At 65.8% G+C, this 56,526-nt stretch carries 50 protein-coding genes and 1 riboswitch; of the genes, 21 read left to right on the top strand and 29 right to left on the bottom strand.

Features of this window, described 5'->3' with window-relative positions; genetic code table 11:
* Positions 1-107: 107 nt before the first annotated feature.
* The 4 genes from secF to Q1X76_RS02970 form a co-directional block, all read right to left on the bottom strand.
* Positions 108-1,208, bottom strand: coding sequence for a protein translocase subunit SecF (gene secF, locus Q1X76_RS02985; RefSeq protein WP_300718057.1), 1,101 nt, complete (start codon positions 1,206-1,208; stop codon positions 108-110).
* An 18-nt stretch (positions 1,209-1,226) separates the two neighbouring features.
* Entirely contained in the window at positions 1,227-2,807 is a 1,581-nt protein-coding gene (secD, locus tag Q1X76_RS02980; RefSeq protein ID WP_300718056.1) for a protein translocase subunit SecD, read from the bottom strand.
* Between the two features lie 154 nt (positions 2,808-2,961).
* On the bottom strand, positions 2,962-3,297 hold the full coding sequence (gene yajC, locus Q1X76_RS02975) for a preprotein translocase subunit YajC (protein WP_300718064.1): 336 nt from the start codon (positions 3,295-3,297) through the stop codon (positions 2,962-2,964).
* A gap of 251 nt (positions 3,298-3,548) precedes the next feature.
* Positions 3,549-4,307: an alpha/beta fold hydrolase gene (locus Q1X76_RS02970; RefSeq protein WP_300718055.1), complete on the bottom strand. Its 759-nt coding sequence runs from the start codon at positions 4,305-4,307 to the stop codon at positions 3,549-3,551.
* 77 nt (positions 4,308-4,384) lie between these two features.
* On the opposite strand from Q1X76_RS02970, the gene Q1X76_RS02965 reads away from it, so the two are divergent.
* From Q1X76_RS02965 to Q1X76_RS02920, 10 genes are all read left to right on the top strand, one after another.
* Positions 4,385-5,713 (top strand): amidohydrolase, encoded by a 1,329-nt coding sequence (locus tag Q1X76_RS02965; RefSeq protein WP_300718054.1) that lies wholly within the window; start codon positions 4,385-4,387, stop codon positions 5,711-5,713.
* A 115-nt stretch (positions 5,714-5,828) separates the two neighbouring features.
* Positions 5,829-6,092: a PxxKW family cysteine-rich protein gene (locus Q1X76_RS02960; protein ID WP_300718052.1), complete on the top strand. Its 264-nt coding sequence runs from the start codon at positions 5,829-5,831 to the stop codon at positions 6,090-6,092.
* Between the two features lie 159 nt (positions 6,093-6,251).
* A complete protein-coding gene (locus tag Q1X76_RS02955) occupies positions 6,252-7,514 on the top strand; it encodes a M20 family metallo-hydrolase (protein ID WP_300718050.1) in 1,263 nt (420 codons plus the stop codon).
* The gene (mnmG, locus tag Q1X76_RS02950; protein WP_300718048.1) at positions 7,495-9,432 is read left to right on the top strand and encodes a tRNA uridine-5-carboxymethylaminomethyl(34) synthesis enzyme MnmG; all 1,938 of its coding nucleotides are present in this window, start codon (positions 7,495-7,497) and stop codon (positions 9,430-9,432) included. Before Q1X76_RS02955 ends, mnmG begins: the two co-directional genes overlap by 20 nt.
* A 225-nt stretch (positions 9,433-9,657) precedes the next feature.
* Positions 9,658-10,521, top strand: coding sequence for a hemolysin family protein (locus Q1X76_RS02945; protein ID WP_300718047.1), 864 nt, complete (start codon positions 9,658-9,660; stop codon positions 10,519-10,521).
* Positions 10,521-12,068: an apolipoprotein N-acyltransferase gene (lnt, locus tag Q1X76_RS02940; protein WP_300718045.1), complete on the top strand. Its 1,548-nt coding sequence runs from the start codon at positions 10,521-10,523 to the stop codon at positions 12,066-12,068. Before Q1X76_RS02945 ends, lnt begins: the two co-directional genes overlap by 1 nt.
* Before the next feature lie 4 nt (positions 12,069-12,072).
* Positions 12,073-13,186 (top strand): peptide chain release factor 2 gene (gene prfB / locus Q1X76_RS02935; protein WP_300718044.1). Its coding sequence is split into 2 segments (ribosomal slippage): positions 12,073-12,147 and positions 12,149-13,186, totalling 1,113 coding nucleotides; the frame shifts between segments, so codons are not numbered across the junction.
* A 190-nt stretch (positions 13,187-13,376) separates the two neighbouring features.
* On the top strand, positions 13,377-13,652 hold the full coding sequence (locus Q1X76_RS02930) for an HU family DNA-binding protein (RefSeq protein WP_006004403.1): 276 nt from the start codon (positions 13,377-13,379) through the stop codon (positions 13,650-13,652).
* 35 nt (positions 13,653-13,687) lie between these two features.
* On the top strand, positions 13,688-14,569 hold the full coding sequence (gene dapA / locus Q1X76_RS02925) for a 4-hydroxy-tetrahydrodipicolinate synthase (protein ID WP_300718042.1): 882 nt from the start codon (positions 13,688-13,690) through the stop codon (positions 14,567-14,569).
* Between the two features lie 155 nt (positions 14,570-14,724).
* Positions 14,725-15,426, top strand: a complete 702-nt coding sequence (locus Q1X76_RS02920; RefSeq protein ID WP_300718040.1) for a helix-turn-helix transcriptional regulator — start codon at positions 14,725-14,727, stop codon at positions 15,424-15,426.
* A gap of 587 nt (positions 15,427-16,013) precedes the next feature.
* On the opposite strand, the gene argF is transcribed toward Q1X76_RS02920, so the two are convergent.
* Positions 16,014-17,045: an ornithine carbamoyltransferase gene (gene argF / locus Q1X76_RS02915; protein WP_300718038.1), complete on the bottom strand. Its 1,032-nt coding sequence runs from the start codon at positions 17,043-17,045 to the stop codon at positions 16,014-16,016.
* Positions 17,046-17,358: 313 nt separating this feature from the next.
* Between argF and Q1X76_RS02910 the strand changes: the two genes are divergently transcribed.
* Both Q1X76_RS02910 and Q1X76_RS02905 read left to right on the top strand, forming a co-directional pair.
* Positions 17,359-18,726, top strand: coding sequence for a histidine-type phosphatase (locus Q1X76_RS02910; protein WP_300718036.1), 1,368 nt, complete (start codon positions 17,359-17,361; stop codon positions 18,724-18,726).
* The gene (locus Q1X76_RS02905; protein WP_300718034.1) at positions 18,723-19,100 is read left to right on the top strand and encodes a hypothetical protein; all 378 of its coding nucleotides are present in this window, start codon (positions 18,723-18,725) and stop codon (positions 19,098-19,100) included. Before Q1X76_RS02910 ends, Q1X76_RS02905 begins: the two co-directional genes overlap by 4 nt.
* 186 nt (positions 19,101-19,286) lie before the next feature.
* Here Q1X76_RS02905 and Q1X76_RS02900 read toward each other — a convergent pair whose 3' ends face one another.
* The 6 genes from Q1X76_RS02900 to modA all read right to left on the bottom strand — a co-directional run bounded on the left by Q1X76_RS02900 (position 19,287) and on the right by modA (position 25,417).
* Positions 19,287-20,132 carry a tetratricopeptide repeat protein gene (locus tag Q1X76_RS02900; protein WP_300718032.1) on the bottom strand — a complete coding sequence of 282 codons (846 nt, stop codon included), beginning with the start codon at positions 20,130-20,132 and terminating at the stop codon, positions 19,287-19,289.
* A gap of 303 nt (positions 20,133-20,435) precedes the next feature.
* Positions 20,436-21,377, bottom strand: coding sequence for a DUF4037 domain-containing protein (locus tag Q1X76_RS02895; RefSeq protein WP_300718030.1), 942 nt, complete (start codon positions 21,375-21,377; stop codon positions 20,436-20,438).
* A gap of 30 nt (positions 21,378-21,407) precedes the next feature.
* Positions 21,408-22,343 (bottom strand): DMT family transporter, encoded by a 936-nt coding sequence (locus Q1X76_RS02890; RefSeq protein ID WP_300718028.1) that lies wholly within the window; start codon positions 22,341-22,343, stop codon positions 21,408-21,410.
* Between the two features lie 623 nt (positions 22,344-22,966).
* Complete coding sequence (locus Q1X76_RS02885; RefSeq protein WP_300718026.1) at positions 22,967-23,746, bottom strand: ATP-binding cassette domain-containing protein; 780 nt, start codon at positions 23,744-23,746, stop codon at positions 22,967-22,969.
* Positions 23,743-24,432 (bottom strand): molybdate ABC transporter permease subunit, encoded by a 690-nt coding sequence (modB, locus tag Q1X76_RS02880; protein ID WP_300718024.1) that lies wholly within the window; start codon positions 24,430-24,432, stop codon positions 23,743-23,745. The genes Q1X76_RS02885 and modB overlap by 4 nt, the downstream gene beginning before the upstream one ends.
* 202 nt (positions 24,433-24,634) lie before the next feature.
* Positions 24,635-25,417, bottom strand: coding sequence for a molybdate ABC transporter substrate-binding protein (gene modA, locus Q1X76_RS02875; RefSeq protein WP_300718022.1), 783 nt, complete (start codon positions 25,415-25,417; stop codon positions 24,635-24,637).
* 152 nt (positions 25,418-25,569) lie between these two features.
* Between modA and Q1X76_RS02870 the strand changes: the two genes are divergently transcribed.
* Positions 25,570-26,676, top strand: a complete 1,107-nt coding sequence (locus tag Q1X76_RS02870; protein ID WP_300718020.1) for a TOBE domain-containing protein — start codon at positions 25,570-25,572, stop codon at positions 26,674-26,676.
* Between the two features lie 674 nt (positions 26,677-27,350).
* On the opposite strand, the gene Q1X76_RS02865 is transcribed toward Q1X76_RS02870, so the two are convergent.
* The 13 genes from Q1X76_RS02865 to Q1X76_RS02805 form a co-directional block, all read right to left on the bottom strand.
* Positions 27,351-28,046 (bottom strand): histidine phosphatase family protein, encoded by a 696-nt coding sequence (locus tag Q1X76_RS02865; RefSeq protein ID WP_300718018.1) that lies wholly within the window; start codon positions 28,044-28,046, stop codon positions 27,351-27,353.
* A 3-nt stretch (positions 28,047-28,049) separates the two neighbouring features.
* Positions 28,050-29,291 (bottom strand): DVU_1551 family NTP transferase, encoded by a 1,242-nt coding sequence (locus tag Q1X76_RS02860; RefSeq protein WP_300718016.1) that lies wholly within the window; start codon positions 29,289-29,291, stop codon positions 28,050-28,052.
* Complete coding sequence (locus Q1X76_RS02855) at positions 29,273-30,520, bottom strand: DVU_1553 family AMP-dependent CoA ligase (protein WP_300718014.1); 1,248 nt, start codon at positions 30,518-30,520, stop codon at positions 29,273-29,275. Before Q1X76_RS02855 ends, Q1X76_RS02860 begins: the two co-directional genes overlap by 19 nt.
* The gene (trsS, locus tag Q1X76_RS02850) at positions 30,507-31,970 is read right to left on the bottom strand and encodes a radical SAM (seleno)protein TrsS (protein WP_300718012.1); all 1,464 of its coding nucleotides are present in this window, start codon (positions 31,968-31,970) and stop codon (positions 30,507-30,509) included. The genes Q1X76_RS02855 and trsS overlap by 14 nt, the downstream gene beginning before the upstream one ends.
* Positions 31,963-32,424: a DVU_1555 family C-GCAxxG-C-C protein gene (locus tag Q1X76_RS02845; RefSeq protein ID WP_300718010.1), complete on the bottom strand. Its 462-nt coding sequence runs from the start codon at positions 32,422-32,424 to the stop codon at positions 31,963-31,965. The genes trsS and Q1X76_RS02845 overlap by 8 nt, the downstream gene beginning before the upstream one ends.
* On the bottom strand, positions 32,421-33,131 hold the full coding sequence (gene trsM, locus Q1X76_RS02840; RefSeq protein WP_300718008.1) for a DVU_1556 family methyltransferase: 711 nt from the start codon (positions 33,129-33,131) through the stop codon (positions 32,421-32,423). The genes Q1X76_RS02845 and trsM overlap by 4 nt, the downstream gene beginning before the upstream one ends.
* The gene (locus Q1X76_RS02835) at positions 33,128-33,343 is read right to left on the bottom strand and encodes a DVU_1557 family redox protein (protein WP_300718006.1); all 216 of its coding nucleotides are present in this window, start codon (positions 33,341-33,343) and stop codon (positions 33,128-33,130) included. Before Q1X76_RS02835 ends, trsM begins: the two co-directional genes overlap by 4 nt.
* 1 nt (position 33,344) lies before the next feature.
* Entirely contained in the window at positions 33,345-35,702 is a 2,358-nt protein-coding gene (locus Q1X76_RS02830) for a pyridine nucleotide-disulfide oxidoreductase/dicluster-binding protein (RefSeq protein ID WP_300718004.1), read from the bottom strand.
* A gap of 223 nt (positions 35,703-35,925) precedes the next feature.
* The gene (locus tag Q1X76_RS02825; protein WP_300718002.1) at positions 35,926-38,655 is read right to left on the bottom strand and encodes a molybdopterin-dependent aldehyde oxidoreductase; all 2,730 of its coding nucleotides are present in this window, start codon (positions 38,653-38,655) and stop codon (positions 35,926-35,928) included.
* A 51-nt stretch (positions 38,656-38,706) separates the two neighbouring features.
* The gene (locus tag Q1X76_RS02820; RefSeq protein WP_366140968.1) at positions 38,707-39,732 is read right to left on the bottom strand and encodes a molybdopterin-binding protein; all 1,026 of its coding nucleotides are present in this window, start codon (positions 39,730-39,732) and stop codon (positions 38,707-38,709) included.
* Positions 39,733-40,300: 568 nt separating this feature from the next.
* Positions 40,301-40,861: a threonine/serine exporter family protein gene (locus tag Q1X76_RS02815; RefSeq protein WP_300717998.1), complete on the bottom strand. Its 561-nt coding sequence runs from the start codon at positions 40,859-40,861 to the stop codon at positions 40,301-40,303.
* Positions 40,858-41,664 carry a threonine/serine exporter family protein gene (locus Q1X76_RS02810; protein WP_300717996.1) on the bottom strand — a complete coding sequence of 269 codons (807 nt, stop codon included), beginning with the start codon at positions 41,662-41,664 and terminating at the stop codon, positions 40,858-40,860. The genes Q1X76_RS02815 and Q1X76_RS02810 overlap by 4 nt, the downstream gene beginning before the upstream one ends.
* Before the next feature lie 253 nt (positions 41,665-41,917).
* Positions 41,918-42,814, bottom strand: coding sequence for an ornithine carbamoyltransferase (locus tag Q1X76_RS02805; protein WP_300717995.1), 897 nt, complete (start codon positions 42,812-42,814; stop codon positions 41,918-41,920).
* A gap of 197 nt (positions 42,815-43,011) precedes the next feature.
* Here Q1X76_RS02805 and Q1X76_RS02800 point away from each other — a divergent pair, with 197 nt between their 5' ends.
* From Q1X76_RS02800 to Q1X76_RS02765, 8 genes are all read left to right on the top strand, one after another.
* The gene (locus Q1X76_RS02800; RefSeq protein ID WP_300717993.1) at positions 43,012-43,674 is read left to right on the top strand and encodes an HAD-IA family hydrolase; all 663 of its coding nucleotides are present in this window, start codon (positions 43,012-43,014) and stop codon (positions 43,672-43,674) included.
* Positions 43,675-43,680: 6 nt separating this feature from the next.
* Complete coding sequence (locus tag Q1X76_RS02795; protein WP_300717991.1) at positions 43,681-44,418, top strand: ferredoxin; 738 nt, start codon at positions 43,681-43,683, stop codon at positions 44,416-44,418.
* Positions 44,419-44,508: 90 nt separating this feature from the next.
* Complete coding sequence (metA, locus tag Q1X76_RS02790) at positions 44,509-45,435, top strand: homoserine O-succinyltransferase (protein WP_300717990.1); 927 nt, start codon at positions 44,509-44,511, stop codon at positions 45,433-45,435.
* 11 nt (positions 45,436-45,446) lie between these two features.
* Positions 45,447-45,908, top strand: coding sequence for an Rrf2 family transcriptional regulator (locus tag Q1X76_RS02785; protein ID WP_300717989.1), 462 nt, complete (start codon positions 45,447-45,449; stop codon positions 45,906-45,908).
* Entirely contained in the window at positions 45,880-46,722 is an 843-nt protein-coding gene (gene nifU, locus Q1X76_RS02780; protein ID WP_300717987.1) for a Fe-S cluster assembly protein NifU, read from the top strand. The genes Q1X76_RS02785 and nifU overlap by 29 nt, the downstream gene beginning before the upstream one ends.
* 2 nt (positions 46,723-46,724) lie before the next feature.
* A complete protein-coding gene (gene nifS / locus Q1X76_RS02775; protein WP_300717986.1) occupies positions 46,725-47,879 on the top strand; it encodes a cysteine desulfurase NifS in 1,155 nt (384 codons plus the stop codon).
* Between the two features lie 129 nt (positions 47,880-48,008).
* Positions 48,009-48,773 (top strand): hypothetical protein, encoded by a 765-nt coding sequence (locus Q1X76_RS02770; protein WP_300717984.1) that lies wholly within the window; start codon positions 48,009-48,011, stop codon positions 48,771-48,773.
* Positions 48,758-49,639 (top strand): site-specific DNA-methyltransferase, encoded by an 882-nt coding sequence (locus tag Q1X76_RS02765; RefSeq protein ID WP_300717982.1) that lies wholly within the window; start codon positions 48,758-48,760, stop codon positions 49,637-49,639. Before Q1X76_RS02770 ends, Q1X76_RS02765 begins: the two co-directional genes overlap by 16 nt.
* A 455-nt stretch (positions 49,640-50,094) precedes the next feature.
* On the opposite strand, the gene nrdG is transcribed toward Q1X76_RS02765, so the two are convergent.
* From nrdG to Q1X76_RS02740, 5 genes are all read right to left on the bottom strand, one after another.
* Positions 50,095-50,592, bottom strand: coding sequence for an anaerobic ribonucleoside-triphosphate reductase activating protein (gene nrdG, locus Q1X76_RS02760; protein WP_300717980.1), 498 nt, complete (start codon positions 50,590-50,592; stop codon positions 50,095-50,097).
* On the bottom strand, positions 50,585-50,752 hold the full coding sequence (nrdD, locus tag Q1X76_RS02755) for an anaerobic ribonucleoside-triphosphate reductase (protein WP_300717978.1): 168 nt from the start codon (positions 50,750-50,752) through the stop codon (positions 50,585-50,587). Before nrdD ends, nrdG begins: the two co-directional genes overlap by 8 nt.
* A 37-nt stretch (positions 50,753-50,789) precedes the next feature.
* Positions 50,790-53,045, bottom strand: coding sequence for an anaerobic ribonucleoside triphosphate reductase (locus tag Q1X76_RS02750; protein ID WP_300717976.1), 2,256 nt, complete (start codon positions 53,043-53,045; stop codon positions 50,790-50,792).
* Between the two features lie 194 nt (positions 53,046-53,239).
* Positions 53,240-53,416: riboswitch (cobalamin riboswitch) on the bottom strand.
* Positions 53,417-53,940: 524 nt separating this feature from the next.
* Entirely contained in the window at positions 53,941-55,242 is a 1,302-nt protein-coding gene (larA, locus tag Q1X76_RS02745; protein WP_300717974.1) for a nickel-dependent lactate racemase, read from the bottom strand.
* 635 nt (positions 55,243-55,877) lie between these two features.
* Positions 55,878-56,526, bottom strand: a 649-nt coding sequence (locus Q1X76_RS02740) for a DUF4139 domain-containing protein (protein WP_300717972.1), incomplete at its 5' end; no start/stop codon positions are given.

Here is a 56,526-nt window from a genome sequence, read left to right as displayed (position 1 = left end):
GCTTCCCGGACAAAACAGGCAAAGCCCCTGCCCTGCCGTGTAGAGAAACAAAAAAAGCCGGGAAGGACGGCAGTCCCTCCCGGCCATGGTTTCCTTTCCGGCCGCGGCTACACGATGCCGTGTTCGCCGGGCTTCTCGTACACGGGGCGTTCCTGCTGATGCACATAGAACGCCGTGTCGCCCAGTGCCAACAGCACCGCCGAGGAGACATAGATGGACGAAGCCGTGCCCACGAACACGCCGATGAGCATGGTCAGGGCAAAGTCGTGGATCACGCCGCCGCCCAGCAGGAACAGGGCCAGGGTGGCCACAAAGGTGGTGCCGCTGGTCAGGATGGTGCGGGACAGGGTCTGGTTGACGCTGCGGTTGATGAGATCGGCCAGGGGCAGCTTGGGCGCGGCCCGCAGGTTCTCGCGCAGGCGGTCGTAGACGATGATGGTGTCGTTGAGCGAATAGCCCACCAGGGTCAGCAGGGCCGCCATGACGTTGAGGTCGATCTCCACATCCATGATGGAGAGCAGGCCCACGGTGATGAAGACGTCATGCATGAGGCCCACCAGCGCGCCCAGGGCGAAGTTGAGCTTGAGGGCGAAGCAGACCACCAGGGTGATGGCCAGGGCCACCAGCACCAGCCAGCCCATGCCCAGACCGGTGAGGCCGGCCAGATACATGCCGCCCCAGAGCACGGCGGCCATGGCCACGCCGGCCATCCAGCGCTGCTCGAAGCGGCCGGAGATGTAGACGGCGATGAGCAGGGTCGCGTAGTACAGGGCGCCCAGGGCCTTGTTGGTCAGGTCGTCGCCCACCTTGGGACCCACCATCTCCAGGCGCTGGATCTCCACAGTGTTGTCGGGGAAGGCCTTGGCCAGGGCCGCCAGCACATTGGTGCGCAGGGTCGCGGCGTCGGTGTTCTCCGCCGAGGAGAAGCGCAGCAGGTAGTCGCGCGCGCCATCGCCGAAGCGCTGGGTGCTGATGCCCGGCAGTTCGGGGATGTCCAGGCTCTTTTTCAGGACCTCGTCTTCCACGGGCTGGGCGAACTGCACCTGGACGATGACGCCGCCGGCGAAGTCGATGCCCATGCGCAGGCCGTTGCCCCACAGGGCCGAGCCCAAGCCCACCAGCAGCAGCAGGATGGACAGGGCATAGGCGATGTGGCGTTTGCCGATGAAATCTATCTTGGTATCATGCTTGATGAATGCGAAAGCCATGATTCTCTCCCGGCCAGCCTAGATGCTGATGCCCTTGGGGCCGCACTTGCGCGCCCAGTATTCAAAAATGGCCCGCGACACGAAAATGGCCGTGAACATGGAAGCCACGATACCCAGCGACAGCGTGACCGCGAAGCCGCGGATGGGGCCCGTACCGAACTGGTACAGGATCACCGTGGCGATGATGGTGGTCAGGTTGGAGTCGGTGATGGAGATGGTGGCGCGCTCGAAACCGGCCTTGACGGCCGCCAGCGGCGAGAGCCCCAGATGCAGTTCCTCGCGTATGCGCTCGTAGATCAGCACGTTGGCGTCCACGGCCATACCGATGGTCAGCACGATGCCGGCGATGCCGGGCAGGGTCAGGGTGGCACCGAAAGCGGCCATGCCCGCCATGACGATGAGCATGGTGAAGCAGAGCATGATGTCGGCGATGACGCCGCTCATGCCGTAGTAGATGGCCATGAACACCACCACGGCGGCGGCACCCACCATGGCGGCGTTGATGCCGCTGTCGATGGATTCCTGGCCGAGGGAGGGGCCCACGGTGCGTTCTTCCAGCACCGACACGGGCGCGGGCAGCGAACCGGCGCGCAGCACAATGGCCAGGTCCGTGGCCTCCTGGGTGGTGAACTGGCCGGTGATGACGGCGCGGCCACCGGCGATGCGCTGCTGGATCACGGGCGCGGAATAGACCTTGCCGTCCAGCACGATGGCCATGCGGCGGCCCACGTTCTCGCCGGTGATGCTCTCGAACAGGGTCGCGCCGCGGCTGTTGAAGCTCAGGCTGACGCTGGCGCGGTTCTTTTCAAAAGTGGGCTGGGCGTCGGCCACGTCTTCACCGGAAAGCATGGCGTCCTTTTCCAGAGCGATCAGGCGCGAGGCGGTCTCGCTGCCGTCGTGCCCCTTTTCCAGCAGGGGCAGGGCCATGACGCCGCTGGGCAGCACGGCCTTGTTGGGATCCACGTCATCGCGGACAAGGTGGAATTCCAGATGGGCGGTCTGCCCCAGGATCTGTACGGCGCGGCGCGGGTCGGACAGACCGGGCAGCTGCACCTGGATGCGGTGGCCTTCCTGCTTGCGGATGTCGGGCTCGGCCACGCCGAACTGGTCGATACGGTTACGGATGGTGCGCAGGGCCTGGTCCAGGGCCATGTCCTCGATGCGCGTGATCTCCTCGGGACGGAACTCGGCCACATAACGCAGGCCGGCTTCCGTGCGGCGGGGTTCGCCCACATTGAGCTGGGGGAAATATTTTTGCAGGATCTCCTGCAGCCTGGCTTCGTCATCCGCACGGGGCAGGGCAAATTCCAGTTTGTCATTGCCCACCACGCGGGGATGCAGCACCACGATCTTCTCGTCCTTGGCAAGGCGGCGGATATCCTGCCCGGCCAGCGCCAGCGAATTGCTGACAGCCTTGGCCACGTCCACGCCCAGGGTCAGGTGGATGCCGCCCTTGAGGTCCAGACCAAGGTTGATTTGTTTAGATGGCAAGACGTTCTCCAGCGCCGTCCCGATATAGGGCACGCTGGGCAACGCATAGACAAGGCACAGGCCGAACACGAGCAGGGCCACGGCCAAGCGCGAGCGCAAACCGATCATTTTGGGATACCTTCCGCACCTGTTGGAGATGTCCGTACAAACGGAAAGAGGCGGCCAGCCGGAGCCGGAACCGCCCGACACGACGCAGCGCCGTCCTGCACACAGGACGACGCCACGCCGTAACCACTACCAAGTTCCGAACAAGGACGGGATGCTACTTCTTTTCTTCGGCCTTGGCTTCAGCCTTTTCAGCGCTCTTGCCGACCAGGGCGCCGATGGCACCGCGGCTCATGCGCAGCTTGGCGTCACCGCATTCGATGACCACTTCTTCTTCGCTGATCTCCATGATGCGGCCGATCAGGCCACTGCTGGTCATCACATGGTCGCCGCGCTTCAGTTCGGCCAGCATCTGCTTGTGCGCCTTGGCACGCTTCTGCTGGGGACGGATCAGCAGGAACCAGAAGATGGCGAACATCAGGATCAGGGGAACAAACTGCATCAGCATGTCGCCGCCGCTGGGGGCGGCGCCGCCGGCCTGGGGGGTGCCCATGGCAAAGGCAACAGATTCAAACAACAAGGCGAACCTCCAAAGGGATATAGATATGCCGCGCAAGATGCCCGGCATGCCTGGTGTAACAAAATTTCAGCGCGTCAATATACCCTGCCGTGAAAAAACTTTCAAGCCCTTCCCGCCAGAGGAGAAAAGGGCCGTCCAAACAGGGGGATGCGTCCGCCCGGGGGGCGTCACGAAAGGAAAGGGGCCGCCGGGCCGGCGGAACGGACGTGCATGACGCTCCCGCCCTAGGCATCCAGGACCTTGCGCACGAAGGCACAGGCGATGCGCACCACCTCGTCCCGGCTCTCCCTGTGCGCCAGGGGCAGATGCCCGCCGTGACGGCTGGCCGTCCGCAGCACATGGGTCTCGGCCATGCGCGACGCGGTACAGATCCACTCCACCGCGTTGCGGCGCGGGCAGCTGCTGTCGTGCCAGAGCTGCGCGTAGCAGAGCGGGACGGCACAGCGCGGCAGGATGGCGCGCAAGCGGGGCTGCTCCCGGGCGATCTCGGTCAGGTGCCGCCAGCAGAGGATCCTTTCGTGCCCCTGCCAGGGGGCCGTCGTCCGTGCCGCTTCACTGCGGGGGGAGCAGATCTCCACAGGCTGCCGCCAGGCCTTCCAGGCCAGCCGCCAGCGCACGGCGCGTTCCCCCAGCCTGCCGGGACGTGAGGCCCAGGAGAGCGGCGCGGCGAAGACCAGCAGGCAGCGGGGCGCCGGCAGGCCCCGGCTTTCGGCCCAGGCCAGGGTATCCAGCGCCAGCAGCCCGCCCAGGGAATAGCCCGCGATGAGGGGCGGCTCCGCGCCCTGCACGGCAAGAGCGGCATAGGCCGCATGGGCCGCCTCGCTCCACTGCCGCCAGTGGCTGCGGACAAGATCCTCCCAGTCCGCGCCGTGGCCCGGAAGGCAGGGCGCATGGCAGCGCCATCCCTGCGCCGACAGGCCTTCCGCCAGCGCGTCCATATCAGCGGGACCTCCTCCCAGACCGTGCAGCAGCAGAGCGTCCATTCTTGCCCTCCCCGGAGCATGAGGATACAACTACGCCTGTTTTCCTGTCCGCAGACCTTAACCTGTCAGGAGCATCCATGCAAACCTGCGACACGCTTCTCCATGCCGGTATCCTGCTCACCCAGGACGAGCAGCGGCACATTTTTGAAAACGCCGCTCTGGCCATCGCTGCCGGACGCATCGTCGCCCTCGGGCATCACCGGGAGGTGACGGCGGCATGGCAGGCACGTGACGTCATCGACCTTTCCGGCATGCTCGTCATGCCCGGCCTCGTCAATGCCCACACCCACGCGGCCATGACCTTTCTGCGCGGCCTGGCCGACGACATGCCCCTCATGGACTGGCTGCAGCAGAAGATCTTTCCCGTGGAACAGTGCCTGACGCCCGAGCTGGTACGCATGGGCAGCCTGCTGGGCTTCGCGGAGATGCTGCGTACCGGCACCACGGCCTGTGTGGACATGTACATCTTCGAGACCTCCGTGCTGGAGGCCGCGGATCAGGCCGGCCTGCGCTGCCTGGCCGGCGAGGGCGTGTTCGCCTTCCCCTCGGCCTGCTGCCCCGACGCCGCCGCGGCCCTGGAACGCACGCGGCAGATGGCGGCGCGCTGGGCCGGGCACGAACGCCTGAAGGTGGCCGTCATGCCGCACAGCGTCTACACCACCACCGCGGCGCAGCTGGCTGCCTGCCGCGACCTGGCCGACGAGCTCGGCCTGCCCCTGCACATCCATCTGGCCGAGACCCGGCAGGAAACGGCCCTGAGCCTGGAGCAGCACGGGCTGCGGCCCGTGGCCTATGCCCGGAACATGGGCCTGCTGCGGCCGGGGACCATCCTGGCCCATGTGGTGGACGTGGACGCCGGCGAGATCGGCCTGCTGGCCCGGAGCGGCGTGGACGTGGTGCACAACCCGTCCTCCAACATGAAGCTGGCTTCCGGCATCTCGCCGGTGCCCGCCATGCACGCCGCCGGTGTCCGCCTGGCCCTGGGCAGTGACGGCGCGGCCAGCAACAACCGCCTCAACATGTTCACCGAGATGGGGCGCGCCGCCCTGCTGCACAAGGTGTCGGGCGATCCCGAAGCCATGCCCGCCCCCCTGGTGCTGGACATGGCCACGCGCGGCGGCGCGGCGGCCACGGGCAGCGGGAGCGGCATCCTGGCCGTGGGACGCCCCGCGGACTGCATCGCCCTGGACCTGTCCGCGCCCAACATGCAGCCCCTGTTCAACGCGGCTTCCCATGCCGTCTACGCGGCCACGGGCATGGAAGTGGCGCTGACCATGGTCGCCGGCGAGGTGCTGTACCGCGACGGCCGCTACAGCCGTTTCGACTATGCGGCCCTCTGCCGCGAGATCCGCGACCTGCGCCGCTTCGTGCTGCGCCGCCTGGGCCTGCCCGAACGCGTCGCCTGAGGCGGGGCTCCCGCCGGGGATCGCCCGCACGGGGGGGCTTGACAGTAATATTTTTTGGTCTATAGTGCCCCATTCAGACTGAAACGAAAGCGCTTCGGCGCATGGAGGTATCGTTATGGCTGCTCTGCTTAATGCCGTGAAAACCGCCGAAGGCGTGGTTGTGAACGGTTTTGTGGTTTCCCCCGTCATTGACAAGTGCGAAGGCTGTGATCGCATCCGCGAGTTCGAAGGCGAGAACTTCTGCTCCAGCTATGCCAGCCCCGCCAGCAAGTGGGCCGGTGGCCGCTGCAACTTCGCTACCCATGTGAAGGTGCAGGTCGCCGCCGCTGCCAAGGTCAACCCCCTGAAGGCGTCCAAGCGCGCCGCCAAGGGCCGCTAGACCGTACGCGGCATGCGGAACGCGCCCGGCGCGACCATTCCGCACCGATTGCAATTTTCCGGCACATTGCACAGGGGAGGCTGTCGCGACAGCCTCCCTTTTGTCATTTTTCCGCAGGGCCTGCCGGCACGGCTCCCTGCCTTTCAAGGAAAAGACGCCATGAACACCTGTCCGCGGGACAGCTCCCTCTCTCCCCTGCTGCACTGGCTGGCCGCGCGCCAGGACCGTGTGGTCGCCCTGCAGGGCGATCTGACCGCCTTCCGCGCCCTCGGCCCGGAGAACGGCGGCCGGGGCGAGCTGGACAAGGCCCTGTATATCGAAGCATGCCTGCGCGCCTGCGGGGTGGAGGACATCCGCCGCCTGGACGCCCCTGACCCGCGCGTGCCCTCCGGCGTGCGCCCCAACGTGGTGGCCCGCATCCCCGGCCGCTCCTCCCGCACGCTCTGGCTCTTTGCCCATATGGACGTGGTGCCGCCCGGCGACCCGGCCCTGTGGCATTCCGATCCCTGGCAGGTCGTGCGGCAGGGGGACAGGCTCGTGGGGCGCGGCGTGGAGGACAACCAGCAGGGCCTGGTGAGCATGCTGCTGCTGGCCGAGGCCCTGCACGCCTGCGGCGTCACGCCGGGCTGCAGCCTGGGCCTGGTGTTCATGGCCGATGAGGAATGCGGCAACGACTACGGCCTCGCCCATGTGCTGGGACGCCATGCGGCCCTGCCCGAAGAACAGCGCTTCCTGCGCGACGATGACCTGTACATCGTGCCGGATTCCGGCTCGCCCACCGGAGCGGACATCGAAGTGGCCGAAAAATGCCTCTGCTGGCTCAAGGTCGAGATCAACGGCGTGCAGTGCCACGCATCCACGCCCCACAAGGGCCGCAACGCTTTCGTGGCCGGGGCTGACGCCGTGCTGGCCTGCATGGAACTGCACAAGGACTTCCCCCGCCGCGACACCCTGTTCGACCCGCCCTGCTCCACCTTCGTGCCCAGCCGGCACGACGCCAATGTGCCCAGCGTCAACATCCTGCCCGGGCATGACCGTTTTTATGTGGACTGCCGCCTGCTGCCCGGTGTGGAAGCCGAACAGGTGCTGGACGCCGCCCGCCGCCGTCTGGATGCCGTGGCCGCCCGCCACGGCGTGGACATCACGGTCGCCATCGAACACTGCCAGCGGGCCTCGGCAACGGCCGTGGACAGCCCCGTGGTGGCGGCCCTGGGCAGGGCCGTCGCGGCCGTCTATCAGGTGGAGGCCCGGCCCGTGGGCATCGGCGGCGCCACCGTGGCCGCCCTGTTGCGCCGGCAGGGCCTGCCCGCCGCGGTCTGGAGCTGCATCGACAGCACCTGCCACCAGCCCGACGAACACTCTTCCATCACCGCCACCCTCAAGGATGCCCAGGTGTTTGCCCATGTGCTCATGCAGTGCTGAGAACCGTTTTGACTGTATCGTGACTGGCGGCGGCCATGCCGGTTCCGAAGCCGCCGTGGCCCTGGCCCGTCTGGGCCTGCGCGTGCTGCTGGTCTCCGGCAATGTGGACCGTCTGGGCTATCTGTCCTGCAATCCGGCCATCGGCGGTCTGGCCAAGGGCCACATGGTGCGCGAGATCGACGCCCTGGGCGGCATGATGGGCCTCTGGGCCGATGCCGGAGGCATCCAGTTCCGCACGCTCAACATGAGCAAGGGCCCGGCCGTGCGCGCCACCCGTGCCCAGATCGACCGCGAAGCCTATCAGAAAGTCCTCAAGAAGAGCCTGTTCTCCACGCCCGGCCTGCGCATCTGGCAGGACTCCGTGACCGAAGTGCTGGAAGAGGGCGGCCGCGCCTCCGGGGTGCGTACGGCCCAGGGCCTGACCTTCCATGCCCGCCATGTGCTGCTGACCACCGGCACCTTCCTGGCCGGGCTCATCCACATCGGCCTCACCCATCTGCCCGGCGGCCGCCTGGGCGATGCCCCGGCCACGGGCCTTTCCGACAGCCTGCGCCGTCTGGGCTTCACCCTGGGCCGCCTCAAGACCGGCACCACGCCGCGCCTGCTGCGCGCCTCCATCGACTTTTCCCGGCTGGAAGAACAGCCCGGCGACACGCCGCCGCCGCGTTTCAGCTTCCACGGTCCCGGCCCGGTGCTGCCGCAGGTGCCCTGCCACATCACCTGGACCAATGAGGCCGCCCATGCGGCCATCCGTTCCGGCTTCGACCGCTCGCCCCTGTTCACCGGCGTCATCCAGGGCACGGGCGCGCGCTACTGCCCGTCCATCGAGGACAAGGTGGCCCGCTTCCCCGAACGTGAACGGCACCAGATCTTTCTGGAGCCCGAGGGGCTGGACAGCCCGGAAGTCTATGCCAACGGCATCTCCACCAGCCTGCCGCTGGACGTGCAGCAGGCCATGATCCGCGCCATCCCCGGTCTGGAGCATGCCGTCATGGTGCGCCCCGGCTATGCCATCGAATACGATTACGCCAATCCTGTGCAGCTGCACGGCACGCTGGAAAGCAAGATCCTGCCCGGCCTGTGGCTGGCGGGCCAGATCAACGGCACCTCCGGCTATGAGGAGGCCGCGGCCCAGGGCCTGTGGGCGGCCCTGAACATCGCCTGTCAGGAAAAGGGACGCGAGCCCTTCGTGCCGGGACGCGATTCCTCCTATATGGCCGTGCTGGTGGACGATCTGGTCACTTCCGGCACCGAGGAGCCCTACCGCATGTTCACCTCGCGCGCCGAGCACCGCCTGCTGCTGCGCGAGGACAACGCCGACGTGCGCCTGACGCCTCTGGGCCGCGAGATCGGTCTGGTGGGCGACGAACAGTGGCGCATCTTCAACGACAAGATGGAGCACGGCCATACGCTGCGCCGCCTGCTGCAGCAGGTGCGCGTCCAGCTCTGCGATACGGAAGCGGCCGACGGCGCTCCGGCGGCCCCCGCCCCCGGTGGAGACACGGAACTGCGCGCCGCCCTGCGCGGCCGGACCCTCGAGGAGGTCCTGCGCCGTCCCGACATGGATCTGGGACGCCTGGCCCGCCTCTCGCCGCCGCTGGCCGAAGCCCTGGAGGGCTGCGATCCCCGCGATCTGGAGACCGTCCAGGTGGACGTCAAGTACGCGGGCTATCTGGAACGCCAGCGCGATCTCATCGCCCGCGCCGCGCGCCTGGAGTCCGTGGAGCTGCCCGCCGATCTGGACTACCGGCAGGTGGCGGGCCTGTCCCGCGAGGTGGAAGAAAAGCTCGACCGCGTGCGGCCGCGCAATCTCGGCCAGGCAGGGCGCATCTCCGGCGTGACCCCGGCGGCCGTGGGCTGCCTGGAGATACATCTGCACAAGCTGGGCCTGCTGCGCGGCCGGCATCAGCCCCTTTGATCCCGGAGGACCCGCCTCGCGCACGCGGTCCCGTTTTCGCCAGCCCCGCCCGGGCGGCAAAATGGAGCGTGCGCTGTTGACGTTGGGGAACTTTCCCCGTTATCCTAGGAATGACGCGCCTCTCACGGCGGCGATTTTTCCCAACCCCAGCCCGTGCCCCGGTACGGCGACAGGCTTTGGCCCGATGCGGGAGCATACGGGCGAAGCACCCTCGAGGAGGTCGTTTTGGACGGCGGTTCCGACTGTCATAGTAGCAATGGCACCCTGTGGTCGCGTCTGACCCGCTTTTTCGGACGCGAAGACGACGAATCCCTGGAAAAAGCCATCATCGAAGCCCGTGCCGACGGCGAAGTGGAGCCCGACGAGGAATCCATGCTGCTGGGCATCCTGCGTTTCAACGACCTGCAGGTGCAGGACACCATGACGCCCCGGACGGACATCGACTGTGTCCCCGAAGACATGCTCCTGCCCGAAGTGGCGAAGGTCATCGTGGGATCCGGGCATTCCCGCATCCCTGTTTTCCGCGATACCCGCGACAACATGGTCGGCATGCTGCACGCCAAGGACATCCTGAGCTGCCTGCTGGATCCCCAGATGGCCGACCAGCCCGCCAGCGCCATCATGCGCGAGCCCTTCTTCGTGCCCGAGACCAAACCCATCCGCAATCTCCTGCAGGAATTCCGGGCCAGGAAGCAGCATATCGCCATCGCACTGGACGAATACGGCGGCACCTCGGGCCTGATCACCATCGAAGACCTGCTGGAAGAGATCGTGGGCGACATCGAGGACGAGCACGACGCGCCGCGCGAGGAAGACATCCGTCCCCTGGGCGACCATGTGTACGAACTCACCGGCCGCGCCCTGCTGGAAGACCTGGAAGAACTGGGCGTGGACCTGACCTCCGACGAGGTGGACACCATCGGCGGCTACCTGAGCATGGAAGCCGGTCATGTGCCCGGCCCCGGCGAGGTCTTCGTCCTGCGCGGCTGGCGCTTCGAGGTCCTGGATGCGGACAAGAAGCTCATCCGCCATCTGCGCATGGAACCTGCCCGGGAAGAAAAGGTCCAGGATCCTGCCCCGGAAGCCTGATGATGTCCGACATCCGCCTGTCCTCCCTCCCCCTGGGCATCGGCCTTGCGGGGGCTGCGGCGTTGTGGCTGGCCTTCCCCAACGGCTGCCTTGCCCTGCCGCCCCTGGCCCTGGGCCTGCCGTTGTGCCTGGTCCTGCTGGGGCGCGACGCTCCCGGCCGGGGGGCTGCCCTGCGCCGCGGCTGGCTGTGCGGCACGGCAGGCACGGCGGCGGTCCTCTACTGGCTGACCATCCCCATGTCCACCGTGGGCAACCTGCCCCTGGCGCTGGCGGCTGTCTGCGCCGTGCTGGTGGCCGTCTGTCTGGCCAGCGCCGGCGGGCTGTTCAGCCTGCTGGCCCATGCCCTGCGCGAACGGCCGCCCCTGGCCCAGGCCTTCCTGCTGGGTCTGGCCTGGTATTTCCTGGAATACGCCTACGCCCTCGTGGCGGGCTTCCCCTGGCTGCCCCTGGCCGGGGCCCTGGCGGCTTGGCCCCTGTGGATACAGGCCGCCGACGTGACGGGGGCCTATCTGCTGGCCGGTCTGTGGGTGACGGTGACGCTCTGCCTGTGGCACTGGCGCAGGCCCGCCTGCCTGCTCACCGGTCTGCTGCTGGCCGTGCTGCTGCTGGGCTACGGCGGCTGGCGGCTGCACGAAAGCCCTCTGGAGGCCGATCCACGGGGCCCGGACAGCGTGGCCGTACTCTTTGCCGAAGGCAATATCGACCAGAACCAGAAATGGGTGCCCGCCTACCAGCGCCGCACCGTGGAGACCTATCTGCGTCTGACGCAGGCGGAACTGGCGCGGCATCCTGGCGAGACGCCCCTCATCGTCTGGCCGGAAACGGCCCTGCCCTTCAATTTCGACAACAACGGCATCCTCTCCGCCCTGGTGCGCAATCTGGCCCGGCAGGCCCAAAGCCCGCTGCTGACCGGTGTGCCCGGCTTCGAGCATGACGCGGCAGGCAAGGTGACGGTCTACAACCGCGCCCTGCTCCTCGCCCCCTCCGGCGCCACTGCGGGCAGCTACGACAAGGAACATCTGGTGCCCTTCGGCGAATATGTGCCGGAATGGCTCGACTGGAACATCCTTGCCGACCTGCTGCAGGAGGTGGGCGTCTATACGCCCGGGCATTCCGCGGCTCCCCTCGTGCACGGGGACCTGCGCCTGGGGATGCTCATCTGCTACGAGGCCATCTTCCCCTGGCTGGCCCAGGCCCGCGTGGCGCACGGGGCCAATGTGCTGGTGGACATCAGCAACGACGGCTGGTTCGGCCGCTCGCCCGCCGCCCTCCAGCATCTCTATCTGGCCGCCCTGCGCGCCGTGGAACAGGACCGCTGGCTGCTGCGGGGCACCAATACCGGCATCTCCGCCATCATCGACGCCCGCGGCCGGGTGACCGTCCACGGCGGCCAGTTCACGGAAAACACCCTCTGGGGCCGTGTGCGCCTGCAGCAGGGGAGCACCGTCTACCACGCGCTCGGGCCCTGGCTGCCGCTCCTGGCCGGACTGCTCTGGCTGGGCATCTTCTGGGGCACGCGCCGCCCCTCACCCTCAACCCCCCGATAGTTCCATGTTGCAACTCAGTGATCTTCGTGCTCGTTGCCAGCCCCTTGACCAGCGTTTCGACAACCTCTGGGGGCGTCTTTGACGTCGCATCCAGCGAACAGCGCCTTGCCGCCATCGAAACGGAGCTCTCCCGCCCCAATGCCTGGGACAATCCCGAGGCCCTGACCCCGCTGCTGCGTGAAAAGCGCCAGCTGGAAGACGAGATCTCCCGCCTCAACGACCTCAAGGCCTGCCATGACGACATGCACGAATGGCTGGAGCTGGCGACGGAAAGCGAAGAGGCCGAGGCACTGGAATCCCTGGCCAAGCAGCAGGACGATCTGGACGCCCTGCTGGACGAGACGGAACTGGTCATGCTGCTTTCCGGCGAGGAGGACAACCAGGACGCCATCCTGGAGATCCATCCCGGAGCGGGCGGCACGGAGTCCCAGGACTGGGCGGAGATGCTGCTGCGCATGTACACCCGCTGGGCGGCCCGCCGCCACTTCAGCGTGGAGGAGCTGGACTACCTGCCCGGCGATGAAGCCGGCATCAAGAGCGTGACCCTGCGCATCTCGGGCCCGCATGCCTTCGGCTTCCTCAAGAGCGAGCGCGGCATCCACCGCCTGATCCGCATCTCGCCCTTCGACGCTTCGGGCCGCCGCCACACCTCCTTCGCCTCCGTGGACGTCATGCCCGACGTGGGCGACGACATCCAGCTGGACATCAAGGAAACGGACCTGCGCTTCGATACCTTCCGCTCCAGCGGCCCCGGCGGCCAGAGCGTGAACACCACCAGCTCCGCCGTGCGCGTGACCCACATCCCCACGGGCATCTCGGCCCAGTGCCAGAACGAGAAATCCCAGCACCACAACAAGGAATCGGCCCTCTGCATCCTCAAGGCCCGTCTGTACAACCTTGAACTGCAGAAGCGCGAGGCCGAACGCGCGGCCCAGTACGCGGGCAAGGATGCCATCGCCTTCGGCAGCCAGATACGCACCTACACGCTCCAGCCGTACCGTCTGGTCAAGGACCACCGCACCAACAGCGAATGCGGCGACGTGGACGCGGTCCTGGACGGCCAGATCGACCAGTTCCAGCACGACTACCTGCTCTACAGGCACGAGCAGCAGCGCTGAGGCAGCGCCCCGTCCCGGCCGGAGCACGGGGCGCTTTGCCGAAGCCACCCGCTTTTGTGCATTTTCGGGTATATTTCCCAGCAGTTTTTCGCGCCATAACTTTACCTCGTCCGCTAAAAAGGATAGGATTTTTTACCAGAACGACTGGTGTCCTTATCACACGCTCTCCTTTCACCGACGAGGAGGAACGATGAACAAGAGCGAGCTCATCAAGGCCCTGGCAGAAGAAAGCAATCTTCCGTTCGATGATGCGTCCTTGGTGGTGAACACTTTCATTGACGCGATGAAGGATTCGCTCATCGCAGGCGACCGTATCGAGATCAGGGGATTCGGGAGCTTCAAGATCAAAGAATACAGCGGTTATGCCGGGCGCAACCCCAAGACCGGGGAAAGCGTCTCCGTCGTGCCCAAACGCCTGCCCTTCTTCCGTGCCGGGAAGGAGCTCAAGGAATATATCAACCAGTAACCGCCGCCCATCAGCCCAGTTCCAAGGAGTGGACCATGCAATTTTTCGGTGCCCTGACCGCCCTCGTCACGCCGTTCAAGAACGGCGCCGTTGATGAAGCCGCCTATCGCGAATTCATTGAATTCCAGATCAGTGAGGGGATTCACGGCCTTGTACCTTGCGGCACCACCGGCGAATCAGCCACGCTCTCCCATGAGGAGCACGAGCGCGTCATTGAGATCTGCATCGACCAGGCCAGGGGCCGCGTGCCCGTGCTTGCCGGTGCCGGCTCCAACAATACCATCGAGGCCATCCGCCTGACCCGCTTCGCCAAGCAGGCGGGGGCCGACGGCGCCCTGCTGATCACCCCCTACTACAACAAGCCCACCCAGGAAGGCCTGTACCGCCACTTCAAGGCCATCGCCGAGGCCGTGGACATGCCGCTGGTGCCCTATAACGTGCCCGGCCGTACCGGCACCAACCTGCTGCCCGCCACGCTCAGCCGTCTGGCCCATGATTTCCCCAATATCGTCGGCGTGAAGGAAGCCACCGGCGACATGAGCCAGTGCAGCCTGGTCATGGAACAGTGCCCCGAGGGCTTCAGCCTGCTTTCCGGTGACGACTTCACCGCCCTGCCCCTGCTGTCCATCGGCGGCAGCGGCGTCATCTCCGTGACCTCCAATATCGTTCCCGGCAAGGTCGCGGGCATGTACAATGCCTTCGTCAAGGGCGACATCGCCACCGCCATGAGCATCCATCATGACCTCTTCGCCCTGCATCAAGCCATGTTCATGGAAAGCAACCCCATCCCGGTCAAGACCGCCCTCTCGCTCATGGGCCGCATGACCGGCGAGATGCGCCTGCCGCTCTGTCCCCTGTCCGACGCCCATCTGGAACAGCTCAAGGGCGTCCTGGCCTCCAAGGGCCTGCTGTCCTGATCCACTCCCGCATGAGGAACACGCCCCGCTCCGGCGGGGCTTTTTTTTCGCCCCCGCCTCCGGAATCCCCAGCGCCCGCCGTGCCCCTGCTTGCCTTCCCCCTGCCCTGCTGCTAGCATGGGACTGTTTTCCATCTCGTGCCGCAGGAGATCCCCATGACAGATTCCCGTCCTGATGCCTCCGTCATCCAGCGCCTCATGCAGGCTCTGGAAGCGGACACCACTGCTGAACTGGCCCGGGCCCTGGGACTTTCCGCCGCGGAGGTGGAGCAGACGCTGGCCCGGGGGGACGTCCCCTCCGCGTGGGTCCAGGCCTGCGCCGCGGAGACCGGCTGCAATGCCGACTGGATCTTTTTCGGTCGCGGCCCCATGCGCCTGCCGCTGGTGGAACCGGGCGCCATGCCCGCCTGCCTGATGCTGGAAGATTGCGACGACGATGTGGACATGATCACCGTCCCCCTGGTGGAGGCCCGCCTTTCCGCCGGTTCCGGCAGTCTTGAGGTCAGCAGCGAGCAGGCAGGCGGCTATGCCTTCCGCAGCGATTTCCTGCACCGCAAGGGCAATCCCCGGCGCATGGTCCTGATGCGCGTCTCCGGCGACAGCATGCTGCCCGAGATCCAGGACAACGACCTGGTGCTGCTGGACCAGGGGCAGACCGAGATCGTCTCGGGCCGCCTCTATGCCATCGGCTTCGAGGATGCCATTTATATCAAGCGCATCGACCTGCAGCCCGGCAAGATCGTCCTGCACAGCACCAACCCCGCCTATCCGCCCGTGAGCCTCGACCTGGGCGGCGACTGCGCCGAGCAGTTCCGCGTCATCGGCCGAGTGCTCTGGTCCGGCCGCGAATACCGCTAGCCCGCTGTTCCCGGGAGGCAAGAGGGCCGCTCTTCCGCGGGCCCGAAGGGATACGGCGCAAACAGGGCACAGCTTTCCCGCAGCCGCCCCGAGGCTCCCGAGCCGCATGTCTGTGACGCCGGGCGCTGAAGACCGCTGCTCCTGCACCACTTCGTTGCCCCGCCTCCATCGTCCCCCTTCATCGGCCAGCCGGGGAACTTCCTTTGCCCGAAAAAAGGACCGCCCGCCGCAAAGCGCTGCCCTGTCCGTTCTGCTGCCGTGGCTGGTCAGCACGGCAGCCCGCCCTCCTGTCCCTCCGCACAGGAGGTGACACGGATCGACCTCGACCGAAGGATGGGATCCATCCTGGCCACGCACAGGGGGTGCCGGGCCACGCACGGGAGCGGTGCGGCATCTGGCCGCATCACACCGGAGCAGCCGCGACCCATGAAAAAAGAGCGTGTACCCGTTCAAGGATACACGCTCTTCTGCTTGCTGGCGTCCTCGCGGCCCGGCCGCCGGAGACGCTGCGCGGTCTCCCTGCCCGCCAGGACAGGAAGCAGGCCCCGCTGCCGCAAGGGAGGACCTGCAGGGCGGCACAGCGCGGTCTACAGACGGCCCTGCTTCACGAAATCGTCCGGCACGTCGGCCAGCGTGGCCACCATGACGGCCTTGATGGTGTGCATGCGGTTGGCCGCTTCGGCGAACACGAGGCTGTTGGGCGACTCGAAGACCTCATCGCTCACTTCCATGCATTCCAGGCCGAAGCGCTGGTACATTTTTTCGCCGATGGTGGTCTCCCGGTTGTGGAAGCTGGGCAGGCAGTGCAGGAAGGCGCAGCGGTCGTTGCCGGTCTTGCGCATCATGTCGGCATCCACGCGGTAGGGCGTCAGCAGGTTGATGCGTTCCTGCCAGACTTCTTCCGGTTCGCCCATGGAGACCCAGACGTCGGAATAGAGGAAATCACAGCCCTTGACGCCGGCGTCCACATCCTCCGTGCGGGTGATGCGCGCCCCGGTCTGCCGGGCGATGGCGCAGGCCTGGGCATAGATCTCGTCGGAGGTCCACAGGGCCCTAGGCGCCACGCTGCGGAAATCCAGCCCCAGCATGGCCGAGGCGATCATCAGGGAATTGCCCATATTGTAGCGGGCATCCCCGATATAGGCCATGGTCTGGGCCGTATAGGGCTTGTCGCAATGTTCACGCATGGTCAGGAAATCCGCGAGGATCTGGGTGGGGTGCCACTCATTGGTCAGGCCGTTCCACACCGGGACGTCGGCATAGCGGGCCAGTTCTTCCACGATGCTCTGGCCGAAGCCGCGGTATTCGATACCGTCATAGAAGCCGGACAGCACGCGTGCCGTGTCGGCCATGGATTCCTTTTTGCCGATCTGGGAACCGGAAGGCCCCAGATAGGTGGTATGGGCCCCCTGGTCATGCGCCGCCACTTCAAAGGAGCAACGGGTGCGGGTGGAATCCTTTTCAAACAGCAGCACGATGTTCCTGTCCAGCAGGAACTTGGGCTCGCGCCTTTCCTGCTTGGCTTTTTTCAGTGCGGCGGCCAGATCCAGCAAGTAGATCAGGTCTTCGGGAGTAAAATCCGTTTCCTTCAAAAAATCACGATTCGTCAGTCTGCTCATGCCATGCTCCACCCTTTCGGGTCCATTACAGAAACTCGCTCCGCCCGTGCCGCCCTGCGGCTGCCGGCCTGTCACACAGGCCGCTTTCCTGTACAGGCGGAAAGCAGGAATCTAGCAGCGCCGGCCCGCTTTGTCCATGCCCGACCTGCCACGGCGGGGTCCCGCCGCTCGTGCGGCGGCGCACCGTGCCTGCTTCGTCTTTGGTGAATCCCTTGCAGGGTCCCGCCCCCGTGCGGCAGTGCAGGCAACTGGCCGAAGACATTGCCCCCGGAAGCATTTGCGCTTATGCTGCCCCCCAAGAAAGGAGATCTGCATGCGAATCTGGACCCGCCTCGCCGCTCTGGCCCTCCTGCTTTGGGCAGTGATGGCCTCTCCGGTGTCTGCCGCCGCATCCGAACATCATCTCAGCAAGGTCGTCATGCTGGTGCGCCACGGCATCGCCGCACCGGCCGCAGACGCCCGGCTGCCCGGGATCACCGGCAAGGCCTGGCCGCAATGGCCGGTGGGGCCCGGCCAGCTTTCGGAACGCGGGGCCCTGCTGCTGACGGCCCAATGGGCGGCCCTGCGCGGCCTGTACCTTGAGGCCGGTCTGCTGCCCGTGCGCCAGACGCAGGAGCGGGTCTTCGTACGGGCCGACAATACCCCCGCCAGCCGCGCCAGTGCCGAGGCCCTGCTGCGGGGCCTGGCCCCCGGCAGCCTGCCTGCCTATGCCATCGTCAATACGGCTACCGATCCCCTGTTCGAACCCGTGCAGGCCGGGCTGGCCATCTTCAATCCCGCCGAAACGGCGCTGGCCATCCTGGACCACGTCAACGGGGATTTTTCCCAGCTGTGGGAGACACTGGGCGAACCCATGGCCCTCCTGGACCAGCTGACAGGCCCCCTGACGCCCGAGACCTGCCGCAGCATCAACCTGCCTGCGGACTGCCGCCTTTCGGACATGACGCCGGGCATCTCCATCATGGACAGGGGGCGGCGTGTGGAGATCCGCGGCGGTCTGGGCATGGGCGCGCATCTGGTGGATCTGCTGCTGCAGGAATACGCCCAGTGGCCGCAGCAGGATGCCGCCTGGGGACAGGCCAATGCCGCCGCCCTGCGCAAGCTCCTGCCCGTCCACAGCGAGATCTCCAATGCCCTGTACCGTACGCCGCTGATAGCGGGCATCTACGGCGGGCCCCTGCTGCGCGACATGGCCCTGGCGCTCTACAGCCAGCATGCCGATCCCCGTCTCAATGAGGCCCGCTGCGCCGTCTTCGTGGGCAACGAGAGCAACCTGGCCGCTGTGGGCGCCCTGCTGGGCGTCAGCTGGCAGGCGTCGGGCTTCCCCGTCAATGCCCTGCCTCCGGGGGCTGTCCTGGTCATGGAATTGTGGGAAGGCCCGGACAAGGCCGCCGAAGTGCGCTTCCGCTTTTTCCTGCAGGGCCTCGACTTCATGCACGCGCCGCTGGACGTGACCACGGCGGGCGGCTACCGGACGGCCCCGGCCGCCTATGGTCCTGCCCTTCTGGAAGCCCGCGTGACGCTCGACGGGCGGGACGGCGCCCCGGCCCTGGACAGCGCCGCTTTCGAGCAGCGTGTGCGCGGCGCGCTGGCAGGGCGCAGCATCCCGCGCATCACCTTCCTGCCCGAGATGGTGTCGCCGCAGGCACCGACCGCACCTTCCGCCCCCGTACAGCCATGAATCGTGACGAAAAAGCCGATCTTTTGCGCCAGCGCTATGCCGCACTGGATGACCAGGCCCTCTGCGCCCTGGAACGCCCCAAGCTGACCGAACAGGCCCGTCAGATCTTCGATGCGGAGCTGGCCCGCCGGGGCCTTGATCTGGCGGCCTATGAAGCCCGCCATGCCGACAGCCTCTACCGGAGCCGCACGGCCCTGCGCCAGCGCCAGTGGCGCGGCGTGGGCCTCAAGGCCCTCCTTGCCGGTGGCATCTTCGCCGGTGCCGCTCTGGCCCGCCAGCATTACGGCGATGCACTGGACAGCCTGCCCCTGGCCCTCACATGCGGCCTGGCCCTGGTCATCCTGGTGCTGGCCTTTGCCCTGCGCCGCCGTTAGCTCCGCCAGCCCCTCGCCAGTACCGTTTTTCGCCACGAAAAAAGGGGGAAAGCCCTATGGCCTTCCCCCTCGCTGTACGTCGATCGTCCGGCAAGAAGCGTCTGCAGTACCGGGCCTTGCGGCCGTCCCGTCCGTGTGGCGGACGCAGGCCGCACCCTGATCCCCCGTCCTTTCCCGGACGTGCGGCTACTTGCCGCAGGTCCGGGGCGCGGCCTCCGGTCCCATCATCTGCAAGGCATGCCGGCAGACTTCAAGGTTCTTGCGGTAGCCCTCGATGTCCGGGCCGGAGCTGCGGCCCGCCCGGGCATAGCAGTCCAGGGCTTCCTGCAGGGTATCCACAGCTTCCTGCCAGCGGCCCATCGTCGCCAGGGCCACGCCGAGATTGCCCAGGGAAAAGGCCGTGTCCGCGTGGTCGCCCAGCAGCTCCTTGCGGATGGCGACAGCCTGGCGATGCAGATCGATGCCCGTTATGGGGTCGCCGCGCTCTTCATGGATGCGGCCCAGATTGTTCAGACAGGTGGCGACATCCAGACGGGACTGTTTGTCCGACTGCTTTTCAAAAGCCGCCCGGGCCTTGAGCAACAGTTCTTCCGCGCCGTCCAGATCGCCCTGCGTGTACAGGTTGGCCGAAAGGCGCAGCATGGCCCCGGCCACCAGCGGATGGTCGTCGCCAAAACCGGCGCGCAGGCCTTCCACAGCCTCCCGGCCCACGGCAAGGGCCTTGTCCACCTGACCGGCGGCAAGGTACAGACGCCCCAGGTTCTGCAGGGCCCCGCAGGTGACGGGATCCTTCGCCCCCTGATGCTCGCGCAGCAGGGCCACCGCTTCCTCGATGGCGTCGATGGCTTCTTTCTGACGGCCCTGCTCAAAAAGCGCACGTCCCAGCCCGTCCAGGGCCAGAGCCCTGTACAGGGGCGTGACCGCTCCCGTGTCCAGCAGACCGCGATACCGGCTTTCAGCACCGGCAAGGTCACCGGCGGCCATCAGCTTGCCGGCGGCGCGGACCTCCTGGATCCAGCTTTTTGCATCCATGTTTCCACTCCTGAAAAACATCTTGTGACGGCGCGCTTGCACGGCGCCCGTTCATGGCTGCTCCCATATTGCCAAAAGGGGCAGCCGCCCGCAACCATGGCCCGTCGCGTCCCGGCTCCGGCAGGCCGCTCCCGCCACCGACGGGACGCCGTGCCCGTCTGCGCTCACGCCGGGCGCTCCGCATGACGGCAAAAAAAGTCTTTTTGACGGCTGCGGGCAGCGTACGTCGCCCTTCCTCCCGGCGTGGCGCACGGCACCATCCTGTGCACGGCACTCGTCAGTGCGGCCCGCAGTCCCCTGCCCTCAGTCGCGCAAGAGGTCCATGCGCAGGATCTCCGCCGTACGCACCTGACGCATCAGGGCCGGCCCGTGCAGCCACAGCCAGCTGTCCTCCTCGTCGCTCAGGCCCTGACGGCGCAACTCCGCCGCCACCAGGACGCAGATATCCTCCACGGCCGCCACGGCGCGCTGCCCGCCTTCTTCCGTCGCCAGAGATGCCGCAGCGGCCTGATGCAGGGCGGTGCAGATGTCGCTGCCCAGACGGGGCAGGGCCTGCACGGTACGGTGGGCCCATTTGTAGAAGGGCAGATAGCGCCGGTTCAGCAGGCAGACCAGGGAGAGGGCCGCTTCGCTGAACCTGCCCAGGGCCAGCATGGCGCCGATACTGTCCCCGCGCTGGAGGCAGCGCGGCAGATTGTACTGCCCGGCCTGTGCCATCTGCATGCAGCGCGTGGCCATTTTTTTCAGGTGCAGGTCTCGGGGGAAATAATCCAGCAGCGTCGCGCGCCAGGCCGAAAAACGGCCGGGACCGTCAAAAAAGACCTCGCCGCCGGTACAGGCGGCCAGGGCCCATTCCTGCATGCCCAGCCAGTGCCGCCAGTCATGGGGCGGCGTATCCCGGCCGGTGAAGCGGGCGTAGAAATCTTCCGTGGCCATGGGCCCTACCCGCCCCAGACGCCGTTCCGGGGCCATGCGGCAGGGCAGGCCCCCGAAGGTCGCCGGCAGCAGGCGCAGGACCTCCTCCAGACGCTGCCGGTGCCGGTCCAGATCCTCCCGGGAAAGCCAGATGCAGAAGCCCGGCCCCCAGTCATGATCCCGGGAGATCCCGTCGTCGAAGCCCAGACATTCCGAGCCCTCCCCTGCCAGACCGATGGCGCACAGGGGCAGGATCTCCCCCGCCTCCCTTTCCAGCAGAGGCAGGCAGTGTTCAAAATACCGTCGCGAAAGTTCCAGTCCGCAGGCCATGACGACTCCTGATGGCGGGATGCCCGCCGTTTATCTGGGCCCGGCAGCGGCATGCCGCTGCCCCCACAGGGCCACGATGAAGATCCCTCCCAGGATGGCCGCCGAGCAAAGGACAAGGCGCAGGGTGATGGCCTCGCCCACGAAGACCACGGCCCCCGCGGCCGTGATGACGGGGACGCTCAGCTGGGCCGCCGCTGCGGCCGCGATACTGTAGCAGGGCACCAGGGCGTACCAGAGGACATAACCGAGCGCCGAAGCCAGGGCCCCGGCACACAGGGCCAGCAGCACGCCCTCCGGCGGCAGGGAGAACCGCCATGCCGCCACCAGCAGGAGCAGCAGCGCCAGCGGGACACAGCGGATGAAATTGTCGGTGGTGGCCGCCGCCGCATGCCGGGACCGGCGTCCGCACAGGCTGTAGGCTCCCCAGGCGGAACCGGAAACGAACATCACCACGGCCGCCGGCAGGGGCGGCGCTTCCAGCCCGGGCAGGAGCAGGAGCACAAGGCCCGCCATGGCCAGACCGATGCCCAGGGCCTGCCCCGGATCGAGACGCTGCCCGGCGCGGATGCCGTAGCCGAGCATGCTGGTCTGGACCGCCACGGCGATGACCAGGGTCCCTGCGGCGGTGGGCATGTTCACATAGGCGACGGAAAAGGCCAGCATATAGATGAAGAGCGCGACGGCCGCAGGCCAGCTGCCCTGGCCCCGCCAGTCCGGCGCAGGCTGGCGCTTGCGGCAGCGCCAGCGATGCAGCGCCAGGAGCATCAGCGCTCCCGAGATCAGGCGGATGGCGGTATAGCTCGCCGGATCCATGCCGTGATGCAGCAGCGCGAGGCGGCACAAGATGGAGTTGAGGGCAAAAAGGGTCATGCACAGCAGCGTCAGCAGGATCAGGCCCGCCCCTTTCTGCCAGGGGCGGTGCGCATCAGCGCCTGCCCCGGCCATGGATCTTTCTGTTTCTGTCATCTGTCTCTCCGCATGACGTCCCTGTTCAGCGCTGCGGCTATTCAAAAGAAATCTGTGACAAATGACAAGCAAAATCCATGCCTTTGCCTTTTTTGGCAGTATGCGCCGCCACCGTGCGGCACCGGCCCTGTCGTCCCGCCGGCAGATGATGCAAGCATGCACCGCGCATGCTCCCGGAGCGTGCAGCAGCGCAACAAAAAAAGCTCCCGAAGGAGCTCTTTCGTCCGGCGGTCCGCCGCTCCACGATAGTGCACAAAAGGATCGTATGTCATGCGGCTCCCTGCATGGCCGCGTCGTGGACGGCAGACGGGACGCGCCCTCGCGCCTGTTGCGGCCAGCCCTGCAGCGGGGCCCGCTTCAGGTGGGACGCGCAGGACGCCAGCGAGAACGGCAGCCGGGTGCAGCGCCACGACGCGCCCCCGTTGCCGCGCGGGGCAGCATCCCGAAGTCCCTGCCCATGATGTCCGTGGCGTCCGCCGTTCGCCGCGCACGGCGACGTGTCCCGGGGATGGCGGTCCGGGAAACGGCAATCCGCTGGGATAGCGCCCGCAGACGGGGCAGCGGGACCTCCAGGGGCCGGGGCGGGCTTTCGCGCCCAGGGCCCCGCAGGCCGGGCCGGCCGTTCAGCAGGCCCTTCCCCGCTCGGTCTCCTCCTGCATCTCCTTCTGCAAATGGCGCAGGCAGTCGCCGGCACTGGCGTGATCCCGGCGCAGGGGCTCATAGGCCGGGATCATGCGCGCCCGCCCGCGATGGTACATGACCAGGGTCCCGGCAAAGGCGTCCACGTCGTCCGGGTCATGGCTGATGATGACGGCCGGGATGGTGAGGCGGGAAAGGATCTCCTGGATCTCGCCGCGCAGGCGTTCGCGCAGCAGAGGGTCCAGCGCGGAGAAGGGTTCATCCAGCAGGAGCAGCGAAGGCCGCGTGCCCAGCGCCCGCGCCAGGGCCACGCGCTGCTTCTGCCCACCGGAAAGATGGCCGGGATACAGGCCCGCCAGATGGGCGATGCCCAGCCGGTCCAGCATCTCCATGGCCCATGCCCGCTGCTCCCGGTTCACCCGCCAGGGAAAGAGCCCGGTACCGGCGTAGGCCACATTGTGCAGCACGCTCAAATGCGGGAACAGGGCGTAATCCTGGAACATGTAGCCGATGCGCCGCCGCCGTGCGGGCAGGCAGATGCCCTGCTCGCCGTCATAGAGCACATGCCCGTCCACGGCGATATGCCCGGCATCGGGGCGGACCAGACCGGCAAGGCAGTGCAGGGTCAGGGTCTTGCCGGAACCGGAAGCGCCGAACAGCACCATGGTCCGGCTGCTTTCCGGCATCTCCAGCCGGATGTCCAGATGGAATGGAGCCGCCCTGCCGGGATCGTCGAACGATTTTTTGATATCCAGATAGATCATGCGCCGCGCCGCCTTCTTTTGTATTTGACCAGCACCTCGGCGGCCATGAGCAGGGACACGCACAGGCCGGAGGTCACCAGCACCAGCAGGGTCGCCAGCGCGTCATTGCCCGCCTGGAAGGCGTCGTAGATGGCCAGGGCCAGGGTCTGCGTCTTGCCGGGGATATTGCCGGCCACCATGAGGGTCGCGCCGAATTCGCCCATGCCCCGGGCAAAGGCCAGCATGAGCCCGGCAAAGATCCCCTTCCAGGCCAGCGGCAGGGAGACCGTCAGCAAAATGCGCAACTCGGAGGCGCCAAGGGTGCGCGCCGCATTCTCCAGATGCGGGTCCACCTGCTCAAGAGCGGCACGCGCGGACTTGTACAGCAGGGGGAAGACCACCACCGTGGCGGCCACCACGGCCCCCTGCCAGGAAAAGATGAGCTGCAGCCCGAGCTCGCGCAGGGACGGTCCCAGCAGACCGTTACGCCCGATGACGAGGATCAGATAATAGCCCAGCACTGTGGGGGGCAGCACCAGGGGGAGCGTACACAGGGCATCCAGCAGGGCAGGCAGGGGACCGTGGCGGCGGGCCAGGCGCCAGGCAACGAACAGCGCGGCCAGGAAGGAAAGGGCCGTGGCTATGCCGGCTACCCGCAACGACAGCAGGAGCGGCTGGGCCAGGTCGGTAGGGACAAGGTATTCCATGCGGTATCCAGACGACGCCCCTGCCGGACAGGCAGGGGCCGCGCGACAGAAAAGGCAACATCCTGCGCCCGGCGGGCAAGGCGGGCCCGCCGGGCGCAGGGGGCGCAGCTCACAAAAAGCCGGGCCCGGACATGCAGGAGTCGGGACATGTCCGGACCCGGTAAACGGGCCGCAGCGTCCGCAACGCTGCCGCCATCAGAAATTACGGCTTGGAGAAGCCGTAACGGGCCAGGATCTCCTGCCCTTCGGGGGAAAGGGCAAAGTCCACGAAAGCCTGACCCATAGCAGCGTTGCTGCCGGTGGTGGCCACGGCAATGGGATAGGTGACAGGCTTGTGTCCCGTGAGCGTCAGGCAGACGGCCACCTTGTCGGCACGCTGCTTGGCGTCGGTGGCGTAGACGATACCGGCATCGACTTCGCCACGGGCCACATAATCCAGAACCTGCCGCACGCTGTTGCCGTAGACAAAGGAGGACTGTAGGGCATCCCAGAGCCCGGCGTTCTTCAGGGCGTCGCGCGTATAGCGGCCCACGGGCACGCTTTCAGGCGAGCCCACGGCGATGCGCTGGGCCTTCTTGAGTTCGCCGAGGCTGGCGAACTTGTGCCCCTGGGCAGGCACGATGAGCACCACGGTGTTGCTCACGAAATTCTTGCGGCTTTCAGGCTTGATGAGCTGGGCCTTCTGGGCCTTGTCCATGGTCTCCTGGTCGGCGGAAGCGAACGCGTCCACCGGCGCGCCTTCCTGCATCTGCTTGAGCAGCGGATTGGAAGCGGCGAAGTTGGTGTGTACGGTCACGCCCGGATGGGATTTTTCAAAGGCGGTCTTCAGTTCCGCGAACGCATTGGTCAGACTGGCCGCGGCGGATACGGTCATCTCTCCGGCGGATGCCGTCATGACCTGCCCGCAGCCCAGCGACAGCATCAGGACGGCGGCCGCCAGGCACACGCTTTTGGCACAGGCGGAAAGCATACGATCAACCCACATACAAGCCTCCTTGGCTTTTCATGTTCTCGTCATGCTGCACTTTACGCGCCTGAGGCACGGGAGCAAGGCAGGCACGGATTAGACAAAAAGCGTGACAGCTTGTAACATCTTATGATTCAATTTATTTTGGAGGTGGTTATCGGAGGGTTCTTATGGTTTCTGCGCAAAAACGTGAAAGACTCAGCACTTTGCTGCACAGTCTGGAAACTGAAGACAGGAAATGGCTCCAGCAAAAGCTCATGCGGCAGGACAACGCCAGCCTGCTGCGGGACGAGAAAGGCCTGAGCGATCAGGAGCTGCTGGCGGCCGAGTCCTGGTACTGGCAGCAGTATGCCGAATCGTCCAGCATGCGGGCGCGCCGGGCACATGCCCGCCTGTGGTGCATCTTCATGCTCTTGCGCTACGGCGGCCTGCGCCTGGTGGAAGCCCTTTCGCTGGAGCTGACGCATATGGACTGGAGCGCGGGCACCATCCACATCCAGGGCGAACATGCCCGCCAGGTGCCCCTGCCGGCCACCCATGCCCGCAGGTTGCGCCAGATGATGGAAGACCCCGCCCTGTTCTCCCCCAGCGGCGCCCTGCTGCGCTGTGACGCCAGCTATGTGCGCCGCAGCCTGCAGCAATGCGGCAACGCCTGCGGCCTGCCCGCCGGCCTGCTCAGCGCCCGCAGCCTGCGCCAGACCCGCATCATCGAGCTGGTGCGCCAGGGCCTGCCCGCGCCCGTGGCCGACATGTTCGCCGGACGCAACCGGCGTCAGCAGTCCGGCAGCATCCGCTACAACCTCAAGGCCGCCCAGAGCCTGCTGCGCGAACACGTCCAGCGCACCAGCGGCCTGCGGACCAGCGCCCGCAACGTCTTCCACGGCCGCATCGAACAGCTGCGGGCCTCCGGCATCATGGTCACGGTGGTCCTGTGTACGGCCGGGGGGCTGCACGTCACGGCCATGATCACGGATGAAAGCAGCAAGAGCCTGGGCCTGGCCAAGGACATGCTGGTCACGGCCAGCATCAAGGCCCCCTGGATCATCATCGAGCCGGACCAGGGCCAGGAGACGCCCCCCGTGGCCAGCCGCAACTGCTTTCGCGGCACGGTGGAGCGCGTGCGGCAGGACGAGATGCTGGCCGAGATCCTGGTCAACCTTCCCGACGGCAGCCAGGCCTGCGCCCTGCATGTGCGCGGCGAGAGCCCCATCCCGCCGGTGGGCAGCAGTGTCTGGGTCATCTTCAAGGCCCTGTCCGTCATCCTGACCCTGGATTAAACCCAGGCGCATCATGTTTCGTCCGGGGGGAGGGCCCCCCCTGGGCCCGCGCACAAGAGGGCTCCTTTCCCCCGGGCCCCATCCTTCCCCCAGCGCGCGTTATTGGGAGGATGGCGAGGGGCGGGACCATCGTCTCCCCTGTGCGGCCGTCCCCGAAAAAAATGCCGCCTGCCCGCGGGCAGTCCAACGCGGATCTGCCCCGCACGGACGGGAACAGACGTGCTTTCCGGCCTGTTACGGCAACGGCCTCCTGCCGGGGGACATCTGTCGAGCCCTGCCTTCAGGAAAGACCCGGGAAGGGGAAAGACGCCCGCAAGGCCGCGCCCCCTGCCTCCCGGATGAGGCCGGGACAGGCCGCGTGGCCGGCCGGAAACACAAAAGCCCCCTGCGTACAGGGGGCACGACGTAGCGCCATGACGGCGGGAAAAAGAAGAACCCCTGCGAACAGGGGCGGGAATGACGGTCAAAAAGGGACGACGGCCCGGGACCGTCAGCGAAGGACGGCCCGGCGGATGGCGGCGCGCTGCTCTTGCGCGCAGGCCCGCAACGCCATGACAGACGGCCGCAGCCTCCCGCCTTTCCGGTCCTGCCGCGCCTGCCTCCCCGAACTGATATTCCTTATCCGACGCTCCAGCCCGCCGACCCGGCAGCGCGGCGCATCCGTGCGCCCTTCATCAGGCTTGCAGGGGGGACCGCCCTTCCGGCCAGGAAGGCAGCCACATGCGGCAGGCATAGTGCTGAGGCACGCGCATCACCTCCCGCAACGGCAAGGCCAGCCAGTGGCAAAGGAGCGTGCGCAGGACGCCCGCGTGGCTGACCAGCAGCAGGCATTCCCCGGAAAAGCGTGATCGCCAGCGCTCCACACAGGCCACGGCCCGTGCCTGGACCCCGGCGAAGCTCTCCCCTCCCGGCGGCGTGAAGTCCGCCATGGCCGCCCCGCGCGCCGCATGGCTGCCCGGCCAGCGTGCCTCCACTTCCGCCACGGTCAGTCCTTCCCAGCCGCCCAGCGAGATCTCGCGCAAGGCGGCATCCGGGAAGATGTCCACATCATGCCCGTATCCCCGGAAGACCTCCCGCACCAGGGCCGCGCTTTCCCGGCAGCGGCCAAGATCCGAGCAGACGATGCGCCGGGGCAGCGTCGCCGGCCCTCCTGCCACGGCCGTCACCGGTCCCGGCATGTCCGCCCGCTCCGGCACAGGACGCATGACGGGCCCGGCCTGCGCCACGCCGCATTCCGCCAGCAGGGCACGGGCGGCACGGCGTACCTGCTCCCGTCCCGCATCGCTCAGGGCTATCTCCCGCGCGCCCACGAAACGCCGTTGGGGATTGGGCGGCAGGGCTCCGTGACGCAGCAGCCAGAGACCGTCCATGGCCTAGACATCCTCCGCCGGGAAGCCGCCCACGGGGGCCCAGAGCCTGCGCGTGGCATCCAGCGCCTGCGCCCGGGCCGCCACATCGGCCGCGGCCAGAGCTTCCCGGGCCAGCCGGGCCGGGTCCTGCCCCAGCTCGGCGGCAAGACGGCCCTCCAGGGCCAGGGCCCGGTCGCGCCGTCCTTCGATACCGGCACGGGCCTCGGGATCAGCACCGAATTCTTCCAGTTTTTGCCCGAAACGCCGCATGATGGGGAGCCAGTTCCCCCCGCGGCAGTATTTGTCCGCCAGATAGACCAGCTCGTGCGCCCCCAGCTTTTTCTCCGCCGGGACGCTCTGGTCGCGGTGCGCCGCCACGATGCCCGCCATGCGGGGCAGGCCGAGCCGCGCCAGCAGCCGCCCGCCCGCAGCCTCATGCCCGTGCGCGCCCTTGCGGATATCGTGCGTCAGTCCGGCCGCCAGCGCCAGGGCCCTCTCCACGGGATCGTCCTCCCGACGCGCCGCCGCCAGGGCCGCGCACAGGGCTTCGGCCACCAGTCCCACGGCCAGCGCATGCCGCAGTCCCTGCTCCGGCACACCAGCCTGCAGCAGCAGGGCCTCCGCCTCTTCCCGCGTCAGGGCTCCATGACAGGCCGCCCGGGCCTGCAGATGCGCGTACTGTGCGGGCGTGTCCATATCCAGCAACATGGCGCTGTCCGCCACCGGCACCTGACGGCAGGGGACCTTCGCCAGGGCCCCGCGCAAGCCCTCCTCGCCATCATGGTCCAAGATGGCCGGCACCAGGGAGAGCGGCAGGCAGACGGGATGGCCGGGCTCCGTGCCGAAAACAGGCTGCAGGGCCGTGTCCGGGCAGACCGCCGCGGCCCGCAGCAGGGCCTGCACGGTCAGGCTCCGGGTCAGGGGCACGTCCACAGGATGAACGAAGACCACCCCCTGCCCCGCCGGGCAGCCGTCCGCTGCCGCCTGCTCCAGCACGGCGCGCAGGCCCGCGCAAAGGGAAGAGAACATGCCGTCTTCCGGTCGCGGGTTGCGCACGGGCCGCAGGCCCCAGGCGGGGGCCAGCGGTTCCAGCAGACCGGCATGATGGCCCGTCACCACGAAACAGTGCCCGCAAAAGGCGTACAATCCGGCCAGCGTCTCCAGGGCGCAGCGCGCCCCGTCCGCAAAGGGCAGGGGCAGCACGGCCTTGCATTGCCCCATGCGGGACGCCGCTCCGGCTGCCAGTATCACAGCGTAATGGCGCATGGCTCCCTCTCCCCGGCGCCCCCCTTGCGGGGATGCGTCAGATGAAAATCCTTCCCGTCGCACACGATGCGCCCCAGTACCGGCCCCAGGCGGGGCAGGGGGCTGCCGCAGGCGCACGGCCCCTCCAGCAGACTGGCCATGTCGCCGGTGCGGTAGCGCAACAGGGGCATGGCCCGCCGTTGCAGGGTGGTGATGACCAGCTCGCCGGGCTCGCCCGCGGGCAGGACCTCTCCCGTCACAGGATGGACTATCTCCAGCAGCAGGTCCAGGGCCCGCACATGCCGCCCTTCCCGGCAACGGCACTGCACGGCTCCGGCAAAAGCGCTTTCCGTGGACCCGTAATGCTCCAGCAGGGGGCAGTCCCAGTCCCGCTCCACCTGACGGCGCAGGGCCGGGTCCAGCCAGTCGGCAGCGCACAGGACGGCGCTCAGGCCGGGCGGTGTCTGCGGGAAAGCCTGCCGCAAGTCTTCCAGCTGCCGGGGCAGCAGGACCAGGGCCAGACCGGCCGGAGCCGTGTCCGCCAGGGCCTGCCAGATACAGCGCAAGTCGGCCAGACGGGCCCGCTCCGCTCCCGGGGCCTGCTGTGGCGCGACGAGCAGGGCCTCCGCCAGTTCCATGCAGGCCGTCACCCGCACGCCCTGCGGCGCCAGGCAGGCGCTCAGCAGATCCGTGATGCCCCGGGGCCGGTGCGCGCCCGGCAAAAGCACGGCCACCCGCTGCCCTGCCGTGACCATCTGGGCCATGCCCACGGCGAAGAAATCCCGCGTCCGCGCCAGCTCGGCATCACTGAAGGCCAGACGTTTGGGCGCGCCCGTGCTGCCGGAGGTGGCCACCGTGACCATGCGTGCCACCGCATCGCGCGAGACGCAGAGCAGGGCCTCGCCGGGGCGCAGGTCATCCGCTGTGGTGAACGGCAGTTCCGCCAGTTCGGAAAGATCATGCAGCGGCCGCAGACCGGCTGTCGACAGACGGCCCGTCGCCTGCAGGCGCTGCCGGTACAGGGGACCGTGCAGCGCCATGTGGCACAGATCGGCATTGAGCAGTTCCAGCTGGCGCGCACGCACGGCGGCAGGCAGGTCTTCCGGCCGTGCGGCCCCGCATTCCGCCGCCAGCCAGGCATCCAGCCCCAGCGCGAAGGGCGCGGGATGCGTCAGGGCCCGCAGGACCGCCGGCGGCAGCCCCGCCAGTGCCGCGCCGCTCACGGCGGCCCCTCCCCTATCCGGCGTCATGATGCGTCTCCCCGCCGGCCAGGCGCTGGGGATAGAGCATCCGGCCTTCCGTGGAGGTGAGGTTGTGGAGACAGAAGGGGATCATGCGCCCGTCAGGACGCACCACATGGATGCAGCAGCCGCGCACCCGCTCCACGTCAAGGGCCAGGGCGTCCTGAAAGGCCATGCAGGAGAGGGTGAAACGCTGTCCGGCCCCGGCCCGGGCCAGGAAACGGCTGAAATCATCGGCCAGCGCAGCCCTGGAGCCGCTCCCTCCGGGCCCGGGCTCGCCGCGCCAGTGGCTGGCCACGAACTGGCGGGACTTGCGGGCGCCCTCGGCCGCGGAAGGCGGGACCCTGTCCACGGCAGGGCCGCAGCAGGACTGGGCCGCATCAGGCAGCCAGCGCAGCATGACGCCGCCGTCCGGGCCTTTTTCCCGGGCATAGAGGGCGCTGAAGGAACAGAGGGAATGCTCGCAGCCCGGCGGATGGAAGTGTTCCATGCGCAGCCACTGCGGCGCCTGACGGCAGAGGGCGGCCATGACATGGCTGAGGGTGAGACGCGGGCCGTCCTCCAGCCGTCCGGGATAGCGGCCGAAACGGGCCACAGGCTGGATGTGCAGACCGCGTACGGCGGGCCCCAGTTCCAGAGCCAGACGCAGCATGGCCCCCAGGCGGTCATCATTGACGCCCTGTGCCACCGTGGCCACCAGCACCACGCCCAGCCCTGCGGCCGCACACCGTTCCACGGCCCGGCGCTTGACCGCAGGCAGATCCAGCCCGTCGGGCAGGGCCACGGCCCCGCGCAGGGGCAGGCAGCCTGCCGCGTCGGGACTGTCCCATTGCAGATAGACGGAATCCAGACCGGCCTCGCGCAGCTGCCGGGCATAGCCCGCTTCCAGCCCCAGGCGCAGGCCGTTGCTGTTGACCTGCAACAGGCCGAAACCCCGTTCCCGGGCCAGACGGATGATGGCGGGCAGATCGTCGCGCAGCGTGGGCTCGCCGCCGGAAAGCTGGATGTTGCAGCCCGGCGAGGCCCGGCGCAGGCTGTCCAGCTGGAAGGCCAGGGTCTCCAGCGGGGGATCGTCGGGCACAGCGCCGCCCGCCGAGGCATAGCAGATGGGACAGGCCATGTTGCAGCGCAGGGTCACTTCCACAAGGCCGGTGCAGGTATGCTGGGCGTGCGCCGGGCAGAGGCCGCAGTCATAAGGGCAGCCGTGCCGTACCGGCGTGCGCGGTTCGCGCGGATAGGAGGGCGTCTTTGGCCGGGACCAGCTCTCGAAGCGCGGCGGCGTGATACCGTCCTCCGCGGCCTCGTGCCAGACCAGGGCGGCAAAAGGGCCGTGCTCGGGGCAGGTCCGTTCCAGCAGGATGTCCCCGCCCCGGCGCACATAGCGGGCATCCAGCCGCCGCAGGCAGACCGGACACAGGCTCTGGGTCTCGTGCAGCAGCTCCATGCGCACCTCAGGCATGGGCCATGAAATCCAGCTCGTAGCTCTGGACCAGTTCCAGGATCTTTTCCCAGCATTCGGCCAGAAGGTCGCCGCAGGCCACGGGATCGGGCTCCGCGGACGCATCGCTCCGCGCGCCCAGACCGGCCGCCACCTGCCCGCAGGAACAGCCGCCGTAAGCGGCCGTGCGTTCATAGAACCAGCTGGCGTACTCGTTGAGCAGGGGCGCCAGCATGGGATGGGCCTCCTCGCCTTCGGCCCCCTTGCCCGCCATCAGGGCCAGCGTGCAGGCGCCCCCCGTCAGCAGGCCGCAGGGGCCGTCGGACTGGCCGATGCCGTGGCAGAGGCCATGCAGGGCCCGCACCAGATCGGGGAGCTCCCTGCCCTGGGCCTGCAGCAACAGCTGCACCAGCAGCTGGCTGCAGCAATAGCCCTGCCGCACCAGCGGCAACAGATCCATCATCAGGGGATTCATGCTTCCTCCTTTTGCGCGATCCAGAGCGCATAGCCCGGCTTTTCCGCCGCCGTCCCGCAGCCGGGACCGCACAGGCCCCACTCCCGCAGGCTCTGCTTGTCGCCGTACCAGACCAGGGCGGCAGCCAGACGGGCCAGCGCCGGACTGGCATCCTCGAAATGGCGGAGCGTGAAGCCCGCCTCCGCGCACAGCGCCGTCCAGGCGGCCCGTGAACGGGCCCCGGCGGCGCAGCCGCCGGGCTGTGGTACGGCAGGGGCCGTGCCCCCGGCGCGCCGGTAGAGATCGCTGCAGGCCAGCAGCCCGCCCGGGCGCAGGGCGCGCCGCGCGTCGCGCAAAAACGTCGCCGCATCCGGCAGTACGGACAGCACGCACTCGCACAGGATCACGTCCAGAGCGCCGTCCCGTACCGGCAGGCCCGCGCAGGCATCCGCCACCAGATACGGCAGCCCTGCCGTCCCGTCCGGTGCCTCCGTCCGCCACTGGGGACGCGGCACCATGTCCAGCCCCCAGGCCTGCTGCCCCTGCCGGCGCAGATGGCGCACGCTGCCGCCGGGCCCGCAGCCCACGTCCAGGATGCGGCCGTGCGGCCCGGCATCGTGCCAGCGCCGTCCCAGGGCCAGCAGCCTGTCCGTGATCTCCGTGCCGCCGGGCCGCCAATGCTCGCCCGCGATGCGCCGGAATTCCGGCCGGGCATAGAGCTGGCTCACTTGTCTTCCAGCAGGGCTTCCACTTCCAGCATCTTGCCCTCGGCCAGCGACTTGGGCACCATGGTCAGGCCGCATTGCGGACAACGCGGCAGCATGACGTCGAAAGCGCTGTTGAGGTAAAAGACCTGCACCTTGCCCTGCTCCAGCGGGCAACCGCAACGGCCGCAGGTCCAGCTGCCGCGGTCCGGTTCATAATTGGGGCCGATACTCATGCTATGCCTCCCCGCAGCAGCCGTTTTCCTGTACGCCGCCGCTGCCCGGTACGCGCATGCGGTGGCACCAGGCGTCATGCAGCAGCCAGCGGTCGCCTTCCGCCGTGTATTCCACCCAGAAGGTCACGTTGCGCGGCCGCCAGGCACCCAGACGGTGCCCGCTTTCCGCATCCACGAAATAGGCCTTTTCCGCTTCCACGGCCGCCACGGCCCCGCCGACATCCTCCAGCAGGATATGGCGGCGTTCCAGCTCTTCCAGCAGACCGGGGACCAGATCCAGCCGCCCGGCCGCCGGTTCGGCCAGCTCCTGCCCCAGCCAGACACGGGCCAGACGGCGACGCAGCGCCGCCCGCCGGGCACGCCGTTCCGAAAGGCCGGGACCCTTCTCCGCTTCGGGACCGTGGGCCAGAGCGGCCAGCTGCGGCAAAACATCCAGCAGATGCAGGCCGGGCTTGCCGCTGCCCGCCAGGCGATCCCGGCACATGATGCAGGAAGTCAGGGCCGCGTGCGGCAGATCGTCCGCCCGGTGCCGTGCCATCTCGTCGGCCAGCCCGGGCTGGGCGCACCAGACCAGACCGCCATAACCGCAACAGGCCGTTTTTTCACGGCCCTGCGGCGGCTCCTCGATGCCGAGGCCAGCCTTGCGGGCCAGGGAGCGCACGGCTTCCTGCCAGGCCGTGTCGTGACGGGCCGTGCAGGGGTCCTGCACGCTCAGCACCACGCCCGCGGACGGCTTTGAGCCTTCCGGCCACGGCAGGGCGTCCAGCACTTCCCACAGGGACAGGGCGCGCGCCCCGGGCAGGACTTCACGCAGGACGGAGAGACAGGACGAACAGGCCGCCATGATGCGGGGCCTGCCCAGCTCTTCCCACTGCCGCCGCAGCTCCGCGGCCTGCCGGGCGAACAGTTCCTCGCGGCCGCCCCAGCGCGCCGGGATGCCGCAGCAGCGCACGAGCAGGCTCACGGGCCCGCGCTCCAGGCCGGGAGCGAATTCGCCCTCTCCGGACAGCGCGTCGCGCAGCCAGGCATAGAGGGCCTCCACCTGTTCCCCGCGCGAGGCCGCCAGCTGGCAGCCGGGGAAGAACAGCCAGCCGCCCTCGCCGCCCTTGATGCTCAGGGCGCATTCCGGGCCGCTGGCGGCTTCCATGTCCTCCAGGGCGAACTCATGGGCCGAAGGCGGCATGACGCCGCGATCCACCATGTCCTGCCGCGCGCTCAGGCAGAGCTCGGCCATGGAAAAATTCTCGGGGCAGAGCTCTTCGCACTGCCCGCACAGGGCGCAGCCGTTGATGAGGTTGTTGGCCAGATGCAGGCCCTTGACGATGGCCGCATTGTTGTACATCTGGCGGGCATAGACCCGGGGATAGCCCTTGTATTTCTGCAGGTAGACGCAGGCCTTGACGCAGACCATGCACTGGCACTGCAGGCAGCGGCCGGCCTCCTGCCGGGCCTCGGCCTCGGTATAGCCGGCGGCGGCCGGCAGCACCCGTTCCACCGGCGCGATGCCGTCCAGCCCGGTGTACAGGCTGCGTTCATCCGTATCGCGGGCGGCCGTCAGGGACACGCCGCTCACCAGCCGTTCCAGGGTCCGGGCCGCCCCCCTGCCCTGCCCCGCCTGCCGGGACGCGGAGGCGAAGCTGTGACCGGTGGGCGTCACGTCACGCCAGCCCGCGCAGCAGATATTGTCCCGCCAGTGCAGGATCTGCGCATCCACGTCCGTCACGGCGGGCGCCAGCTCCGGCAGGGCCCCGGCATCCAGCAGGACGCCGTCGTACTCTCCGGCCGCCTGCTGCAGGCAGGCCGCATCCGTGGTGGCCTGCTCGAAGCGCGCGCTCCGGCGGCACAGGGCCTCCCATTCGGCATCCAGGGCCGCGGCTCCGGCCCCGGCCAGCACCGGCCAGTCCGCCAGCAGCCGCGCCCGGGCTTCGCCATCGTGGAAAACTGTCACCTGATAGCCCTTGCCGGCCAGATCCCAGGCGCAGACCAGACCGGCCAGCCCGGCGCCCATGACGGCGATGCGTTTCTGTTTGCGCGGCATGGGCAGGGAACGGGTCTGCACGCCCAGATGTCCTGTGCAGAAGATCTCCAGCCCGTGCAGGTTGACGGCCCCCCCCAGGTCGCTGCGCAGACATCCCTGCTCGCAGGGATGGTCGCAGATGTGGGCCAGCAGGCCCGGCAGGGGCAGGTAGCGTTCCAGCTGCTTGCGGGCATCGCTCCAGCGTCCTTCGGCGGCATGGGCCAGGAAGGCGCGCGCGTCCATGCCCAGCGGGCACAGGGACTGGCAGCGGGGCGGACGCTCCTGCGTGCAGCGGGACTCGACTTCATGCAGCGCGCTCTGGCTGTTCATGGAAATGCTCATGGGAACCTCGGGAGGGCGTGACGGCGGCGGGGCGGGATCCCCCGGCATGACGGTCCTGTGCGGACCGCCGCCCGGGACAGGGCCCGGGACGGGAGGCGGAGGAGCCTGCGAAGGTCACGGAAAGAAAAAGCCTACAGGGCAAGACGGCATCCCTGTCGCAGGATGCCGTCCGCCTTGTCTGCATCTGGGGGGACCGGCGAACCGGTCCCCCGAACCGTTGATGTTACTTCTTGGGCATGGCCGCCAACACCTTTTCGGGGTACGCGGGCAGATGGGTCACGCGCGCGCCGCAGGCGTTGTAGATGGCGTTGATGATGGCCGGATGCGGGCCGCACAGCGGGATCTCGCCCGTGCCGGAGGCGCCGAAGGGGCCGTCAGGACGCGGGGTCTCCACGTAGATGAGCTCGAGGTCGTCCGGGATGTCCTTGATGGAGGGGATACCGGCGCCGGCCATGGTGCTGTGCTTCTTGATGTCTTCGTAGTCTTCGGTGAGGGCCAGACCGATGCCCTGGGCGATACCGCCATAGAGCTGGCCGTCGGTGAGCAGGCGGTTGACCACCTTGCCGATGTCGGCCACCATGGTCATCTTTTCCACCTGGGTCTTGCCGGTAGCCACATCCACGGCCACTTCGGCCATGAACAGACCGTACATGTAGCAGCAGAAGGGCTCGCCCTGGCAGTTCTTGCCGCAGTCGCGGGCCGGAGCGGTCCACTTGCCGTCCTGATGCACGGCGCGGCCTTCGGCCTTCATTTCGTCATAGGTGTAGAAGCCGCCGCCGGGCTTGCGCATGGCTTCCACCAGCTGTTCGCAGGCCACGCGGATGGCATTGCCGGTCATGACCTGGGAGCGGGAACCGCCGGCAGGACCGGAGTTGGGGGTCTTGCTGGTGTCGTTCATGACCAGGCGGATCTTGTCCACAGGCAGGCCGATGGGACGCAGGGCCTCATGGGCGGTGCACTGCGCGCCGGAGTCGGCGCCCTGGCCGTGATCTTCCCAGGAGCTGCCGATGGTCACGGTGCCGTCGGGGTTGAGTTCGGCCCAGGCTTCGGAGGAGTCGGGACCGTCCAGGCCGGCGCCGTACACGGCAAGGGCCAGACCCACGCCGCGCTTGACGGCGTCGGTGGATTCGGCCTTGGCCTTGGCCTTGGCGGCTTCATACTTGGGACGCAGGGCCTTGAACATGGTGGGCAGGTTCATGACCTCGGGCTTCTGGCCGGTAGGCGTGGTGTCGCCTTCCTTGTAGCAGTTGAGCTCGCGCAGGTCGAAGGGATCCATGCCCAGCTTTTCGGCCAGTTCGTCCATCAGCACTTCGGAGGGGAATTCCGATTCGGGACCGCCGTAACCACGGAAGGCCGCGCCCCAGGCGTGGTTGGTGGCCACGGTGCGGCCGTCGCCACGGATGTTGGGGATACCGTAACCGGCACCGATGAACTGGGCGCCGCGCAGGGTCAGCAGGTCGCCGAATTCGGAGTACGGGCCGTGGTCGCAGGTCCAGTCGGTTTCCATGGCCACGATCTTGCCGGTCTTCTTGTTGGCGGCCATGCGCACCTTGGTCCAGAAGGGCGAGCGCTTGCCGGTGTACTGCTGCTGCTGCTGATAGTTGTAGCGCAGGTGGCAGGGACGGCCGGTGGCCAGCACGGCCACGCCGATGAGGGCTTCCATGGTGGGGCTGAACTTGTAACCGAAGGTGCCGCCGGTGGTGTTCTGCACCATGACCAGCTCTTCGGGGAATTTCACGCCCAGGCCGGGGGCGATCATCAGGGCGTGCAGGTGCAGGCCGATGGACTTGGAGTGGATCACCAGCTGGCCCTGCTCGTTCAGGTAACCGTAACCCACGTCGGGTTCGATGTTCAGATGGGGCTGGCGCTGGGTGTAGAAGCTGTCTTCCACCACCACGTTTTCAGGATCGTCAAAGAAGGGCTTGGTATCTTCGCCCTTTTCGATGTGGGGTTCATAGTAGATGTTGGGCGTGCCGGGATGGATCTCGATGGCGTCGGGAGCCATGGCTTCGGGCGCGCTCATGTATTCGGGCAGCAGTTCCAGGTCGAACTTGACCTTTTCGGCGGCGGCGCGGGCATGGGCTTCGCTGTCGGCGCAGACGATGGCCAGGGCGTCACCGTACTGGAACACCTTGGTGTCGTTGAGGATGGGACGATCCCAGCCGTCGCCCTTGTTGTCGGCGAAGGTGATGAGGCCGGTGATGCGGTTCTTGCCCTTGACGTCCTTGTGGGTCAGCACGCGCACCACGCCGGGCATCTTTTCGGCTTCGGAGGTATCGATGCCCTTGATGAGGGCGTGGGAGACCTTGGCCTGGGCCAGGGCCAGGTGCAGGGTATCCGGCGGCATGTGGATGGCGGCGTCGGCGCCGTATTCGGCCAGACCGGTCACCTTGACCAGGGCGCTGGGACGAGGCAGGCGCGAACCGAAGGCGCGACCGTCGGCGGGCAGCTTGTAGTGCAGCTCTTCGATGTCCTTGTCACCGCGCATGACGGCGGCGGCGTCCATGACGGCGTCCACCAGGGGCTTGTAGCCGGTGCAGCGGCAGATGTTGTGGTGTTTCTGGAACCAGTCGCGCACGTCTTCACGGCTGGGGGAAGGATTGGAGTCCAGCAGGGCCTTGGCGGACACGATGAAACCGGGCGTGCAGAAACCGCACTGGGCCGCGCCGTGGAAGATCCAGGATTCCTGCAGCGGATGCAGTTTGTCGGGGGTCCCCACGCCTTCCAGAGTGGTGATCTGGGCCTGGTCGGGCACGCGACGCATCTTGACGATACAGGCGCGTACGACTTTGCCGTCGAGGATCACGGAGCAGGCGCCGCACTGGCCCTGACCGCAACCCACCTTGACGCTGGTGATCTGCAGCTGGTTGCGCAGCACATCAACGAGAAGGGTGTCGGCGTCCACCAGGACGCGGCGGGGAATACCATTGACCACAAGCGTTTTCGTTTCCATATGCGACTCCTAGAAACGGCTTGCAAGTTGAGACGGTCGCTGCCGCGCCGCCTATTTTCCAAACGGACAGATGGGATAGCGGCATTCGGCGCAACCGGAGCAGAAGCCCCCGTGGCCCATGCCGGCGATATCCGCGGCTGTCACTTCCAGTCCGGCCAGAAGGCGCGGGACGACGAGTTCGAAAATGCTGGCCTTGTAGTACATGACGCAGCCGGGCAGCCCCAGGACGGGGATGCGTCCGCGTTCCGCGGGCACATAGCCCAGAAGGAACATGGCCCCGGGATAGACCGGCGCGCCGTAGCTCACCACCTGCGCGCCAGCGGCGCGGATGGAAGCCGGTGTCTTGTCGTCGGGGTCCACGGACATGCCCCCGGTCACCACCACCATGTCGGCTCCCTGTCGGATGAAGCCGCTGATGGCCGACGAGGTCATCTCCACTTCGTCACTGGTGAAGACCTGATCCATGACGCTGCATTCCAGGCGGGCGAACTTGTCTCGAAGCACGGGGCCGAAAGCATCCTTGATGCGTCCGGTGTAGACTTCGCTGCCGGTAGTGACGATGCCGACCTTGAAATGGCGCAGGGGCAGGACTTCGACCACGGGGTGGGTGACAAGATTCTCAAGCGCGACGATCTTGCCCTCCTCGATGAGCAGGGGCACCACGCGGGTACCTGCCAGGCTCTGCCCCCGCCGGACCAGCTGCATGCTGTGCAGGGTGGCCAGGGTGATCTCCCCCAACGAGTTGATGCGGGTCAGCGTGGGCACATCCACCCGCAGCAGCCCCATACAGGACGCTGTATAATTGATGCGGCCTTCCTTGGGATCGCTCAACGTGATGTTGGCCCCGGCCGTGGCGGCCGCGATGCGCCGTGCTGCTTCGTTCTCATGCAGCACGCCTTCCTGCGGCTCATACACATAGAGATGTTCCTTGCCCACTTCCAGGAGGGTCGGGATGTCCTCCTCCTGCACGATATGTCCCTTGCGGAACACGGGTCCCTTGTCTCCTCCAGGGACGATACGGGTGATATCGTGACAAAGTACGCTGCCGACAGCGTCCTTCACATGAATGGTTTTCATGACAGCAGCTTTCATTGTCTCTCCTGAACAAACTGTGACATACAGCTAAGAAATACCAACTTTTCATAAAAAGTGCAAAGAAAAACCTCCTCGAGCAAAGGCCGCGCAGGACCGTCGGTCCTGAGGCACGCTTTTGCCGCAAGGACTTGCGGCCGCTCACGCTTGGCCCCTTTTGAGTGACCTAACTGTGCCTTTGGCGGCCCATTTGCGCCATCGTTCACGACCGGCGGCCCAGCAGACAGTCCGGCCGGCATGAAAAGATTTTTTTCTTCGCACGCGCCGGACGCTTGCGCCCCGCTCCGGGAGCGGCTCCGCGCAAGGCCCCACGGCCTGGATGCCTCCCGCTCTGCCCGCGCGGGACGGCAGGCATGGGGCCTTCGGCACGCGCCCCGCCCTCCGGCTTCCCGGATGCAGGACCGCCCCTGCATGGCGCTTGCGCTCCAAAGCACATGCGGCGCAGGCCGCCACCCCGGCCCCCTGCCGCACGGAGGTCTTCGTTTCATACAAAAAGCGGCCGCGCATGCTCCATGCGGGCCGCTCGGAAGATCCAGAGAGGCGGACGACGGCCTCAGGGCCTGGCGTTGCCCCGCCGTTCCCGCCAGCGGCTGTAGATGCCGCGCATCAGGGCCGACTCGCGGTGCAGCAGGAACAAAGGCAGCATGGCGCCCACAGCCAAGGCGCTCATGATGAAAAAGGAGGTGAAGCCGTTGTAGGCCATCTCGGTCAGCAGGCGCTGCTGCTCGACCAGGTCCGTGGCCCCCAGGAATTGCATGGTGGCCAAGATGGCCTTGTAGGCGAACATGCCCGGTATCATGGGCAGCAGGGCCGGAAAGGCGTACATCTCCGCCGGGGTGTGCCAGCGCCGGGCCGCGGCGATGGCCAGCAGGGTGATGAGCATGGCCGCGCACAGGGAGGCGCTGGAAATGCCCATGACCTGGCTATGCAGCAGCACATAGCGGAACATGTGCCCCACAGCGGCCAGGAGACCGGCGATGAGTGCCACCCGCACGGGCGGGTTGGAGATCAGGGCGAAGCCGATGGCCGCCACGGCGGCGAAAAAGCCGTCGGCCAGGGTGTTCAGGAACAGGCTCGTCGCGGGCTCCTGAAAAAAGGACAGCAAGGCGTTCATCGCAGGTTCACCCCCAGAAGGAGCATGGTCAGGGACAGGCCCAGCGCGATGCAGACGATGAGGATGCCCGCCTGGACGAAACGGGCCAGGCCCATGAGCACATGGCCGTCGAGGATGTCGTGCATGGCATTGATGAGCGGGATGCCGGGGATGAGGAAGAGCACACTGGCGGCCAGCGCTGTCTGCGGCGTCTGGCCCAGGCCCCAGATGACGCCCGGCGAGGCCAGCAGGGAGGCCGCGAAGGCCGAGAGCAGGAAGACCATCTTGCCGTCCAGGCCCCGCTTGTGCAGGAACTGGCGCACGCAGAAGCCGCCCAGCGTGGCCAGGAAGACCAGGAGCATGGCCACGGCGTCGCCGTCGAAGAGCCGGCAGAAGGCCGCGTTGGCACAGGCCACGAAAAGGCGCAGCCAGCGCTGGTTCACGGCAGGCAGGGCCATGATGGCCTCCAGCCGCCGCCAGGCCTCGTCCAGCTCCAGGCGCTCGTCCACGATCTGCCAGCCCAGGGCGTTGAGGGCGGCCAGCTTGCGGAAATGCGGCCCGCCGGCCTGGATGGAGGCCACCGAGGTCTGATGCTGCCCGTCGGGCCGCATGACGGTGATCATCAGATGTTTGGGGAAAAGCGCCAGCTCCACGTCATAGCCGTAGGTATGGGCGATGCGCTGGGCGTTGCGGTCCACGCGCATGGTGGGCGAAGCGCAGGCCAGCAGGCAGGAACTGAAGGTCTGCAAAAAATGCAGCAGCTCGGCAGCCGAAGGGACGGTGGGAGTTCCGGCAGCCTCCTGCCGGGAAGGGGTCATGGACATAGGAAAAGGGGAAAGAGGGCCCTGCGCGAGGGCGAGCTCTCCATCGGTTTTCAGGTTGGCGGACAGGATGGGCGGACCTGCGCCCGGGCACGCCCGGACCGGATACGTCCGAGCCTGGCTGGCCGGCCTGGGCAGGTCCGCTCTGGATTTACTCTGGACAGGTTCGGCCCGGACATGCTTGTTCCGGGCGTGTGCGCGGATGCAGCGCAAACGGCTGCCCGGGGCGCAGGTCCGCCGGGCAGCCGACATCCATCTAGATGGCGCGTTCGTTTTCGAGGAAGACCCAGTGCAGCAGGCGCTTGTGCACGCGCAGGCGGTTTTCCGACTGCAGCAGCAGGAGCGAGGCCGGACTGGACAGGATGTCGCTCACGACCTCGATGGCCTGCATGGGCGAGGTCCCGAGCAGCACATGGGCGTTCTTGGCGGCATGGGCCATCAGGGCCTCATCGACCTTCCAGAGCTGGGACATCTCCTCGTCCAGGCCCGAACGGCAACCGGCATAGACGAAATTGCAGCCCGCCACCGCCTCCTGGGGCGTCTCCACAAAGTCCACCTGTACGCCGCAATGACGGGCGTAGGCTTCCAGCGAAGGACGTTCCTCCATGGGCGGCAGGGCCACCTGCAGGCTGAAGGGGAAATAGCGCAGGGCTTCGATGAGGGAATACAGGGTGCCGTTGGTGCAGCCCAGCCAGCCCACGCGGGCCTTCTTCAGATCGTCGCGGGTATAGCGCAGCATGCAGGCCACGTCGGCCAGCACATGGGCCGGATGGGCGTCGGGGCTGCCCGCGTTGATGATGGGGAACTGCACCAAGTCGCTGTCCACCTTCGCGGCCAGGCAGGGGATACCGTAGACGTACATGCAGTCCACGAAATAGTCGATGACCGCCAGCATCTGGCGCTGGTAGCGTTCCACTTCCGCCTTCCAGCCGCCTGTGGCCCCCTGGAAGACGATGGAGCCGCCCATCTGGCGGACGGCAGCGGAAACGCACAGCCGCTCGGCGAAAGATTCCTGCGCGAACAGCAGGACCGCCGTGCGCTCCGTCATGAAGTCGGTACGGCTCTTGGCATCGGGGATGCCGCGTGCCTGCTGCACCAGCAGCCAGGAGCCTTCGTCGCCAAGGTCATTGAGTGTCAAAACGTGTCGGGGCATAAACAACCTCCCAAATGGACAATGCGCGGAAGCCCGGCATTGGACCACCAGAGTACCAACAGCGCGCTGCCCTGTCCAGAAGTTGTGCGGTATCCGCAGCTTGCGAGGAAAAGGAGGCATTTGCCGCCTGACGTCTTTGGCGCTATACTGTGGCCCGCCCTTGCGGACATATCGTCCCGGCCATCCCTGGAGGTCACATGAAAGCCTGTTTTTTCGATCTGGACGGAACCCTGCTGGACACGCTGGCCGATATCGGCGGCGCCTGCAACGCCGTCCTTGCCGCGCACGGATACCCGGTCCATCCTGTTGATGCCTACCGGCAGATGGTGGGCAACGGCTTTCCCGTGCTCATGCGTCGCGCCCTGCCGCAGGCGGTGGTGGCCAGCAGCTCCGACGAGCAGCTGGCCGCCCTGATCAGGGAAGGCCGCGACCATTATGCCGGGCATCTCAGCCTGGAGACGCGCGCCTACCCCGGTCTGGAGGCGGCCCTGTCCCGCCTGCAGGACGCCGGCCTGCGCCTGGCCGTACTCTCCAACAAGCCCGACGACCTCACCCGCGCCCTGGTGCCCCTGTATTTTCCGGGCATCCGCTTTGCCGCCGTGCGCGGCGGGCGGCAGGACGCCCCCCTCAAGCCGGATCCCGCTGTCCTGCTGCAGATGGCGGCCGCCATGGGCGTGACGCCACGGGACTGCGCCTATGTGGGCGACAGCGACGTGGACATGCTGACGGCCCGCAATGCGGGCATGACCGCCGTGGGCGTGGCCTGGGGCTTCCGGGGAGCGGCCGAAGTGAGGGCCGCCGGAGCGGACACGGTGGCCGCCGATGCCGCGCAACTGGCAGACATCCTTTTGAACTCCTGAGGTACCATGGAACGTCCCATCATCGAGATCGACGAAGAAAAATGTGACGGCTGCGGCCAGTGTGTGCTGGACTGCGCCGAAGGCGCCCTGGCCGTGGTGGACGGCAAGGCCCGCCTCATCCGCGACAGCTACTGCGACGGCCTGGGGGCCTGCCTGAACTGCCCCCGGGAGGCCCTGCGCATCGTCATGCGCGAGGCCGAAGCCTTTGACGAAAAGGCGGCCCTGGCCGCCAAGGCCGCCCGTGAGGGACAGAAGGACGGACAGGGCGTCGCCCGGGGCTGCCCGGGCAGCCTGGCCCGCAGCTTCGTTGCCCCGTCAGGCGCGCCCGCGGCCGCGCCCGGCCTGACGCCCCTCTTTTCCGCCGCCGACAACGACATCCCCGACAGCCTGCGCGCCCAAACACCCAGCTGGCCCGTCCAGCTGCGCCTGCTGCCGCCCGGGGCGCCTTTCCTGCGCCATGCCCATATCCTGCTGGCCGCCCAGTGCGCCGGTTTCGTCCTGCCCACCCTGCACGATGACTGGCTGCAGGGCCGCATCCCCGTCATCGCCTGCCCCAAGCTGGACAATACCGGGGACTATCCCGAACGCCTGGCCGCTCTTTTCGCACAGGGCCCCGCCAGCGTCACCGTCCTGCGCATGAGCGTGCCCTGCTGCGCCGCCCTGGAGCAGCTGGCCCGCAAGGCCCTGGAGGCTTCCGGCTGCCACGCGCCCCTGCACAGCCACGTCGTCCGGCTGCCCCGCTAAATCCCCACAAAAAATTTTGGGATGACCTTGACAAAAACATAGCTCAAAACTATGTTTTGTCCAGAACGACTTTTGACCAACGAGGAAGACATGCCCATTCAGATCCCCGCCGACCTGCCCGCGCGCAGCGCACTGGAAAGCGAAAACATCTTCGTCATGACCGACGAACGCGCCACCCGGCAGGACATCCGCCCGCTGGATATCGTGATCGTCAACCTCATGCCCACCAAGATCGCCACCGAGACCCAGCTGCTGCGCCTGCTGGGCAATTCGCCCTTGCAGGTCAACATCACCCTGCTGCGCACGGCGGAGCATGAGTCCAAGAACACGCCCCTGCAGCATCTGGAGCGTTTTTACAAGACCTTCAACGAGATCCGGCACCGCAGCTTCGACGGCATGATCGTCACCGGCGCGCCCGTGGAACACCTGCCCTTCGAGGAGGTGGACTACTGGCGGGAACTGCTGGACATCATGACCTACGCCAACGGGCATGTCTTCTCCACGCTCTACATCTGCTGGGCCGCCCAGGCCGCCCTGTACCATTTTTACGGCGTGCCCAAGTACGAGCTGCCGGAAAAACGCTCGGGCATCTTCCGCCACCAGGTCCTGCATCCCGACTGCCGCCTGTTCCGCGGTTTCGACGATGACTTCCCGGCCCCGCATTCGCGCCATACCGAAGTCCGCGCCGAGGACGTGCGCCGCACGCCCAACCTGCGCATCCTGGCCGAATCCGACGAGGCCGGCCTGACCCTGGTGGAGAGCCTGGACCATTCCCAGGTCTTCATGACCGGGCATCTGGAATACGACCGCGGCACCCTGGACGCGGAATACCGCCGCGACCTGGCCCGGGGCATGGATCCCCATGTGCCGAGCCACTACTACCCCAACGACGACCCCAGCCAGCTGCCGCGCATGAACTGGCGGGCCCACGCCCACCTGTTCTACAACAACTGGCTCAACTATTACGTCTATCAGGAAACCCCCTACGACTTCGTCATGCAGGGGCAGCATTCCTGAACGAGGCTGTCATGAAATTTTCCACCAGAACACGCTACGGCTTGCGCTTCCTGTTGCGGCTGGCCGCCCAGCCGGACAACTCCCTGCTCCAGCTGGGCCAGGTCGCCCAGGAGGAATCCATCTCGCCAGGCTATCTGGAACAGATCGTGCGCGCCCTCAAGCCCCTGGGCATCCTGCGCGCCGTACGCGGCTCCGGCGGGGGCTACGCCCTGGCCAAACCGCCGTCAGAGATCAATATGGAGGACGTCTTCCTGCATCTGGAAGGCGAGATATCCCCCGTTTCCTGCCTCAACCGTGGCAAGGTCTGCCAGCGCGAGGGGCTTTGCTCCACCAGGGCCTTCTGGCACCAGCTGGACGAACACGTCCGCGACTTCCTGCGCCGCCAGACCCTGCAGAACATCATAGAATCAGAACCATCCTGTTGCCAGGATCCCGGAGAACACCATGTGGAACTACACCAACGCCGTCCATGAACACTTCCTCCGGCCGCACAACGCCGGTCCCATGGAAGATGCCAACGCCATCGGCGAAGTGGGCAGCCTTGCCTGCGGCGATGCGCTCAAGCTCTATCTGAAGATCAACGATGAAGGCGTCATCGAAAAGGCCAGCTTCGAGACCTTCGGCTGTGCCAGCGCCATCGCCTCCAGCTCCGTGCTCACCGACATGGTCAAGGGCATGAAGGCCGAAGACGCCCTCAGGCTCACCAACAAGGAGATCGCCGCGGCCCTGGGCGGCCTGCCCAAGGAAAAGATGCACTGTTCCGTCATGGGCCAGGAAGCCCTGGAAGCCGCCATCCGCCAGTGGAAAGGCGAAGCCCCCGTGCCCCACGCCCATGAGGAAGGCCGCCTGGTCTGCAAATGCTTCGGCGTGACCGACGCCCAGATCATCCGCGCCATCCGCGAGAACGGCCTCAAGACCGTGGAGGAAGTCACCAACTACACCAAGGCCGGCGGCGCCTGCGGCGACTGCCAGGACCAGATCGCCGAGATCCTGGCCGCCGAGCTCAAGCAGAAGCCCCTCGCCGAACTGCGCCCGGTCAGCAAGCCCCGCATGACCAATGTGCAGCGCATGCAGCTGGTCATGAAGACCATCGAAGAAGAGATCCGGCCCCAGCTGGCCGCCGACGGCGGCGACATCGAGCTGGTGGATGTGGACGGCAAGCGCGTGGTGGTCTCCCTGCGCGGCCGCTGCGCCCAGTGCCGCTCCAGCGAAGTGACCATCCGCAATCTGGTGGAACGCGTCCTGCGCGAACATGTGGAAGCCGACATCATCGTCGAGGAAGCCTAGCCATGAAGACCATCTATCTGGACAACAACGCCACCACCGCCGTGGCTCCCGAAGTGCTGGAAGCCATGCTGCCCTACCTGACGGACCTCTACGGCAATCCGTCCAGCATGCATACCTTCGGCGGACAGGTGGGCCGCGCCGTGGAAGAGGCCCGCGAACGCATGGCCGCCCTGCTGGGCGCCCATCCCGACGAGATCATCTTCACGTCCTGCGGCTCCGAAAGCGACAATGCCGCCATCTGGTCCGCCCTGCAGACCCAGCCCGAAAAGCGCCACCTCATCACCACCCGCGTGGAACACCCCGCCGTGCTCAACGTGGCCCAGTACTGGGAACGCCAGGGCTACCATGTGACCCTGCTGGGCGTGGACAACAAGGGCCGCCTGGATCTGGACGAATACGCCGACGCCCTGTCCGACGACACGGCCCTGGTCTCCATCATGTACGCCAACAACGAAGTGGGCAACGTCTTCCCCATCAGCCGCATGGCCGAAATGGCCGCCGAAAAGGGCGTGATCTTCCATACCGACGCCGTGCAGGCCGTGGGCAAGGAAGCCATCGACCTCGGCAAGCAGCCCATCTCCATGCTCTCCCTGTCCGGGCACAAACTGCACGCGCCCAAGGGCGTGGGCGTGCTCTATGTGCGCAAGGGTGTGCGCTTCCGTCCCTTCCTGCGCGGCGGACACCAGGAACGCGGCCGCCGTGCCGGTACCGAGAACGTGCCCTATATCGTCGGCCTGGGCATGGCCGCCCGGCTGGCCGGGCAGCACATGCAGCAGGAACGCACCCAGGTGGCCCGCCTGCGCGACAGGCTGGAGCAGGGCCTGCTGGCCGCCATCCCCGACTGCATGGTCAACGGCGATCCCGAACACCGCCTGCCCAATACCACCAACATCGCCTTCAAGAACGTGGAAGGCGAAGCCATCCTGCTCATGCTGGACCAGCTGGGCATCTGCGCCAGCTCCGGCTCCGCCTGCACCTCCGGCAGCCTGGAACCCTCCCATGTGCTGCGCGCCATGGGCGTGCCCTTCACCTATGCCCACGGCTCCGTGCGCCTCTCCCTCTCCCGCTACACCACGGAAGAGGACATCGACTTCGTGGTCGAGAACATGCCCCAGGTCATCAAGACCCTGCGCGACATCTCGCCCTTCAAGAACTAGGAACATTGCGCGGGGAGGGAGGAAACTTTTTCCAGCGGAAAAAAGTTTCCTCCCTTCTTTATGTAGACTTAATGAAATTTTTTAAATATACTAGTTTCGTTTATATCATTTCGAGGAGAAAAACAATAAATGAAGTATAATGAACTAAACTTTAAAATCCCAAAAGAATCTTCATCATATAAAGAAAATTCTGCTTTCATAATAAGACAGATACAGGGTATTTTAGACAAGCGAAAAGCAACTGGCGATAACAAAATAATCATTAATACGAATTTAGTATTAGGCCTTCCTTTAGAGAATATCAATAAAATTGCAGGCCCTATGATTGAAGCTTGGGCGTGTGAAGTTTTTTCAGGGATTAGAGATACTCCCAATAATCAGTACAAGTTAATTAATGTTGAAGCCCAAGAACGGCTGGGGATGGCGGATATTATTTTACAATTTAGGAAAGGCAATGATGTCATAACAGGAAATATTGATGTTAAGGCTACGGCAAATGATATTCCAAACAGCGGGAAAGGTCCCAATATAACATCATTTTCTCGTATACGAACAGCATATATAGTTGATCCAGATTTTATATTTATTATTTTATCAATCAAGCATAAAGTATACTCTGAACGAAACCAAATAACTGGATTAGTTGATGGCATTATGGAAATCGTAGATTATAACGCATATGACCTTAAATTCATCAGTGATGCAGATATTAACTATAATCCGGCATTAGGAACTGGACAAATCCAAATCAAAGATATTCATTATGTTGCCTATCAAGAAAGATCAACTTGGGAAATGTGCCAGTTATTAGATAAAAAATATCTACATAGCACACGCAGGACTATAGAAGATTTTTATAGAGAGGCAAAGAGAAATCAATGGATAAAAGATTAGTTGCAATATGTGGAGATGCTACTAAAGAACTTTCTAAACTCCCAGATAAATGTGCACAATTAATTATTGCCGATCCACCATACAATTTAAATAAAGACTATGGAAAGACTAAAGACACATTAACTTTTAGCGAATATTTATCTTTTTCAAGATTATGGCTAAAAGAAGCACATAGAGTTCTCAATGATACAGGCACCATATATGTATTCATGGGAACAAGATTTATTGCGTACATTTATTCATTACTAGAAAGAGAGTTCAATATGATTTTTAATTCATGGATAACTTGGCATTATACCCAAGGAATCGGAAAGACAAAGGGATTTTCGCCTCGCCATGATGATATTCTGATGTTTACAAAGTCTAATAATTTTATCTTCAATCTAGATGATATTCGTATCCCTCAGAAATTTTATCGTTCAGTCAACAATATGCGTGGAGCGAATCCTGGGAATGTATGGGAATTTTCTCATGTACACTACTGCAATAAAAATAGAAAAGCACATCCGACACAAAAACCTGAAGGACTCTATGAGAGAATGATTCTTGCATCGTCTAATGAGCAAGATTTAGTAATTGATCCTTTTGTAGGTAGTGGGACCTCTTTAAGAGTCTGTCAGCAAACGAATAGAAAAGCAATTGGGATTGATATCAATCCTGAATATATATCAATAACTAATAAAAGGCTTTCTGATCCCTTTGAGGGTTTTGATAGTATCGATATAAGGATGAAGCGTATTCCCAACGACTTAAATGATCCTCAACTTCGAGATGAGTACATAAAAAATCATATTAATTGGTTTTTTAAAAATCATTCAAATTCTGTATCTGATTTTTTACATGCAGCTATAAAGACATATCGTTAATTATATCGATAAAATTCTATTTCTATGACACAAAATACTTTTCTCTAAATACTACCTCCATTTTGGCGACAGATCATCATCCGGCCTTCATGCATATGACAACGAAAGCGTCATACCTGTTTCGGATGCCGGAGCTGTTCGCCCTTCCAAGACTCCTGGGCATCTCATGGCAGGAGACAACTCCTCTTCTTCTGCGGATGCCTTGATCCGGGCTTACGCCATCTCCTGCCTTTCCCCCGTATTCAAAAACAAAAACGCCCACATATAGCAGGCATTCAAGCATACGGGCTGCGGCACCGTCCACCGCCGCACAACGACGGGGTCCGGCACACAGTTCTGGAAAAAATTTTTTCGGGATGGATGGGGGTCCGGGGGAAGGAAGGGGCAGTTTTTACAAAAAACGCCCCTTCCTTCCCCCGGCAAAAACTCCGCCCCCCACAAAAAAGCGAAAAATATCAGGCTTCCACGGGGCGTAGGGCCCTGATGGCGGCCTTGTCCAGGACGCGCTGGTTGGAGCTGCCGCGAAAGTCCAGCTCCAGATCGCGCAGGGCCTCCACATAGGGGCCATCCACCAGCACGTCCACTTTGTCCAGCAGGCGGCCCACGGCGGGGACCCGCCGGGCGAGGCCGTAGAGCTGCTCGCAGGTATAGCCGCTGTAGGCGTAGACGTTCTTGCCCGCGGCGTGCACGCCGTCAGCCAGGTGGCACAGGGCTTCGGGCTGGGCGAAGGGTTCGCCGCCGGAGAAGGTCATGCCGGACAGCAGGGGATTTTCCCGGAACTGGCGCAGGATGTCGTCGGTATCCAGGAAGTGCCCGCCGTCGAAGTCATGGGTCTGCGGATTATGGCAGCCCGGGCAGTGATGCGGACAGCCCTGGGTGAAGACCACATAGCGCAGTCCGGGACCGTCCACTATGGATTCTTCCACGATGCCGCTGACGCGGAGCCTAGGCATGTTTGACGCGGTCGCGTTCTTCGGCGCGTTTGGCGTTGTTGAAGCGGTCGAGCGTGCCCACCAGATAGCCGGTGATGCGGCGCACGCGCTCGAAGGGCACGCCTTCGCCCACCATTTTCACTTCGGGCTTGGTCTCGGTCAGTTCGGATTTCATCAGCATGGTCCAGGCTCCTCTTCTGGGTAAAACGTGACGGAAACTAACGGCAGCAGTTGGGCATGTGCGGATACTTGCGGCGCAGCATCTTGAGCGTTTCCTGACTCACGGCCTCGCCCTCCTTGCGCCCGCAGCGGGGGCAGCGACCGTTGATGACGCCCACATAGCCGCACACGGGGTCGCGGTCCAGGGGATGGTTGATGGACCCGTAGCCCACGCCCTTGTCGTGCATGAAACGGATGATGGTCTCGAAGGCTTCCAGGTTCTTGCAGGTATCGCCGTCCAGCTCCACATAGGTGATATGCCCGGCATTGGTGAAGCTGTGGTAGGGGGCTTCCAGCTCGATCTTGCGGAAGGCCTTGATGGGAAAATAGACGGGCACATGGAAGGAGTTGGTATAGTACTCCCTGTCCGTGACGCCCTCGATGACGCCGTACTTCTTGCGGTCCAGGGCCACGAAGCGGCCGCTCAGGCCCTCGGCGGGAGTGGCGATCAGGGTGAAATTGAGGCGCGTTTTGGCGGATTCCTCGTCGCAGCGCCGGCGCATGTGCCCGATGATGCGCAGGCCCAGCTGCTGGGCTTCTTCGCTTTCGCCGTGATGTTTGCCGGTAAGGGCCACCAGCGCCTCGGCCATGCCGATGAAGCCCAGGGTCAGGGTGCCGTGCCTGAGGACCTCGGCCACGCTGTCGTCCCAGTCCAGCTTGTCGGAATCCAGCCAGATGCCGTTGCCCATCAGGAAGGGGTAATTGCGCACCTTCTTGGAGCACTGGATGCCGAAGCGGTGCAGCAGCTGGCGGAAGACCAGGTCGATCTGCGCGTCCAGCAGCTGGAAGAAGCGGTCCAGGTCGCCCCTGGCCTCGATGCCCAGGCGCGGCAGGTTGATGGAGGTGAAGCTCAGGTTGCCGCGGCCGCAGGTCACCTGGCGGTCGGGGTCGTAGACATTGCCCAGCACGCGGGTGCGGCAGCCCATGTAGGCCACTTCGCTGTTGTAGTCGCCGGGCCTGTAGTACTGCAGGTTGAAGGGCGCGTCCAGAAAGCTGAAATTGGGGAACAGGCGCATGGCCGAAGTCTTGATGGCCATCTTGAACAGGTCGTAGTTGGGATCGCCTTCGTTGTAGTTGACGCCTTCCTTGACCTTGAAGATCTGCACCGGGAAGATGGAGGTCTCGCCGCTGCCCAGACCGGCCTGGGTGGCCAGGAGCAGGTTGCGCACCACCATGCGGCCCTCGGCGGAGGTATCGGTGCCGTAGTTGACGGAACTGAAGGGCACCTGAGCGCCGGCGCGGGAGTTCATGGTGTTCAGGTTGTGGATGAAGGCCTCCATGGCCTGGTAGGTACGGCGGTCGGTGGCGCGCAGGGCTTCTTCGGCGGCGTAGGCATGGGCGGCGCGCACCAGTTCGCGCTGGCTTTCGGGCACCAGGCTTTCCATGCGGCGTTCCAGTTCGTCCACGTCGGCCATGCGGATGGCGGGCGTCACGGGCAGCAGCACGGGCTGGCAGAACTCCCCGGCCCGGGCGGCGTCCAGACCCAGCCGGATGCGCACGAAGGCGGTGAAGGCGTGCAGGTATTCCTTGCGGAAGGTCTTGGTCACGCCGCCGGCCATGGCGTAATCGAAGTGCGGCACGCTCTGGCCGCCGTGCATCTCGTTCTGGTTGGCCTGGATGGCGATGCAGGCCAGGGCGGAATAGCTTTCGATGGAATTGGGCTCGCGCAGGTGGCCGTGACCGGTGGAGAAACCGTCGTGGAACAGCGGGATCAGGTCGATCTGGCAGCAGGTCTCGGTGAGCATGTAGAAATCCTTGTCATGGATGTGGATGTCACCGTTGATGTGCGCGGCCGAAGCGTCCTTGGGCAGGACGTAGTTGTCGGTGAAATACTTGGCGCCTTCGGAGCCGTACTTGAGCATGGTGCCCATGGCCGTATCGCCGTCGATGTTGGCGTTCTCGCGCTTGAGGTCCTCTTCGATGGCGGGCGCGTAGGTCAGGGTCTTGTAGATATCCATGAGGTAGGATTCCGCATTGCGCCGCTTGGTATGCTCGGCCCGGTACAGGATGTAGGCCTTGGCGGTCTTGGCGTAATCGTACTGGATCAGGGTCTCTTCCACCACGTCCTGGATCTCTTCCACATGGCGCAGGTCCTGGGCTTCGAGTTTGCGGCAGACCTTTTCGGTCACGAACAGCAGATCCGTGGGCGACATGTCTTCGCCGGACGCCTTGCTGGCCTTGGTGATGGCATTGAGGATCTTGGCCGAATCGAAGGAAACCTCTGTTCCGTCCCTCTTGATGATGCTCGCAAGCATTGCGCCCTGCTCCCGGTCTGCGGTGAAAACTTTTTGAGGTCAAAAGGAAAGAGCCGCCCTGTTCGGGAGGTTTTCCAATCCTGACGTGTAGCGTGAAAATGTTGAAAGGATGAGGTACGGAAACCGGCAGCCTGCACGCAGACGATCGTGGCATCCCTTCCCAGCGGCAAAAACCCGTTACCGTGGGGCTGTCCCCCTGGACGAACGGCAGAAGCAGGTCTTCCGGCTCGTCGCCCTGCTCCCGGCCTTCCCGGCGCTTGCCAGTGACACATGGAGGGGGCAGGTTCTGCGACTTACGGCGGCGGGTCCGCTCCCGCTTTGCACGGGATTCCCAATCAAGCTGCGTGAGCGCTTCTGCCCGCTCAACATGGCAAAAGCCGCCCCACCTGTCAACACAGGTTTTTTGTATGTATTTTTTAACAATTTGAAATTATTAAAAAAAAATGCAAGTCCGCGCCAAATATGGCGATTTGCCCCAGCCCGCGCCAGTCCTGGGCTCACGGCTTTTTCGCCGCCACCGGCCATGCCGCCTGCGCTGTTTTTCACAGCCGTTCGGCAGCTGCGGCAGGCTGCCGGCACCGGGACGACGGCGCCGCCCGCAATGGAGGCGCGGCGCCCATCAGACCGTGCTGCCGGCAACGGGACGCCCTCCGCACAGCGGGCCCCTTCCCACGGCCTGGGGAGCGTCCGGGCAGCGCCGTAAAGACGTCAGGCCCTCTCCCGGAGAAAGGCGGGCCGCCGGGCGCGGGCGCTGCGCAGCCCGCCGCCGGTCCCCGTCCGACAGGGAAAGGCCGCCGGGGACTCCCCCAACGGGAAGCCCCCGGCGAAAACAGCAGGACACGGCAGGCGCGGACGCATCCCCTGTCCGCCCCCTGTCCACATCCTGTCCGATCCGCTATCCGGCCAGCTTGGGCAGGGTGGAGGCCCCGTGCGGCATGATGGTGGTGCGCACGTCCAGTTCCGGGCCCAGGAAGCCCCGGGCCAGCTCCAGGGCCTGGTCCAGCGTATGGCAGACATGCATCCGCGTCCTGGCGAACAGGGAAGCGTCCATATCCGTCACCAGGATGAGATGGTGCTTCTCCGCCGCCTCGGCAAAGAGGAAGCCCACATAACTGCCGATGGAAAAGGTCTCGCGCAGGGCCTGTTCGCGGGCCCGCATGTCGCCATAGGCGCAGATCTGCGTCTCCACATCGGGGCTGCCGAAACCTTCCGGGCAGCGGGAGAGCAGGATCATGGTCCCGCCGGGCTGCACGGCGCCCAGCGCGTTGCTCAGCAGCTTGATGGTCTGGTAGAGGTTGATGTCCTTGGGATAGCCGCCCGCGCTGGCCACCACCAGCGGCGTGCGTTCACGGATGGTCACGCCGTCCATGCTGTCCACCAGACGGCAGGCCGCCGCATGGGAGCTGATCCAGTCCCCGGCGAAGGCCTTGATGATGCGGTAGTCGTCATCGACCACCACATTGAGGCCGAAGCAGGGCCGGGCCATGGCCGCGGCCTCGAAGATGTCGGCATGGAAGATGTTGCTGTCCGCCATGTTGGCGCTGCGCACCTCGGCATTGGTGCCGTTGCCGAAGCCGGGGTTCAGGGCCTGCTTGTGGTGGCGCTGTATAGTCTCGTAGCCGGCGATACCGGGCAGCAGCATCTTGCCGCCGCCCCCGTAACCGGCCAGAAAGTGGAAGACCACGCCGCAGGTGATGATGATCTTGTCGCAGGCCATGGCGTAGCTGTTGAACCAGACCGGCGTGCCCCGGCTGGTGTCGCCCACATGCACCAGATGGGCCGTGTCCCGGCAGTCGTGGTCGATGATGCGGATGCGGCGGCAGATGTCCCCGCCCAGCAGCCGGACGCGCTCGTCGCCCACATGGGCGCGGTGCGTGCCCGTGGCCGTGACGATGAGGATGTCGCTGTCGGGGATGCCGCAGGCATTGAGCTCGGCCACCATGACCTTGACGTAGACGGCGGGCGACTGCCAGATGCGCGTCACGTCGGGCACCAGCAGACAGATCTTTTCGCCGGGGCGGACGATCTCCTTCAGGCAGGGGGAGCCGACGGGATGGCGCAGGGCCTCGCGCACGGCTTCCTCCGGCTCCAGCTCCGGCAATGTCACGGGATTGGACTGCAACACGGCCGCCAGGTTTTTGTCGGCCACCGGCATGGTCCAGGAAATGTCACCATAATGCAGTGTATGCTCGGACATGACGCACCTCGCTCCTTAGCAAACTGGACAACGCGGAAAGGCTCCGCGACGGTGCGCGACTATAGGCCCCTCGCCGGAGGGCCGCAAGGGCAAATCTCCCGGACCTGCCGGATGGGGTGCCGAAAGGTCCCGCAGGGCACCCCCCGTCCGCACGCGCACGCAGGGACGCTCTTGATGCCGTTGACGATATTCCCGGCCTTGCCCAGAGCGCACGCGCACGCTGTGACATACGGGCGCGCCGTGCCGGTATGTGCCTTCCCCCGCCTGCGGGCACACGCAGGCTGCCCTCGCCCTGTTCGGCGGCCCCTTTTTCCCCCACCCGCACGCGCTCGCCGGCCGCGGGCAGGGCACTGGCCGGACCGTTTTGCCCGGGGTATGCCCGCACAACGTCCACATGCCCTTTTTACGACAGGATATACCAGCTGCGCATGCTTTTGGTAAACGTTTGCCCTATGCTCCTGCATCCTGCCGGAAAACGCGCCGGGGATGGAGGAAGGGGCCCCATCTCGCCCGGGCAGCGACCCAAAGGGCTGCCACAGGCCGTGCCCGTTGCGACGAAGGAAGCTGCGGGCAGCGATAGCGGAGATGAGGGGCACCTTCCCCCGAACACGCTCCACGGCTGGTCGAGACACGCCCTAGGGGGCCACGGGATGCAGGTCCAGGCGTTCCGGCGCGCTGACGCTGACGCCGTGCCGGATGCTGCGGCTGTCGCCCGCGGGGGTCTCCACCAGCCAGAACAGGCTGTGATCCTCGCCCTTCTGCGGCCGGGCGCCGTCCAGGGCCACTTCCACGGAGCTGTCCACCGGCAGGGGCTCGGGCCGTTCCACGCGCACCGTGACCGGCCGGGGACGGCCGTTGTGCACGGTATAGGTCCAGCTCCAGCTCCAGGTGCGGCGCTTGCCGATGAGGCCGCTTTCGCCGCGCCGCTTTTCATCCGTGGTCGTGGTGACCGTGACGCGGGGATCGACGCCGAAATACAGGCGCACCCTGCCGCCTTCGGGCACGAACTCGCCCGCGCCCGCAGGCAGGCCGTCCACGGCGAATTCCGCCTGCGCGGCCGGCCAGGGGCCGCCGTCCAGCTGCCGTTCCAGCATCAGCCAGACCGGGCTGCCCTGCTCATCGGGGCGCGCCACCCATTGCAGGGGGGCCTGCCATCCTTCCTGCCGCAGCACCAGGCGTTCCTGGCCCTGCGGCAGATCCATGCGGCCCAGTTCCCAGCGGGCGTATGTGCCTTTGTCCAGCACGGCCTCGGGCAGGGCGGGCCTGCCGGCCGCGCCGTCGGCG

The sequence above is a fragment of the uncultured Desulfovibrio sp. genome (assembly GCF_949282365.1).
GTDB lineage: Bacteria > Desulfobacterota > Desulfovibrionia > Desulfovibrionales > Desulfovibrionaceae > Desulfovibrio.
Note: the sequence above shows the minus strand (reverse complement) of the source record. Positions and strands in the feature narration are given on the sequence as shown.

What these genes read in the sequence shown, in the direction of transcription:
- secD (WP_300718056.1), bottom strand. Translation starts at nt 2,807, where the DNA reads ATGATCGGTTTGCGCTCGCGCTTGGCCGTGGCCCTGCTCGTGTTCGGC.
- Q1X76_RS02855 (WP_300718014.1), bottom strand. Translation starts at nt 30,520, where the DNA reads ATGACGCCGGATAGGGGAGGGGCCGCCGTGAGCGGCGCGGCACTGGCG.
- Q1X76_RS02955 (WP_300718050.1), top strand. Translation starts at nt 6,252, where the DNA reads ATGAACACCTGTCCGCGGGACAGCTCCCTCTCTCCCCTGCTGCACTGG.
- Q1X76_RS02885 (WP_300718026.1), bottom strand. Translation starts at nt 23,746, where the DNA reads ATGATCTATCTGGATATCAAAAAATCGTTCGACGATCCCGGCAGGGCG.
- Q1X76_RS02895 (WP_300718030.1), bottom strand. Translation starts at nt 21,377, where the DNA reads ATGGCCTGCGGACTGGAACTTTCGCGACGGTATTTTGAACACTGCCTG.
- dapA (WP_300718042.1), top strand. Translation starts at nt 13,688, where the DNA reads ATGCAATTTTTCGGTGCCCTGACCGCCCTCGTCACGCCGTTCAAGAAC.
- Q1X76_RS02770 (WP_300717984.1), top strand. Translation starts at nt 48,009, where the DNA reads ATGAAGTATAATGAACTAAACTTTAAAATCCCAAAAGAATCTTCATCA.
- yajC (WP_300718064.1), bottom strand. Translation starts at nt 3,297, where the DNA reads ATGGGCACCCCCCAGGCCGGCGGCGCCGCCCCCAGCGGCGGCGACATG.
- Q1X76_RS02830 (WP_300718004.1), bottom strand. Translation starts at nt 35,702, where the DNA reads ATGAGCATTTCCATGAACAGCCAGAGCGCGCTGCATGAAGTCGAGTCC.
- nrdD (WP_300717978.1), bottom strand. Translation starts at nt 50,752, where the DNA reads ATGCTGATGAAATCCGAACTGACCGAGACCAAGCCCGAAGTGAAAATG.
- lnt (WP_300718045.1), top strand. Translation starts at nt 10,521, where the DNA reads ATGATGTCCGACATCCGCCTGTCCTCCCTCCCCCTGGGCATCGGCCTT.
- Q1X76_RS02815 (WP_300717998.1), bottom strand. Translation starts at nt 40,861, where the DNA reads ATGAACGCCTTGCTGTCCTTTTTTCAGGAGCCCGCGACGAGCCTGTTC.
- metA (WP_300717990.1), top strand. Translation starts at nt 44,509, where the DNA reads ATGCCCATTCAGATCCCCGCCGACCTGCCCGCGCGCAGCGCACTGGAA.
- Q1X76_RS02870 (WP_300718020.1), top strand. Translation starts at nt 25,570, where the DNA reads ATGGTTTCTGCGCAAAAACGTGAAAGACTCAGCACTTTGCTGCACAGT.
- modB (WP_300718024.1), bottom strand. Translation starts at nt 24,432, where the DNA reads ATGGAATACCTTGTCCCTACCGACCTGGCCCAGCCGCTCCTGCTGTCG.
- Q1X76_RS02865 (WP_300718018.1), bottom strand. Translation starts at nt 28,046, where the DNA reads ATGGACGGTCTCTGGCTGCTGCGTCACGGAGCCCTGCCGCCCAATCCC.
- Q1X76_RS02965 (WP_300718054.1), top strand. Translation starts at nt 4,385, where the DNA reads ATGCAAACCTGCGACACGCTTCTCCATGCCGGTATCCTGCTCACCCAG.
- Q1X76_RS02820 (WP_366140968.1), bottom strand. Translation starts at nt 39,732, where the DNA reads ATGAAAACCATTCATGTGAAGGACGCTGTCGGCAGCGTACTTTGTCAC.
- Q1X76_RS02860 (WP_300718016.1), bottom strand. Translation starts at nt 29,291, where the DNA reads ATGCGCCATTACGCTGTGATACTGGCAGCCGGAGCGGCGTCCCGCATG.
- Q1X76_RS02930 (WP_006004403.1), top strand. Translation starts at nt 13,377, where the DNA reads ATGAACAAGAGCGAGCTCATCAAGGCCCTGGCAGAAGAAAGCAATCTT.
- nifU (WP_300717987.1), top strand. Translation starts at nt 45,880, where the DNA reads ATGTGGAACTACACCAACGCCGTCCATGAACACTTCCTCCGGCCGCAC.
- argF (WP_300718038.1), bottom strand. Translation starts at nt 17,045, where the DNA reads ATGAGCAGACTGACGAATCGTGATTTTTTGAAGGAAACGGATTTTACT.
- Q1X76_RS02810 (WP_300717996.1), bottom strand. Translation starts at nt 41,664, where the DNA reads ATGTCCATGACCCCTTCCCGGCAGGAGGCTGCCGGAACTCCCACCGTC.
- Q1X76_RS02825 (WP_300718002.1), bottom strand. Translation starts at nt 38,655, where the DNA reads ATGGAAACGAAAACGCTTGTGGTCAATGGTATTCCCCGCCGCGTCCTG.
- Q1X76_RS02960 (WP_300718052.1), top strand. Translation starts at nt 5,829, where the DNA reads ATGGCTGCTCTGCTTAATGCCGTGAAAACCGCCGAAGGCGTGGTTGTG.
- nifS (WP_300717986.1), top strand. Translation starts at nt 46,725, where the DNA reads ATGAAGACCATCTATCTGGACAACAACGCCACCACCGCCGTGGCTCCC.
- Q1X76_RS02900 (WP_300718032.1), bottom strand. Translation starts at nt 20,132, where the DNA reads ATGGATGCAAAAAGCTGGATCCAGGAGGTCCGCGCCGCCGGCAAGCTG.
- Q1X76_RS02795 (WP_300717991.1), top strand. Translation starts at nt 43,681, where the DNA reads ATGGAACGTCCCATCATCGAGATCGACGAAGAAAAATGTGACGGCTGC.
- Q1X76_RS02785 (WP_300717989.1), top strand. Translation starts at nt 45,447, where the DNA reads ATGAAATTTTCCACCAGAACACGCTACGGCTTGCGCTTCCTGTTGCGG.
- Q1X76_RS02835 (WP_300718006.1), bottom strand. Translation starts at nt 33,343, where the DNA reads ATGAGTATCGGCCCCAATTATGAACCGGACCGCGGCAGCTGGACCTGC.
- trsS (WP_300718012.1), bottom strand. Translation starts at nt 31,970, where the DNA reads ATGCCTGAGGTGCGCATGGAGCTGCTGCACGAGACCCAGAGCCTGTGT.
- modA (WP_300718022.1), bottom strand. Translation starts at nt 25,417, where the DNA reads ATGTGGGTTGATCGTATGCTTTCCGCCTGTGCCAAAAGCGTGTGCCTG.
- mnmG (WP_300718048.1), top strand. Translation starts at nt 7,495, where the DNA reads ATGTGCTCATGCAGTGCTGAGAACCGTTTTGACTGTATCGTGACTGGC.
- Q1X76_RS02970 (WP_300718055.1), bottom strand. Translation starts at nt 4,307, where the DNA reads ATGGACGCTCTGCTGCTGCACGGTCTGGGAGGAGGTCCCGCTGATATG.
- Q1X76_RS02765 (WP_300717982.1), top strand. Translation starts at nt 48,758, where the DNA reads ATGGATAAAAGATTAGTTGCAATATGTGGAGATGCTACTAAAGAACTT.
- Q1X76_RS02890 (WP_300718028.1), bottom strand. Translation starts at nt 22,343, where the DNA reads ATGACAGAAACAGAAAGATCCATGGCCGGGGCAGGCGCTGATGCGCAC.
- Q1X76_RS02905 (WP_300718034.1), top strand. Translation starts at nt 18,723, where the DNA reads ATGAATCGTGACGAAAAAGCCGATCTTTTGCGCCAGCGCTATGCCGCA.
- Q1X76_RS02750 (WP_300717976.1), bottom strand. Translation starts at nt 53,045, where the DNA reads ATGCTTGCGAGCATCATCAAGAGGGACGGAACAGAGGTTTCCTTCGAT.
- Q1X76_RS02845 (WP_300718010.1), bottom strand. Translation starts at nt 32,424, where the DNA reads ATGAATCCCCTGATGATGGATCTGTTGCCGCTGGTGCGGCAGGGCTAT.
- Q1X76_RS02910 (WP_300718036.1), top strand. Translation starts at nt 17,359, where the DNA reads ATGCGAATCTGGACCCGCCTCGCCGCTCTGGCCCTCCTGCTTTGGGCA.
- secF (WP_300718057.1), bottom strand. Translation starts at nt 1,208, where the DNA reads ATGGCTTTCGCATTCATCAAGCATGATACCAAGATAGATTTCATCGGC.
- Q1X76_RS02805 (WP_300717995.1), bottom strand. Translation starts at nt 42,814, where the DNA reads ATGCCCCGACACGTTTTGACACTCAATGACCTTGGCGACGAAGGCTCC.
- larA (WP_300717974.1), bottom strand. Translation starts at nt 55,242, where the DNA reads ATGTCCGAGCATACACTGCATTATGGTGACATTTCCTGGACCATGCCG.
- nrdG (WP_300717980.1), bottom strand. Translation starts at nt 50,592, where the DNA reads ATGCCTAGGCTCCGCGTCAGCGGCATCGTGGAAGAATCCATAGTGGAC.
- Q1X76_RS02800 (WP_300717993.1), top strand. Translation starts at nt 43,012, where the DNA reads ATGAAAGCCTGTTTTTTCGATCTGGACGGAACCCTGCTGGACACGCTG.
- Q1X76_RS02920 (WP_300718040.1), top strand. Translation starts at nt 14,725, where the DNA reads ATGACAGATTCCCGTCCTGATGCCTCCGTCATCCAGCGCCTCATGCAG.